The sequence below is a fragment of the Streptomyces sp. NPDC059224 genome (assembly GCF_042754285.1).
Taxonomy (GTDB): domain Bacteria; phylum Actinomycetota; class Actinomycetes; order Streptomycetales; family Streptomycetaceae; genus Streptomyces.
The window spans coordinates 169125-225332 of sequence record NZ_JBHZAN010000007.1; the positions used below are offsets into that span (position 1 = coordinate 169125).

General features: G+C 68.9%; 57 protein-coding genes and 3 pseudogenes (2 of these 60 running past the window's edge). 28 read left to right on the forward strand and 32 right to left on the reverse strand.

Annotated elements, in window-relative coordinates:
- The 3 genes from ACFXI4_RS09690 to ACFXI4_RS09700 form a co-directional block, all read left to right on the forward strand.
- Positions 1-346 carry the 3' portion of a Fur family transcriptional regulator gene (locus ACFXI4_RS09690; RefSeq protein ID WP_384989149.1) on the forward strand. Its footprint begins 92 nt before the window's first position, so only the last 346 of its 438 coding nucleotides appear in the window; its start codon lies off the left edge, out of view; it ends in the stop codon at positions 344-346.
- Positions 347-383: 37 nt separating this feature from the next.
- Positions 384-2576 (forward strand): catalase/peroxidase HPI, encoded by a 2193-nt coding sequence (gene katG / locus ACFXI4_RS09695; RefSeq protein WP_384989150.1) that lies wholly within the window; start codon positions 384-386, stop codon positions 2574-2576.
- A gap of 224 nt (positions 2577-2800) precedes the next feature.
- Positions 2801-4501 (forward strand): PHP domain-containing protein, encoded by a 1701-nt coding sequence (locus ACFXI4_RS09700; protein WP_384989151.1) that lies wholly within the window; start codon positions 2801-2803, stop codon positions 4499-4501.
- An 83-nt stretch (positions 4502-4584) separates the two neighbouring features.
- Here the strand turns inward: ACFXI4_RS09700 and ACFXI4_RS09705 are convergent, their stop codons facing one another.
- From ACFXI4_RS09705 to ACFXI4_RS09735, 7 genes are all read right to left on the reverse strand, one after another.
- On the reverse strand, positions 4585-4986 hold the full coding sequence (locus ACFXI4_RS09705; protein WP_030578395.1) for a hypothetical protein: 402 nt from the start codon (positions 4984-4986) through the stop codon (positions 4585-4587).
- A gap of 688 nt (positions 4987-5674) precedes the next feature.
- Positions 5675-6670: a ParA family protein gene (locus tag ACFXI4_RS09710; protein WP_030578392.1), complete on the reverse strand. Its 996-nt coding sequence runs from the start codon at positions 6668-6670 to the stop codon at positions 5675-5677.
- Positions 6671-8026: 1356 nt separating this feature from the next.
- Positions 8027-8341, reverse strand: a complete 315-nt coding sequence (locus ACFXI4_RS09715; protein ID WP_384989152.1) for a hypothetical protein — start codon at positions 8339-8341, stop codon at positions 8027-8029.
- Positions 8338-8868 (reverse strand): hypothetical protein, encoded by a 531-nt coding sequence (locus ACFXI4_RS09720; protein ID WP_384989153.1) that lies wholly within the window; start codon positions 8866-8868, stop codon positions 8338-8340. Before ACFXI4_RS09720 ends, ACFXI4_RS09715 begins: the two co-directional genes overlap by 4 nt.
- A gap of 71 nt (positions 8869-8939) precedes the next feature.
- Positions 8940-9392, reverse strand: coding sequence for a hypothetical protein (locus tag ACFXI4_RS09725; protein WP_384989154.1), 453 nt, complete (start codon positions 9390-9392; stop codon positions 8940-8942).
- Between the two features lie 78 nt (positions 9393-9470).
- Positions 9471-9731: a hypothetical protein gene (locus ACFXI4_RS09730; protein ID WP_384989155.1), complete on the reverse strand. Its 261-nt coding sequence runs from the start codon at positions 9729-9731 to the stop codon at positions 9471-9473.
- A gap of 68 nt (positions 9732-9799) precedes the next feature.
- Positions 9800-10297, reverse strand: coding sequence for a hypothetical protein (locus ACFXI4_RS09735; RefSeq protein ID WP_384989156.1), 498 nt, complete (start codon positions 10295-10297; stop codon positions 9800-9802).
- A gap of 357 nt (positions 10298-10654) precedes the next feature.
- Between ACFXI4_RS09735 and ACFXI4_RS09740 the strand changes: the two genes are divergently transcribed.
- Positions 10655-11266 carry a hypothetical protein gene (locus ACFXI4_RS09740; RefSeq protein WP_384989157.1) on the forward strand — a complete coding sequence of 204 codons (612 nt, stop codon included), beginning with the start codon at positions 10655-10657 and terminating at the stop codon, positions 11264-11266.
- A gap of 40 nt (positions 11267-11306) precedes the next feature.
- Here ACFXI4_RS09740 and ACFXI4_RS09745 read toward each other — a convergent pair whose 3' ends face one another.
- From ACFXI4_RS09745 to ACFXI4_RS09780, 8 genes and pseudogenes are all read right to left on the reverse strand, one after another.
- Entirely contained in the window at positions 11307-11894 is a 588-nt protein-coding gene (locus ACFXI4_RS09745) for a hypothetical protein (protein WP_384989158.1), read from the reverse strand.
- Positions 11895-11981: 87 nt separating this feature from the next.
- Entirely contained in the window at positions 11982-12407 is a 426-nt protein-coding gene (locus ACFXI4_RS09750; RefSeq protein ID WP_210977610.1) for a GFA family protein, read from the reverse strand.
- 254 nt (positions 12408-12661) lie between these two features.
- Positions 12662-12787: a hypothetical protein gene (locus ACFXI4_RS09755; RefSeq protein WP_384989159.1), complete on the reverse strand. Its 126-nt coding sequence runs from the start codon at positions 12785-12787 to the stop codon at positions 12662-12664.
- Positions 12788-13423: 636 nt separating this feature from the next.
- Positions 13424-14496: pseudogene (locus ACFXI4_RS09760) on the reverse strand (IS481 family transposase).
- A complete protein-coding gene (locus tag ACFXI4_RS09765; RefSeq protein WP_384989160.1) occupies positions 14497-15123 on the reverse strand; it encodes a hypothetical protein in 627 nt (208 codons plus the stop codon).
- A 111-nt stretch (positions 15124-15234) separates the two neighbouring features.
- Positions 15235-15483: a hypothetical protein gene (locus ACFXI4_RS09770; RefSeq protein ID WP_384989161.1), complete on the reverse strand. Its 249-nt coding sequence runs from the start codon at positions 15481-15483 to the stop codon at positions 15235-15237.
- A gap of 195 nt (positions 15484-15678) precedes the next feature.
- The gene (locus ACFXI4_RS09775; RefSeq protein WP_384989162.1) at positions 15679-16068 is read right to left on the reverse strand and encodes a DUF6354 family protein; all 390 of its coding nucleotides are present in this window, start codon (positions 16066-16068) and stop codon (positions 15679-15681) included.
- An 80-nt stretch (positions 16069-16148) separates the two neighbouring features.
- A complete protein-coding gene (locus ACFXI4_RS09780) occupies positions 16149-16781 on the reverse strand; it encodes a hypothetical protein (protein WP_384989163.1) in 633 nt (210 codons plus the stop codon).
- Between the two features lie 267 nt (positions 16782-17048).
- On the opposite strand from ACFXI4_RS09780, the gene tap reads away from it, so the two are divergent.
- The 6 genes and pseudogenes from tap to ACFXI4_RS09810 all read left to right on the forward strand — a co-directional run bounded on the left by tap (position 17049) and on the right by ACFXI4_RS09810 (position 25041).
- Positions 17049-19565, forward strand: a complete 2517-nt coding sequence (tap, locus tag ACFXI4_RS09785; RefSeq protein WP_384989164.1) for a telomere-associated protein Tap — start codon at positions 17049-17051, stop codon at positions 19563-19565.
- Between the two features lie 21 nt (positions 19566-19586).
- Positions 19587-20165 carry a telomere-protecting terminal protein Tpg gene (gene tpg / locus ACFXI4_RS09790; protein WP_210977607.1) on the forward strand — a complete coding sequence of 193 codons (579 nt, stop codon included), beginning with the start codon at positions 19587-19589 and terminating at the stop codon, positions 20163-20165.
- A gap of 37 nt (positions 20166-20202) precedes the next feature.
- Complete coding sequence (locus tag ACFXI4_RS09795; protein WP_384989165.1) at positions 20203-22620, forward strand: Helicase associated domain protein; 2418 nt, start codon at positions 20203-20205, stop codon at positions 22618-22620.
- A gap of 207 nt (positions 22621-22827) precedes the next feature.
- Positions 22828-22983 (forward strand): annotated as a pseudogene (locus ACFXI4_RS09800) (IS3 family transposase); the annotation flags it as partial.
- A gap of 310 nt (positions 22984-23293) precedes the next feature.
- Positions 23294-23794 (forward strand): MarR family winged helix-turn-helix transcriptional regulator, encoded by a 501-nt coding sequence (locus tag ACFXI4_RS09805; RefSeq protein ID WP_384989166.1) that lies wholly within the window; start codon positions 23294-23296, stop codon positions 23792-23794.
- Positions 23785-25041, forward strand: a complete 1257-nt coding sequence (locus tag ACFXI4_RS09810; protein WP_384989167.1) for an MFS transporter — start codon at positions 23785-23787, stop codon at positions 25039-25041. Before ACFXI4_RS09805 ends, ACFXI4_RS09810 begins: the two co-directional genes overlap by 10 nt.
- 341 nt (positions 25042-25382) lie before the next feature.
- Here ACFXI4_RS09810 and ACFXI4_RS09815 read toward each other — a convergent pair whose 3' ends face one another.
- Positions 25383-26459 carry a hypothetical protein gene (locus ACFXI4_RS09815; RefSeq protein ID WP_384989168.1) on the reverse strand — a complete coding sequence of 359 codons (1077 nt, stop codon included), beginning with the start codon at positions 26457-26459 and terminating at the stop codon, positions 25383-25385.
- Between the two features lie 149 nt (positions 26460-26608).
- On the opposite strand from ACFXI4_RS09815, the gene ACFXI4_RS09820 reads away from it, so the two are divergent.
- Complete coding sequence (locus ACFXI4_RS09820) at positions 26609-26887, forward strand: hypothetical protein (protein WP_384989169.1); 279 nt, start codon at positions 26609-26611, stop codon at positions 26885-26887.
- Here the strand turns inward: ACFXI4_RS09820 and ACFXI4_RS09825 are convergent.
- From ACFXI4_RS09825 to ACFXI4_RS09840, 4 genes and pseudogenes are all read right to left on the reverse strand, one after another.
- A complete protein-coding gene (locus tag ACFXI4_RS09825) occupies positions 26838-27725 on the reverse strand; it encodes an IS3 family transposase (RefSeq protein WP_384989170.1) in 888 nt (295 codons plus the stop codon). The two genes, ACFXI4_RS09820 and ACFXI4_RS09825, sit on opposite strands and share 50 nt — an antisense overlap.
- Positions 27722-28021, reverse strand: coding sequence for a transposase (locus ACFXI4_RS09830; protein ID WP_384989171.1), 300 nt, complete (start codon positions 28019-28021; stop codon positions 27722-27724). Before ACFXI4_RS09830 ends, ACFXI4_RS09825 begins: the two co-directional genes overlap by 4 nt.
- A gap of 368 nt (positions 28022-28389) precedes the next feature.
- A complete protein-coding gene (locus ACFXI4_RS09835; RefSeq protein WP_384989172.1) occupies positions 28390-28803 on the reverse strand; it encodes a hypothetical protein in 414 nt (137 codons plus the stop codon).
- Positions 28800-29441: pseudogene (locus tag ACFXI4_RS09840) on the reverse strand (integrase); the annotation flags it as partial. The gene ACFXI4_RS09835 and the pseudogene ACFXI4_RS09840, both read right to left, overlap by 4 nt.
- Before the next feature lie 43 nt (positions 29442-29484).
- Here ACFXI4_RS09840 and ACFXI4_RS09845 point away from each other — a divergent pair.
- Positions 29485-29691, forward strand: a complete 207-nt coding sequence (locus tag ACFXI4_RS09845) for a cold-shock protein (RefSeq protein ID WP_030578348.1) — start codon at positions 29485-29487, stop codon at positions 29689-29691.
- Between the two features lie 156 nt (positions 29692-29847).
- Here ACFXI4_RS09845 and ACFXI4_RS09850 read toward each other — a convergent pair whose 3' ends face one another.
- Positions 29848-30390, reverse strand: coding sequence for an SMI1/KNR4 family protein (locus ACFXI4_RS09850; RefSeq protein WP_384989173.1), 543 nt, complete (start codon positions 30388-30390; stop codon positions 29848-29850).
- A gap of 169 nt (positions 30391-30559) precedes the next feature.
- On the opposite strand from ACFXI4_RS09850, the gene ACFXI4_RS09855 reads away from it, so the two are divergent.
- Both ACFXI4_RS09855 and ACFXI4_RS09860 read left to right on the forward strand, forming a co-directional pair.
- Positions 30560-30997 (forward strand): hypothetical protein, encoded by a 438-nt coding sequence (locus ACFXI4_RS09855; RefSeq protein ID WP_384989174.1) that lies wholly within the window; start codon positions 30560-30562, stop codon positions 30995-30997.
- A 195-nt stretch (positions 30998-31192) separates the two neighbouring features.
- Complete coding sequence (locus tag ACFXI4_RS09860) at positions 31193-31747, forward strand: DUF6368 family protein (protein WP_362646540.1); 555 nt, start codon at positions 31193-31195, stop codon at positions 31745-31747.
- 24 nt (positions 31748-31771) lie between these two features.
- On the opposite strand, the gene ACFXI4_RS09865 is transcribed toward ACFXI4_RS09860, so the two are convergent.
- From ACFXI4_RS09865 to ACFXI4_RS09895, 7 genes are all read right to left on the reverse strand, one after another.
- Positions 31772-32890 (reverse strand): IS630 family transposase, encoded by a 1119-nt coding sequence (locus ACFXI4_RS09865; RefSeq protein WP_384989175.1) that lies wholly within the window; start codon positions 32888-32890, stop codon positions 31772-31774.
- A gap of 439 nt (positions 32891-33329) precedes the next feature.
- On the reverse strand, positions 33330-34412 hold the full coding sequence (locus ACFXI4_RS09870; RefSeq protein ID WP_384989176.1) for a protein kinase family protein: 1083 nt from the start codon (positions 34410-34412) through the stop codon (positions 33330-33332).
- Positions 34413-34517: 105 nt separating this feature from the next.
- The gene (locus ACFXI4_RS09875) at positions 34518-35039 is read right to left on the reverse strand and encodes an SMI1/KNR4 family protein (protein WP_384989177.1); all 522 of its coding nucleotides are present in this window, start codon (positions 35037-35039) and stop codon (positions 34518-34520) included.
- 345 nt (positions 35040-35384) lie between these two features.
- The gene (locus ACFXI4_RS09880; protein ID WP_384989178.1) at positions 35385-35909 is read right to left on the reverse strand and encodes an SMI1/KNR4 family protein; all 525 of its coding nucleotides are present in this window, start codon (positions 35907-35909) and stop codon (positions 35385-35387) included.
- On the reverse strand, positions 35887-36852 hold the full coding sequence (locus ACFXI4_RS09885) for a DNA/RNA non-specific endonuclease (RefSeq protein WP_384989179.1): 966 nt from the start codon (positions 36850-36852) through the stop codon (positions 35887-35889). The genes ACFXI4_RS09880 and ACFXI4_RS09885 overlap by 23 nt, the downstream gene beginning before the upstream one ends.
- A gap of 141 nt (positions 36853-36993) precedes the next feature.
- Positions 36994-37266 (reverse strand): LysR family transcriptional regulator, encoded by a 273-nt coding sequence (locus tag ACFXI4_RS09890; RefSeq protein WP_384989180.1) that lies wholly within the window; start codon positions 37264-37266, stop codon positions 36994-36996.
- 105 nt (positions 37267-37371) lie between these two features.
- On the reverse strand, positions 37372-38610 hold the full coding sequence (locus tag ACFXI4_RS09895) for a helix-turn-helix domain-containing protein (protein WP_384989181.1): 1239 nt from the start codon (positions 38608-38610) through the stop codon (positions 37372-37374).
- Between the two features lie 236 nt (positions 38611-38846).
- Between ACFXI4_RS09895 and ACFXI4_RS09900 the strand changes: the two genes are divergently transcribed.
- The 7 genes from ACFXI4_RS09900 (at position 38847) to ACFXI4_RS09930 (ending at position 44624) form a co-directional block, all read left to right on the forward strand.
- Positions 38847-38996, forward strand: a complete 150-nt coding sequence (locus ACFXI4_RS09900; protein ID WP_384989182.1) for a hypothetical protein — start codon at positions 38847-38849, stop codon at positions 38994-38996.
- Between the two features lie 91 nt (positions 38997-39087).
- The gene (locus ACFXI4_RS09905; RefSeq protein ID WP_384989183.1) at positions 39088-40341 is read left to right on the forward strand and encodes a TfuA-like protein; all 1254 of its coding nucleotides are present in this window, start codon (positions 39088-39090) and stop codon (positions 40339-40341) included.
- A complete protein-coding gene (locus tag ACFXI4_RS09910) occupies positions 40331-41479 on the forward strand; it encodes a YcaO-like family protein (protein WP_384989184.1) in 1149 nt (382 codons plus the stop codon). Before ACFXI4_RS09905 ends, ACFXI4_RS09910 begins: the two co-directional genes overlap by 11 nt.
- Positions 41476-42348 (forward strand): SAM-dependent methyltransferase, encoded by an 873-nt coding sequence (locus tag ACFXI4_RS09915; RefSeq protein WP_384989185.1) that lies wholly within the window; start codon positions 41476-41478, stop codon positions 42346-42348. Before ACFXI4_RS09910 ends, ACFXI4_RS09915 begins: the two co-directional genes overlap by 4 nt.
- The gene (locus ACFXI4_RS09920; RefSeq protein WP_384989186.1) at positions 42345-43355 is read left to right on the forward strand and encodes an NAD(P)H-dependent glycerol-3-phosphate dehydrogenase; all 1011 of its coding nucleotides are present in this window, start codon (positions 42345-42347) and stop codon (positions 43353-43355) included. Before ACFXI4_RS09915 ends, ACFXI4_RS09920 begins: the two co-directional genes overlap by 4 nt.
- 71 nt (positions 43356-43426) lie before the next feature.
- The gene (locus tag ACFXI4_RS09925) at positions 43427-43783 is read left to right on the forward strand and encodes a hypothetical protein (protein ID WP_384989187.1); all 357 of its coding nucleotides are present in this window, start codon (positions 43427-43429) and stop codon (positions 43781-43783) included.
- On the forward strand, positions 43770-44624 hold the full coding sequence (locus ACFXI4_RS09930; RefSeq protein WP_384989188.1) for a hypothetical protein: 855 nt from the start codon (positions 43770-43772) through the stop codon (positions 44622-44624). Before ACFXI4_RS09925 ends, ACFXI4_RS09930 begins: the two co-directional genes overlap by 14 nt.
- 716 nt (positions 44625-45340) lie before the next feature.
- Here the strand turns inward: ACFXI4_RS09930 and ACFXI4_RS09935 are convergent.
- Entirely contained in the window at positions 45341-45700 is a 360-nt protein-coding gene (locus ACFXI4_RS09935; protein WP_384989189.1) for a hypothetical protein, read from the reverse strand.
- Between the two features lie 41 nt (positions 45701-45741).
- Complete coding sequence (locus tag ACFXI4_RS09940) at positions 45742-46341, reverse strand: hypothetical protein (protein ID WP_384989190.1); 600 nt, start codon at positions 46339-46341, stop codon at positions 45742-45744.
- Positions 46342-46557: 216 nt separating this feature from the next.
- Between ACFXI4_RS09940 and ACFXI4_RS09945 the strand changes: the two genes are divergently transcribed.
- The 6 genes from ACFXI4_RS09945 to ACFXI4_RS09970 all read left to right on the forward strand — a co-directional run bounded on the left by ACFXI4_RS09945 (position 46558) and on the right by ACFXI4_RS09970 (position 52803).
- Positions 46558-48123, forward strand: coding sequence for a double-stranded RNA binding motif domain-containing protein (locus ACFXI4_RS09945; RefSeq protein ID WP_384989191.1), 1566 nt, complete (start codon positions 46558-46560; stop codon positions 48121-48123).
- Entirely contained in the window at positions 48095-48589 is a 495-nt protein-coding gene (locus tag ACFXI4_RS09950; RefSeq protein WP_384989192.1) for a hypothetical protein, read from the forward strand. Before ACFXI4_RS09945 ends, ACFXI4_RS09950 begins: the two co-directional genes overlap by 29 nt.
- A gap of 50 nt (positions 48590-48639) precedes the next feature.
- Entirely contained in the window at positions 48640-48942 is a 303-nt protein-coding gene (locus tag ACFXI4_RS09955) for a hypothetical protein (protein ID WP_384989193.1), read from the forward strand.
- A gap of 404 nt (positions 48943-49346) precedes the next feature.
- Positions 49347-50975 (forward strand): hypothetical protein, encoded by a 1629-nt coding sequence (locus tag ACFXI4_RS09960; protein WP_384989194.1) that lies wholly within the window; start codon positions 49347-49349, stop codon positions 50973-50975.
- 122 nt (positions 50976-51097) lie between these two features.
- Positions 51098-52063 carry a DNA-processing protein DprA gene (locus ACFXI4_RS09965; protein WP_384989195.1) on the forward strand — a complete coding sequence of 322 codons (966 nt, stop codon included), beginning with the start codon at positions 51098-51100 and terminating at the stop codon, positions 52061-52063.
- A gap of 41 nt (positions 52064-52104) precedes the next feature.
- On the forward strand, positions 52105-52803 hold the full coding sequence (locus tag ACFXI4_RS09970) for a ComF family protein (protein WP_384989196.1): 699 nt from the start codon (positions 52105-52107) through the stop codon (positions 52801-52803).
- Positions 52804-52880: 77 nt separating this feature from the next.
- Here ACFXI4_RS09970 and ACFXI4_RS09975 read toward each other — a convergent pair whose 3' ends face one another.
- Both ACFXI4_RS09975 and ACFXI4_RS09980 read right to left on the reverse strand, forming a co-directional pair.
- The gene (locus tag ACFXI4_RS09975) at positions 52881-53882 is read right to left on the reverse strand and encodes a hypothetical protein (RefSeq protein WP_384989197.1); all 1002 of its coding nucleotides are present in this window, start codon (positions 53880-53882) and stop codon (positions 52881-52883) included.
- Between the two features lie 405 nt (positions 53883-54287).
- Positions 54288-55796, reverse strand: a complete 1509-nt coding sequence (locus ACFXI4_RS09980) for a hypothetical protein (protein ID WP_384989198.1) — start codon at positions 55794-55796, stop codon at positions 54288-54290.
- 180 nt (positions 55797-55976) lie between these two features.
- Here ACFXI4_RS09980 and ACFXI4_RS09985 point away from each other — a divergent pair, with 180 nt between their 5' ends.
- On the forward strand, positions 55977-56208 hold the 5' end (the start) of the coding sequence (locus ACFXI4_RS09985) for an immunity 49 family protein (RefSeq protein WP_384989199.1). Its footprint extends 761 nt past the window's final position; 232 of the gene's 993 nt are visible here — the first part of the coding sequence; its start codon is at positions 55977-55979; the stop codon falls past the right edge of the window.

Here is a 56208-nt window from a genome sequence, read left to right on the forward strand (position 1 = left end):
CCGTGGTGGCGACCACCTCGACGTCGAAGGGGTCGCCTCGGGCGTCCGTGAGCGCGTAGGCCACATATCGCTTCAAGCCGTGTACGACGCGCTGCACGCGCTCACCACGGCCGGACTCATACGCCGTATCGAACCGGCCGGGAGTCCGGCCCGGTTCGAGGGACGCGTCGGCGACAACCACCACCACGTCCTGTGCCGGTCGTGCGGTGTCGTCGCCGACGTCGACTGCGCGGTCGGCGAAGCGCCGTGCCTGACCGCTTCGGACGACCACGGCTTCGCCATCGACGAGGCCGAGGTCATCTACTGGGGCCTGTGCCCCGCCTGCTCCACCGTCAGTAATTCCTGAGTACGCCGATCCGCCCCTTCCGGAAGGATTTCCCCCAATGTCCGAGACCCAGGAGAACGCCGCGGGCAAGTGCCCGGTCGCGCACGACCGCGCCCCCCACCCCACCCAGGGTGGCGGCAACCGCCAGTGGTGGCCCGAGGGGCTCAACCTGAAGATCCTTGCCAAGAACCCCGCCGTCGCGAACCCGCTCGACGAGGGTTTCGACTACGCCGCGGCGTTCCAGGGCCTTGATCTCGCCGCCGTGAAACGGGACATCGCGGAGGTGCTCACCACCTCGCAGGACTGGTGGCCGGCCGACTTCGGCAACTACGGCCCGCTGATGATCCGGATGGCCTGGCACAGCGCCGGCACCTACCGCATCTCCGACGGCCGCGGCGGCGCCGGCGCCGGCCAGCAGCGCTTCGCCCCGCTCAACAGCTGGCCGGACAACGGCAACCTGGACAAGGCCCGCCGACTGCTGTGGCCGGTCAAGAAGAAGTACGGCCAGGCCATCTCCTGGGCCGACCTGATGATCCTCACCGGCAACGTGGCCCTGGAGTCGATGGGCTTCGAGACCTTCGGCTTCGGCGGCGGCCGCGAGGACGTCTGGGAGCCGGAGGACGACGTCTACTGGGGTCCCGAGAAGGTCTGGCTGGACGACCAGCGCTACACCGGCGACCGTGACCTGGAGAGCCCGCTCGGCGCCGTCCAGATGGGCCTCATCTACGTCAACCCGGAGGGCCCCAACGGCAACCCGGACCCGATCGCCGCGGCCCGCGACATCCGTGAGACCTTCCGCCGCATGGCGATGAACGACGAGGAGACCGTCGCTCTCATCGCCGGTGGCCACACCTTCGGCAAGACCCACGGCGCCGGCCCCGCGGAGAACGTGGGCGCCGAGCCCGAGGGCGCGCCGATCGAACAGCAGGGCCTCGGCTGGAAGAGCACCTACGGCACCGGCAAGGGCGCGGACGCGATCACCAGCGGTCTGGAGGTCACCTGGACCACCAGGCCCACCCAGTGGAGCAACGACTTCTTCGACATCCTCTTCGGCTACGAGTGGGAGCTGAGCGAGTCCCCGGCCGGCGCCAAGCAGTGGGTGGCCAAGGACGCCGAGGCGATCATCCCCGACGCGCACGACGCGTCGAAGAAGAAGCTGCCCACGATGCTCACCACCGACCTGTCGCTGCGCTTCGACCCGATCTACGAGCCCATCTCCCGCCGGTTCCACGAGAACCCGCAGGAGTTCGCGGACGCCTTCGCCCGGGCCTGGTACAAGCTGACGCACCGTGACATGGGCCCGAAGTCGCTGTACCTCGGCCCGGAGGTCCCGGCGGAGACCCTGCTGTGGCAGGACCCGCTGCCGGCGGCCGAGGGCGAGGTCATCGACGCCGCCGACGTCACGGCCCTCAAGGCCAGGCTCCTCGAATCGGGCCTGACGGTCTCGCAGCTCGTCTCCACCGCCTGGGCGTCGGCCTCGACGTACCGCGGCAGCGACAAGCGCGGCGGTGCCAACGGCGCCCGGATCCGCCTGGAGCCGCAGCGCGGCTGGGAGGCCAACGACCCCGACGAGCTCGCCCAGGTGCTGCGCGTCCTGGAGGGTGTCCAGCAGGAGTTCAACTCCGGCGCCAAGAAGGTCTCCCTCGCCGACCTGATCGTCCTCGGCGGTGCCGCCGCCGTGGAGAAGGCAGCCAAGGACGCCGGCGTGGACATCGAGGTGCCCTTCACCGCCGGCCGGGTCGACGCGACCGACGAGCACACGGACGCCGAGTCCTTCGCGGCCCTGGAGCCGACGGCCGACGGGTTCCGCAACTACCTCGGCAAGGGCAACCGCCTGCCGGCCGAGTACCTGCTCCTGGACCGCGCCAACCTGCTCGGCCTCAGCGCCCCCGAACTGACCGTCCTGGTCGGTGGTCTGCGGGTGCTCGGCGCCAACACCGGCGGGTCCAAGCACGGTGTCCTCACCGAGACCCCGGGCGTGCTGACCAACGACTTCTTCGTCAACCTGCTGGACTACGGCACGGAGTGGAAGTCGACCTCCGCGGACCAGACCACGTTCGAGGGACGCGACCTGGCCACCGGCGCGGTCAAGTGGACCGGCACCCGCGCGGACCTGGTCTTCGGCTCCAACTCCGAGCTGCGCGCGGTCGCCGAGGTGTACGCGAGCGACGACGCCAAGGAGAAGTTCGTGAAGGACTTCGTCGCCGCCTGGGTGAAGGTCGCCGACGCGGACCGGTTCGACCTGATCTGATCCGGGCGACGCCCGGTGCCCGACGCCCGGGCCGGCCACACCGGCCGGCCCGGGCGTCCTCGCGTCCGCGCGCGCCGCTCTTGCGTGTCGACTCCCCACAGTCTGCTGCACATCAGCGGTTCCTTACCTCACCATGACCTCGCCTCCCGTTGTTCACGCGGCCTTCGCAGACTCTGCACGTCCTGGAGTCACCCCCCAGCCCGACGGCCCGCGGGAGTTCGCGCATGAGCCACAGCCACGGTCACGGTCATCATCACCACCATCACCACGACACGGACGCCGACGCCTCGTCGCTGCCGCCCGCCCTCGATCTGTCGGTCCCCGACGAGGAACTGACGCCCGGACAGCTCTCCCGCCGCTCGATGCTGCGCCGCACCGGTCTGCTGGGCGCGGGCCTCGCGGCCGGCAGCGTCCTCGCCGGCGAGGGTCAGGCGGCGGCCTCGGTCTCCTCCTCCCACTCCCACAGCGGCCGCTCCGGCGACTTCCTGTGGCTGGCGGGCGACCACCACATCCACACCCAGTACAGCTCGGACGCCAAGTACCGGGTCGCCGACCACGTCCGCCAGGCCAACGCGCACGGCCTGGACTGGATGGTCATCACCGACCACGGCAGCGAGCAGCACGCCAGGATCGGTGTCGAGAAGGTCAACCCGGACATCGTCGCGGCCCGTGACGAGGTCGACGACACGCTGGTCTTCCAGGGCCTGGAGTGGAACATCCCGGCCGCCGAGCACGGCACCGTCTTCGTCCACCCCGGCAAGAACGAGGTCGCCGTCCTCAAGGAGTTCGAGAACTCCTTCGACGGTTCGGTCAAGGGCGCCTCCGCCAACACCCCGGCCAACGAGGCGCTGGCCATCTCCGGCCTCAACTTCCTCGCCGAGCAGGTGCAGCGCCGCAAGGTCAAGGACGCCCTGTTCCTCGCCAACCACCCGGCGCGCAAGGGCATCGACTCCCCGCACGAGATCCGTGCCTGGCGCGACGCCCAGCCGACGATCGCCGTCGGCATGGAGGGCGCACCCGGCCACCAGGCGGGCGGCCTGCCCAAGCCGAACGGCCCCGGCTCCGCGCGCGGCATCTACGACAACAGCCCGAGCGCGGACTCCTTCGGCGGCTACCCGCTGGAGAGCTACCGCACCTGGGGCGGCTTCGACTGGATGACCGCCACCGTCGGCGGCCTGTGGGACAGCCTGCTCGCCGAGGGCAAGCCGTGGTGGATCACCGCCAACTCCGACTCCCACAACGTGTACGCGGACAGCTCGGTGCGCGGTCCGAACAGCGACTTCAACACCAACGGCCGGTACGACGACCCGGTCTACGGCGGCGCCATAAGCCTCACCGACACCGACTTCTGGCCCGGTCAGTACTCCCGCACCCACGTCGGTGCCGCCTCCTTCTCCTACAAGGCCGTCATGGACGGGATCCGCGCCGGCCGGGTCTGGGTGGACCACGGCGGCCTGATCAGCGGCCTGAACGCGCAGCTGCGTTCCGGCTCGCGCGCGGTGACCCTCGGCGGCGTGCTCCAGGTCCGCAGGGGCAGCCAGGTCGACCTGGTCATCGAGATCAGCCTCGCCAACGGCCCCAACTGGTCCCAGTTCGTGCCCTCCCTGGCCCGCGTCGACGTCATCCAGGGCGACGTCACCGGCAAGGTGAGCGACAGGGACACCTTCGCCGCGCCCGCCACCAAGGTCGTGAAGTCCTTCGAGGTCGACAAGGCCACCGGTGCGGTCAGGCTGACGTACTCCCTCGGCCGCCTCGACAAGCCGGTCTACGTCCGGCTGCGCGGCACCGACGGCAACCGCTCGGCGGTCGGCATCCACGGTGTCGCCGTGGACCCGGCGGGCCCGGCCATCGACGTCCTCGGCGACGCCGACCCGTGGAAGGACCTGTGGTTCTACTCCAACCCGATGTGGGTCCTGCCCGCATGACCTCCCCGCACCACGCCGTCGGGGGGCCCCCCCCCCGCCGGGGGGGGGCCCCCCCTCCGCGAATCCGAGGGGGTTCCTGTGCCCTACTTCCCGAGCGGCCCTTCTGCTTCGAGATCGCGGAGGAAGCTGTCAAGGGCCCCTGAGTAGACGTGAACGGCGATGCGCGCGTGCCCTGCTTCCCGGAGATCATTGGCTAGGGGCGCTGCGACGGCATAGACCTCAGGGCTGACCCGATGGCTGGCCTGCTTCCCCGTGCCCACGTCCGTCTCGCGAGAGAGGAGGAACTCCTCGGCGAGCGCCAACTGCTCCTCTATGGTCGTCGGCAGATACTGGCTCATTGCAGCGTCGACATACTGCGCAGCCGTCAGCGACTTACCGGAAGACGAACAGTCTTGCGCCACCCGTTTGCTTAGCTGTGTCACCAAGTCCGCCGCGAAGCGGAACGGATGCGTCTGCCAGGCGTCCCTACGGAGCTTGAGGTCCACCCTGCTGCTACGCCATGAGTTGAGCAGTGCCGTGTGTGCGGGCCCCACCTTGGAGCCCTGGCGGGTGGAGACAGAGCGCTTTCGCCGGGCCCCTGATGAAGGTGCTCCCCCCGCTCTTGGCTCAGCCTCAGTCGTCTCGGCTGCGGTCGCCTCCTCCCCCGGTACCTGCTGCTCGTCGTCATGAGCAACGAGGTGCTGGTCAGCGGCCTCCCCGTCGTCGGGTAGGTCTTGGTAGGCATGCGGGGTCGTTCCGTGCGTTGCTCCAGAGCTAGCAGCGTCTGGAGATGAAAGATCACCGAGATCCGGTCGTGCCGGTTCACTGGGTTGCACATCCGTGACGGAGACCGACAGAGGCGTGACGGAGCCGGGTTCCGCTCCCTCGCTCAACGCCTGGTCTTCGGCCCGCGTCTGTGTAGTGTCCGGCGCAACCGCCTCAGCCGCGCCCTGCCAGTCAGGGGGTGTGCTCGGGGCAGGCACGGCAATGGCGTCTTGTGAGGCCGAGGCCGGAACTTGGACAGTCTTAACTGGCTGAGCTCCGGCACCCTGACCCAGGACTGATCGGGCCGCCACGCTTGCCGCACCCGACAGGGCGGGATTGCTGAGCAAGTCTGGACGAGGCCTGAGACCCGCGACCTTCTTCGCCGTCCTCTTCTTGGGTTGCTTGCGCTCCGCTCCGGAGGGCTCTTCCTCAGGCATCGACGTTCTCCTCGACAAGGACCGGATCGGCGATGGTCCACTTCTGGCGCGGCAGTTGGATGCGGTCCAGGATCTCCTCCACGACGCCCGTGTACTGCTTGCCACACGAGTGATTCGGGAACCGCGTTACGGCGGGCCGGCCGTGGATGTAGGACTCCGAGATGCGGACGTCGCGTCGCACATCCGTAACGAACGGAAAGAGGCCCCGCCCTGGCTCAGCGTTGATGCCGTCACCAATCATCGCGTTCCGGATGTCCACGTCTTGAGCCGTCCACGCAGACTCGGGGTTGGAGCGATTGAGTAGAGCGCCGAGAAGCTGTGGCTCGCAGACTCCCTGGGTGTTCGTTGCGATCGCTTGCGTGGCTGCGCTCAGAACCAGGGCACCCTTGATGGACTGGTACTCCGGGATGCAGACGGTTACCACGAAGTCAGCGGCCGCCAGCGCCACTGCGTTGAGGTGGGATACGGCTGGCGGTGTGTCGATGAGGACGAAGTGGAAGCCCCGTGCCTCCTGGAGCAAGAGGTGCCGAAGGGTGACGATCTCCTTGTAGGGCTTCGTCACGAAGGCGTTCTGCGCCGCTGACATGGATGCCTCTTCCGAGGCAAGGACGCAGAGCTGACCGTGACCTTCGAAGTCCCCCAGTACCTCGTCGGTGCGGTCGAACATCGCCTGCTTGAGATGCGGACGCGGGAACTTCTGGAGAGCCATCTGCAGGATATAGCCGAGAGACCGCTGGAGCTCCGCTTCGTTCGCAGCCTCATCTTCATGACCGCCGAGCGTGATGCCGAGCGCGGTTCCAGCTTGCGCCTGGGGCTCAAGATCAACAATAAGGACGTTGTAGCCGGCCATGGAGAGGCGTGCGCCCAAGTTCACGGTGGTGGTGGTCTTGCCCACGCCGCCCTTCTGAGTGGCGATGGCAAGCACCACCGGCGCCGGGAGCGATGCCTCGTCGGCGACGTCGATGTCGCTCGGAAGGGCTGTGGTCATCGCGAGGGCCTCCGGAGTTGGGAGAGAGGGTGGCTGCGGGAAACGGCGAGGTGACTGTCGCGTCGTGTCACGCGCTTGAGGTGTATCTGAGTGGCAGTACTTGTCATTTGCTGCATCACGAGTGCGCTCTGCTGGTTATTACGGGCATTGGGGGCGTGCTTCGTGCACTGGATGTCTGCAGTCCGTGTCACGACGCGACACGGGCGACCATAACAGGAAGATGCGACGAGTGTTGGTGTTGTGGCGTAGCGCGGGGCGTGTCGCGAGTCTTGCGGTGCGCCGAGTCCACGCCAGTACCAAGGCCGCGGAGCTTGAGGGGCTGCCGCCAGGGCAGGGGGGTGTGCAGGCGGCGACAAGAAGCCATGCATCTAGATAGCGCGAAGGGACGTGGTGCGCGTACAGGCAGAGTGGCGGGGTCAGACGTGCCAAGGTGCGGAACGTCTGAGCAGGATGCGTTCGCAGCATGGAGCGTCCGGAGCGACGCACAGGCGGCGGCGTCGTCGCAGGTGCGCGGGGTGATAGTGGGCATCTGCCGGTGTAGATGCAGTGTGTGTCGATAGAAGTGCGTGTGAGGTGGAGAGACGACCGACCTGGCTCCATCGATCGAAACCTACAGAGGTACGAACATCCCTACAGAGATACCTACAGAGATCCCTACGTACCTACAGGCATGCCTACAAGCATGCCTACGGAGGTGAGTGAATTAGCTCAGCCCTAGCAGTCAGTGTGCGAACTATGGAGGCGCAATGAGCATGTGTCGACCATAGATGGCGAGTGTGAAGTGTAGGAGCAGTATCAACATATGTGTTGGTAGGGGCAAGCAAATGGCCAGTGGTAAGTGCGCAGGATGGGTTGCAAGTCCATTCCGACTGGAACGAATTGTTAACTAAATCAGAGCCGAGGCGAGTGCGCACCCTTTTGATACATCAATGACTAGGTGCAGTGTCGGCGTACCAGTATCGTGGAGTCCAAAGGGACCTGATGTGGCAACTCCGTCTCAAACAAGCTGCTTGAGACAATTCCCGACGACCAACCGTCTCTGGTCGATGTCAAAAGCCCGTCGTAATGAGGCTATTCGAGGCCACTGCTTGTGGACATCCCAATGGAGAATTCAAGGAGGTGGAGAGCCCGAGGAGGCAGTGGCCGTGTGGCGCGCGCAGTGGACACCGGGGGGAGCCACACGGCAGCAACACTACGTCTGGCGGCGACCGGGCTCTGGCCGGTGGCAGTAGGGCCCCTAAACGTCTACAGCCAGAACACCTCGGCGCGCTGAACGGCTCCGCCGCACACGGCGGGCCCAGGTGCCTACACGGCCCGAGTGGGCTTGGTGAGGTGGGACAGACGGACAACCTCTGGTCAGCCGAAGCGGTCGCCGGGGGCTGGATCGCCGGGGGCCTGGCCCGCACTCGATGATGCTGTAGTGAAGCGCAGCCAGAGCCGACCGTCGCCGGTGCGGATGTCCAGGGTGTCGGGGCTGGTGCTTTGGACGTGGCCGGCGGGCCGGGGGCGCAGGACCCTGCGCGCGGCCAGGAGGACGTCCAGGCCGGGGAGTTCCCGGTGGCTGGGGTCGGTGGGCTGTGTCCAGCCGTTGTCGGTGCGGATGTGGACGGTGTAGTTAGCGTCGGGATCGATCAGCTGGCGGGCGGTGGCGTAGGCGTGGTCAGGGATCACGTCGCAGCTCCGTCGGCCGAGGGGCGGGGGTGCTCGTGCTCGCCGCCGTTGTTCACCTCGACGAGCAGCAGACTGGGCCCTTCGCTCTGGTCCTCGATGTGGACGTAGGGGACGTCGGTGGCGGGGCCCCAATGGGCTCGACGGCGGATGAGGACGCTAACGCCGTGGACCTGGATCTCGTAGACGTCGCTGGGGGTGTTGTCGTCGGGAGAGGCGTCGACCACGGTGATCGACGCGTCGCGGATGCGGTGGAGTTCGGGGTCGGCCATGGAGGTTCCGGAGGTTGTCGGCGCGGAGTTGGGGGAGTAGGTGGCGGGGTCGAGTGCGACGAGAGCCTCGGCGATGGCCGAGGCCAGGTGGGAAGGGACGAGGCTGGAGTTCTGCAGCAGAGCGAGCTTGTCGTGCGGGCTATCGGCGTGGTCGATCGCGTCGAGTTGCTCCAGGTCTTCGGTGTCGTCGCACGCCCACTGCTGGGCTTCGGCGAGGAGGGCTTCGAAGAGGGGGCCGGCTGCGTCGGTGGGGTTCATGAGGGGCCTTGGGTCGGGGTGCCGTGCCCTGCGGGGCCCGGCACCGGAGGAGGGCGGCGTGTGGGGTCGTGTCAGGGCTTGGCGGGGAGGAAGTGGACGAGGCGGAGGGGGGTTTGCGGCCCGCGCTCGTTGAAGGCGTCGACGCAGTCGGAACAGGTCGCCATGCGGGGATCGGCCGCGATGGGCTGGTGGGACTCGGCGCCGCACAGGGGCCAGCCCTTGCTCGTAGGAGCCAGCGGGGAGGTGAGGGGGCCCGGCTTCCAGGCGGTGGGGTCGGTCGTGGCCGCGATGCACGCCTCCGTGGTGGGGACGGGCGGGGCGTTGCGGACGGCTTCGGCGAGCTGGAGGAGGAGGCCGAGCACCTTGTCGCGGTTGCCGTAGAGGGCGATGCCGTCGCTGCTGTCGTAGACGGCGGCGACGATCTCGCCGGGCTCGACGAGTGCGTCGTCGGAGCTGAAGCCGGGGTAGAGCAGGACCGGTGTGGCGTTGGCGGAGACCCACTCGAATTCGGTGTTGCCGAGCATGGGAGAGCCCTTCGGGTAGGGGGGCGGGACACGGGCGAGCGGGCGGCGGCGCGTGGCCGGGCGCAGCTGTGGGCGAGGTCAGGGGGTGACCGGCTCGACATGCTCGACCGTGTCGTCGAGCCAGGCGTCGTCGTCGCGGGCGAACTCCTCGTACGCGCGCTGCACGGCGTGGCGGTGGGTGTCGACGGGGAACGTGCACGCCCAGTTCGCGCCGTTGGCGAACGCGGGCCAGGTCAGGGCGTCGACGGCGGCCTGGTCCTCGTCGTCGACCTGGTGGGACGCCGTGATGCGGAGGGTGGCGTTGTCCGTGGACCAGCGGCCGATCAGCAGAGTGGACATGGCGTGGCTCGCCTTCGTGGCTGGCCGGGGCCCGGCGGTGGCTCACCGGGCCCCGGGGACGGTGAGGTTCAGGAGGCCAGGACGACGCGGATGTGTTCGCCGTAGCCCGGCTCCGACCACCTGGTGAGGGAGTCGAGGGCGGCGGCGATGTCCGCGAAGCGGTCCCGGTCACGGAACCCGCCGGTGACCTCTTCGGTCCTGCCGCCGTACATCTCGGTGACCTCGGCGCCGCGCCAGCCGGGTCCGCCCCAGTAGTCGAAGACCACGGCGTCGGGCATCGGGGCGTCGGGGCTGTAGTGCTGGAGCAGCGCGCGGCGCAGCGCGGCCCACCGGCGCTCGGTGTACATGCACGGGTGGAGGTCGCCGACCGGCTTGCCCTTGCTGCCCCATCCGCAGCCCTCGCAATAGCGCCGCCCCCGGTAGTTGTAGGCGGGGCAGGCCGGGTTGCCGCAGCGCCACAGGTAGCCGGCCTGGCGGGCGAGTTCGTGGATGCGCTGGGTCTCGGGCTCGTCGGCATGGGCGAGGAGACGGGCTATGACGGATCGGACCGCTTCGGCTTCGGACATGGGAGATCTCCGTAAGGGGGCATGGGGGAGCGGCAGTGCGGCTCCGGGAGGGGGGTGGGGTGGAGAGGAACGTCACCCTCAACACGAATAACACTACACACTGAAACACGAATACACAACAGTTCGGGGTGGTGTGGGCCCACGCAGCCCAACCCTTCAGCAGCGCCACGGGGCCAACGCGCTGCCGTAGGCGGGACCCAACGGCGCGGAGTCCGAGTAAAAGCGCACGGACACACTGACCTTCATCTCGTGCACGCAGGCCCTCCAGGAGCGCCGGCGCCGCCAACACGCCAGCCATCGGCTCAGCCTCAGCCATTCCGGAGAACGCGGTCCCCCTCCTGGGCCACCATCAGAGGCATGCGTGAAGAGGACTTCCAGGAAGAGCAGTACTTCGGCGTCGACTTCATTCACCTCACTGACGCGCCCTTGTGGGAGGGAGAGGCCCTGCCCAAGTCGCGCAGGACCAAGAACTTCAAGAATCGGCATCTGCTTCCCGGGGCCAGGGTGCGACTGCTCGACTACTTCGACACGGGGCGTACGCCCCCCAAGGAGATCTGCGCCGCCGTACGGCACAGGGCGTGGGAGGACCTGCAAGAAACAGGAGGGCCGCTCGATGCCGTCGGCGACCGGCTCTACGTCCTGGAGTTCCGGTCCATGATCGAGAAGCTGTCCTACATCAAGGTTGGCAGGGCGGAGAACACGCCTGCCAACACCCGCGAGGTCGTGGATCGCATCTCACGCCATGAAAGCGATGCGCAGGTGACACAGGCGCTCCTGTTCCAGGCGTGGATCTCGCGCCCGTGCGCCACGGCTGAGGGATGGGAGACAGGCGTCAAGGATCATCTGACGGCCGTGACGGAGATCCTGAGAATCGGCGTGGCGGTCAAGAAGGAGTACTTCCGAGGCATCAGCCACTTCGACGCCGTGCGGGTTGCGAAGATGCACCAGGAGGACGTTGATCTGGCCTAACGCAGAGGAGCGCGGGATCCGGCGAGCGTGTCGGTGATGGTCAAGAGAGACGGACGATGCCGATGTGCACGGTCCGGCCGCACGGGAGGCTGCCCCGCCCATCCAGACCGCTGTCGGTGCGCCATGTCCGGACCTGCTCCAGCCCTGCGCCGGCGGCAGCGGCGACACTCTCCACGTCGTCACTGCCTGCGGCTGTCGCCAGCAGCCGGACCGTGAAGACCTGGCCGTCGTCGTCCACCCACAACTGGGCCCCCGACAGCAGCTCTTGGTCCAGTGCGGCCGTCCACGGGGCCAGCGTCCGCAGCAGGGCAGCCGCCGCCGACGTCGACGTTGATCGGAGTCTGGGCGCGGTCCCGCGCGCCGGCGTGTCCACGGCGGCGACCAGGACCACGTCGTCTTCCAGGTCCGCCGTGATCACACCGTCGTCACGGTCGACCGCCCGGCCGGCCACCTCGCCGCCCGTCGCCGCTGACAGGCGCGCCATACTCACCGAGGCGGCCGGCCCGCTCGCGCACACCTCCGCCTGCACGTCCCGGTCGCTCATGCACAGCCGGACCGGCTCCAACGGGCCACAGCTATCCAGCAGGCGGGCAACCGCTTCCACGCAGCGGGCCAGGGAGAGTGACATGGCCGCCATTCTCGCCCCAGCGAGGTCGAGGCGTTGGGTTGTCCGGCCAACGGGCCGGCTTGAACCCGGGCAGCCGCTGGTCGGCGGTCAGCTGCCCGCGGCGGCCGTCGGCCGGGTGTCGGTGACCGGCCTGAGCCACGACACCGCGTCGTGGGCGTAGCTCTGGAACGCCGGGACGAGGTCCGAGGAGTCGTCCAGGGCGCTGAAGTTGAACGCGATGCTCGTGGCACCGTCGTCCAGGGCGCACAACTGGCTCCCGCAGTCGGGGCAGCGACCGCGCCGAGTCTCGTGCGGGTACGTGTAGAACCAGACCGGCTCCCGGCCGATCCACACCAGACCCGCCAGAGGGAAACAGACCCACGACATCACCGGCCCGCCGCTCAGCTTCTGGCAATGCCGGCAACTGCACAGGTGGGGCGCGTCAGGAGCATCGGGCACCTCGAAGCGGACGGCCCCGCACAGGCAGCCGCCGCAGCGTAGGGCGGACGACGAAGAAGAGTCGGTGGTGGTCACGGCTTACTCCCAGGATCGAAGACCCGCAGCACGAACGCTTGTGCTGCTCACATGCACCTCTACCGATCGGGCAGCAGTTCGGTTGCTGTCTTGCGAGCCGATTCACCAAGACGTGTGTCTTCGGCTCAAGTACGCCACGGGAAAGGCATCGTGGGGCTGCTCCAGCCCTCGGGGAACGGCTCGTCGTACCACGCGCCAGTGCCGGGCCGCCGGCGGCCGGAGGCCACGGCACCGCACGGCGAGGGGGCAAAGGCCTACGCGGCGCTGCCGGTGGGGGCCGGCCCGGAGACGTGCCAGTCCCACAGCTGGCGGGCGCTGTCCAGGCTGGGGCACCAGGTGACCTTGCGTCCGTCGCGGCAGATCTCGCCTGCACCCGGCACACCACCCTGAACTGCCCGGCGCGGGCGGACACGGCGGCCTGCACGATCCGGCCCACGTGTGCACCGTGGACCACATCCACGCGGATGGCCGCAGCGAGTTGTTCCGCCGTGACCACCTCCAGCCGGTCGACCGAGTCCAGCGCCAGGCAGACACCGCCATCAGACAGCGTGTATGACTTCACCGCCACCCACTGCCCGAGCCGGACCACGGTGGCTCGCTCCTGCTCGGGGTAGCGCTGCATCACCAGGTCGCCGCGCCGGATGTGAGGGGCATCCGCCAGACGCTGGAGCGCGCCCACCGCGACCTTCGCGCTGACGCGGTCCTCGAGCCGCGCCGACTCCGCGATCCAGACACCCGGACCTGGCCCGGGCTTCATCAGCTCCCACTCGCCCGGCCGGCCCTCCACTCCCACGATGTCACCGGCGCTGAACACCTCGCCCCCCGGAGGAGCGTCAAGGGCCCAGAGCCCGGACTGAGCAGACGGCACCACTTCCCAGCTTCCTTCCTGCAGTTCAGGCGGGCGGCTACGCGAAGTCGCGAGCCGTCGGCCCGGGCGCCCCTCTGGGGGAGGCCGGGCCGCAACGGGCAAGCGGGCTTCGCGGGGGCCGGTTAGCTGTGGTGTCTCGGGACGTTGGTTACACGAAGTCTTCGAACGTGAGCTGTTGCGGGATGTCCGCGAGTGGTTCGGGCAGTTGGTCGAAGACGAGGCGGTAGTCGCTTCCTGCGGTCCGGCTGATCGGTGGTCGGCCGCCGAGCGCCGCGTGCGGACGCTCGTGGTTGTAGTAGTTCACGAACTCGGCGAGGGCCGCGCACCGTTCACGCTCCGACGTGTAGGCGCGGACATAGGCCCACTCGCGGGAGAGCGTCCCGTTGTACCTCTCCACCTTCCCGTTCGTGCGCGGCGTGTACGGCCTGGTCCGCTTGTGCTTCGTACCGGTCGCGGCAAGCGCGTCGGCCCAGGTCGTAGACCGGTAGCACGCGCCATTGTCGGTGAGGCAGCGGCGGATCGGTGTGATGCCGTGGGCGGCGAAGAAGGCAACGGCACGGCGCCAGAAGGCGACAGCGGTGGCGGCCTTCTCGTCGTCCAGGGCCTCGGTGTAGGCGAGCCTGGAGTGGTCGTCGAGCGCCGAATGCAGGTACGTGTATCCGACCTTGCCGGTGCCGGGACCGGTGCGTTTGGAGGCGCGGGGCCGCGTCGGTGCCGACGCCGTGCATCCGCCATCCCCCGCCCCTCGGGGATGCGTCCCAGCTTCTTGATGTCGACGTGGACCAGGTCTCCGGGCTTGTCGTGCTCGTATCGGATGACCTCGCGCAGGGCCTCGCCGGTTGGGGGATCAAGGTCACGCAGCCGGTTCAGTCCGCGGCGGACCAGGATGCGGTGGACCGTGGCCGGCGCGAGCGTGACGCCGTGCAGCCGCTGTAGGTCCGTGGCGAGCCGGGCGGGGCCATGCTTGGTCTGCCGCCGCAGCGCCTCCACCAGGTCGGCGATGTCCTCGGCGGTGCAGGCCGGGCTGGTGGCGGGGCGGGAGGAGTGGTCGAGGAGGCCGTCCTCGCCGTGCGCTTGCCACCGGGCGTACCACTTGGCCAGGCAGCGGCGGGAGATTCCGGCTTCCGCCGCGACGTGCGCGATCGGACGTCCTCCGTCTACGCGCTCGCACAATCGGCGCCGCCCTTCGGGCGTCAGCGGCGCGTTGCGATGTCCGGCCACTCAGAGGCCAGTTATCCGGGCGGCTTCCTCTCCGGTGAGGTGCTGGCGGACGGTGACATGGTGGGCCAGGGCGAGGACTTGGTCCCATACCAAGTCGAGGGCCTCATCGGTGCGGTCCATGACCCAGGCGTAGTCACCCCAGTCGTCATGGTCGCCGTTGAAGGTCAGCTCTCGGTTGTGACCGCTGCGGTAGACCTCGCCGATTTGGCTGCGGTCCCGCCAGGCGAGGCGCTCTGCCACCCATGCGCGTTCTGATGACCAGCGGCCGGTCTCCCGCATCCATCGGACCTCCGCACGCTCGCCAGCAGCGCAGGTGACCGCCCAGTCCAACCATGGGCCCGAGGCTGCCAGGTAGTTCACGTGCGCCCGGCCGCCGTAGCTATGGTCTCCCGGCTCATGCAGGACGATCTCGCCGATCTGATAGCCCGCGGCCATGTACACGACGGCGTGCGCGGATTCGTGCACGGCGGTGTTCGTCGTCTGCTCTTCCGGCGTGTATGCCGCGACGGCGTTTGTGCTCTCCCAGTCATACGACGGTGGCGGTGTTCGGGTGTAGCGCACCCATGGGGCCCACTCGGCGTGATCGAGAGCAGCAATGGCATCGGAATTGGTAAACCAGCGAGACACGGAACTCCCCCTCGTGAGCGTGCTCCCAACATGGCTGACGTTCGGCCGCACTACCGTCCAGCGCTGGACGCTGCGCGTGTGGTCCGGGTCACGGCAGCGTCGGGCGGCTCGTCAGAAGTAGGCAACGGAGTTCCGCGATCGGTGCGGCGTAGCAGTGGGCTTGCCCACCCTGGCGTCTCCGCGCAGCAGCTCCCCCTGGAGGGCGTACCGGTCGCCGTACTTCGAGATACCGGTGATCGTGGCAACCGCGAGCACCATGCCCTCGGTGCTGACGATCTGCACCTCGTCCTGAGCCAGAGCCCGGTCAGCGTTGAACTTCCAGACGCCCCGCCCGGCCTCCCAGGCTTCGTCCTCCGTCATCCCCGGACGCCACCCGATCGTCGACCGCTCCAGGCTGTCGTCCGGGTCTGCAGCCCTCTCGGGCCCAAGCTGGATCTGAAGCACGCCCCACCTCCTGAACTTCCTAACTTGTTATGAAGTTAGAGGGGCACATTCAAACTTGTCAACAAGTTGGGAAGTTCAGGTATGTGGAACCAACCTCACGAGACGGCACAGTTAGCCCTGGGTCTTCACCGTCTCGGCGGCGAGCTCCTTGTGCACGCGCAGTGCCGCGGTCGCGTACTCCACGGGCGACGGGTTGGCACCCTGCACGTCCGTCATCGCCGCCAGGAAGCGTGCGTAGAGGGCCTGGTCGGCGTCGTCGACGACGTCCTCGATCAGCTTGAACGCGCTCGTCGCGAAGCGCCGGAGGGCCAGCGGGCGCGCCTTGCGGCCGGCCGTGCCCTGCTTGTCGCGCTCGACCACGCACTCGGCGTGGGTGTCCGTCAGGGAGAGCACGCGCAGCATCCGCTCGCGGTCGACCATGTCGGGGGCCATGTCCTGCCACAGCTGCCCGACCCGGACGGGGCCGATGGCGGAAGTGACAGGGGAGGGGCTGGTGTTCATGGGAACTCCTCAACGGGGGTGAAGGGTTGGTGCCGGGCGGCGGGCGCGCGCCGGGGCGAGTGTGGGAACGGGGGCCTCAGTCAGGCCGTGGTGCCGGGGGCGGGAGCCTTGAGGATGCGGAGGTTCTCCGCCTGGATCTCGGCGCAGAACCGGCAGATGAGCACCCACAGCGGCATGGACAGCCCGTCGAGCTGGTCATGGAGCAGCCGGGCGGCTTCGTGCATGCCGTGCTGCGCGCGGACCACGTCCATCGAGTCCAGGCCGCGCGCTCTCCGCTCAAGGGACCGGCCGGCGCTGAGCAGGAGGTCGTGGGCCTCGCGGCTGACCGTCTCCAGCCGCAGCGGATGCGCTGGGGTGAGCCGGGACGGCGGCGGCGGGGCGGGGTCGAACGCGGTCGGGCGGGCCGCGCTGTACCGCGTCGCCCACAGCTCGACCATGTAGACCGCGGCGGCCTGCCAGGCCGCTTCGTCGTGCTCGCCGGTGCGCTCCTGGAACGTCGCGATCGCCCGGTCAAGGAGGACCTCGGCGCGCTCCAGCGCCGTGACGTGGCCGAGGCGGAAGTCCTCCAGGGCCTTGGCGGCCTCGATCACGTGGACCTGGGCCGCGGGGGCGTGATCGGTGAGACCGCGGCGCATCAGGATGTCGCCGGCTTCCACGACGATCCGGGACCCCGGCGCGGCGGGCTCCCCTGGTTCGGGAGACAAGTAGGGCATGACTGTCGTACTCCTCGGGTGTCATGTCGGACGCGGGAGGAAGGTCCCGGCGAGCCAGGAGACCGGCAAGTTCCGGCGCGTGCCGCCTCGTTGCGGACGTGGCCGCCATCGCTGGGCGGCCCTGGCCAACGGTCAGTGACAATACAGCTTGAAATCTAATCAAGCAACAACCATAATACATACTGGAACATCAACAGAGCGCTTGCACCCCTCGGGGCGGGTGCGTTAGATTCGCGTTAGATTTGAACTCTGAGGGTGGAGGTGGAGATGGGGGGCAGCGACCCGGTATCGGGTGTACTCGACCGGATCTCATTCGACGGCCCGGTGCCGCCACTGCCGGACCCGGCGGAACGGGTCAGGCTCCGCGAGGCGTTCGGCTGGACCGTGACGCAGATGGGCCAGGCCAACGACGTCCGCCGCGAGACGGTGTGGACCTGGGAGTCGGACCCGCCGCGCACACCGCGCGGCGAGAAGGGGCAGCGGTACGCCAGGATCCTCGCGCACTTCGCCGCCGAGCTCGCCCGCGCCGGTGCGGGAGGTGGCTCCGCCACCTTGGAATCCGAGCCCGAAGGCGAGCCCGAGTCGGCGCCAGATGCGCTCGCCGCGGAGGCGACTCCTCTCGAGTTCGATTTCGACATCGAGGACCCTCCCGAGCTCGCGTGGCCGGACACCGTGCCTGCCCCGGCCCTCGCGGAGACGGCGGTGCCCGAGTTCGACGCGCCCGGTTCCTGGATCGACCTGCCCGAGGGGGTCACCCGGCTGTGCGTCCGCTGCGGGCACACGACGTCCAGCGTCGTAGACGGCCAGCCCCGCCACGTGTACCTCCAGGCCATGGCCGCCATGGGCATGCCCCGCTGCGGCACCCGGCCCACCACTCAGGCCGAGCCCGTCTCCGCCCCGCGTACCGAGACGACGGCGCCCACGCCCGCCGTGGCCACCCCCGCCCCCGCCCCCGCCGCACCGGCGGTCGCCGCCCCGGCACCGGCGCTCCCGGCTGCCGCTGCACCCGCCGCCCGTCCGCCGGCCGCGCCGCGCCGCCCGGCCACCGCCCCGGCCTCCCGCCGTACGAACCGCACGGCGAAGAAGCCGGCCGCGAAGCCGGTGCCGCCGGAGTACGCCGACGGCCCACTGGCCGTCCTCGACATCACCGACGGCGCCCTGACCGCGCACCTCGCCGACGGCCGCACCGTTCCGTGCCCGGCCAAGACCCTCCAGGCCCTGGCCGCCTGGGCACTGGACAAGCGGAAGATCCGCCTGGGCGCGGCCAAGGTCCACGACAACGGCTTCGACCAGGACCCGCTGATTATCCTCACCGAGGGCGCCGTCGCCCACTTCGGCCTGCCCACCAACCTCGCGGACCAGGAAGACCTCCGCCTGCCGGCCGACCACAAGGCCCTCAAGAGCCTCACCAAGGCCGGATGGGAACTCACCAAGGCGGGCTTCGGGCCCTGGCCGCGGATCTTCAAGCGCCTCGACGGCAAGCGCCACTGCATCCAGCTCTTCCTCACCCCCTGGGGCGCCCTGGAGAACCGCGTCTGGGGCCAGGCCGGCGAGCTGCCCGCGGGCGACCTCGCCACGATGCTCGGCACCTACGCCCGCCTGGTCATCACCCCCCGCGGCACCGTCGCCGTCACCGGCGAGGAACTCATGACCTCGCTGCGCCCGCCCACCAAGGCCGAGTGGAGCCAGGACGAGGGCAAGTACGTCTCGGCGAAGGTGCCCCACACCCTCCACACCCTCGTCGACCCCGCCCCGTGCGAGGCCCCCGACGAGCACCCCGTCGTCGCCGCCGACTACCCGGAGGAAGGCTCCCGGCCCGCCAGCGAGGCCCTCGACGAGGAGGCGTGCATCTGGGTCCGCCCCGCCGACCTGATCACCGACGCCGAGCGGGCGTGCACCCACGTCGCTGCCCTGGACGTGCAGGTCGCCTTCCTCGCGGCCTGCCGCCGGCTGCACGTCGGCACCGGCCCCGCCATCCACTACCCCCGCAACCCCGACTTCGACCCCGATCTGCCCGGCTCCTGGTACCTCGACCTCTCCCACGTCGAGACCGACCCGCGCCTGCCCAGCCCCTTCACCTCCAGCGGCGAACGCCCTGACGGTCCCGGCTGGTACGCCACCCCCACCGTCGCCTACGCCGTCGAACTCGGCGCCGACGTCCGCCCGATGGAGGCATGGGTCCGCGAGACCCACAGCCCCTACCTCCAGCCCTGGTACGACACGCTGCGGGACGCCTACCTGACCGTGATGGCCGACCTCGGCGTCACCCAGGACCTCGACGACGAAGCCTTCCCCGCGGCCATGGCCGTCTACAAGGACGGCGACCCGCTGCTGGTGACCCTGGCGAACGCGATCAAGGCCACTGCCAAGTCGGGCATCGGCAAGCTGCGCCAGCGCCCGAACATGGGCGTCGACCACGTCTTCGGCGACCCGTGGCCGGCACTGAAGCGCCTGACGTGGCGGCCCGACATCCGTGCCATGATCCTGTCGAAGGCGCGGACCAACATGCACCGCAAGATGCACAACCTCGCCACCACGGCGAGCCGTTACCCCCTCGCGGTCAACAACGACTGCGTCGTCTACGCCATCGACGGCCTGTCGCCGCTGCCCCTCCTCCTCGGCTCCGACGGCGAGCCGATCCGCGGCGGGTTCCGCCTCGGTGTCAACCCCGGCTCCGTCAAGCACCAGGGCTCCCAGACCATCGGCTGGGCGCTGGACCTGCTCGCTGACGGAGTGAACATCGCCAACGAGATCAAGGACGCCTCGCTCGTCCGCGTGGCCTGAGACCAAGGAAGCTGACTGACCGTGGGACTGATCGAAGACCGCCTGGACGAGGCCGCCGAGACCGCCTACTCCCAGCCGATCCCCAAGACCCTCGGCGCCCGGATCCGTTTCCTGCTCAAACAGGAGAAGGGCGTCAGCCGTGCTGAGGCCGCCCGCGCGGTCGCTGAGAAGATCGGCAAGTCCCAGCGCACCGTGGAGCGCTACCGCGACGACAAGATCAAGTCCACGAAGCCCGAGACCGCCGCCCTCGTCGAAGCCGAGGTCAAGAAGCTCTGGCAGCCGATCGTGAAGGCGAAGAAGCTCCAGGCCGCCATCACCACCGGCGGCATCAAGGTCGACGTACGTGCCAAGTTCGGGTTCACGTCCCCCAAGGGCACTACCAACGACCCCCGCTACCGCCGCCTCACCCGCCGCCTGGACGCCACGACGGCCGCCGCCCTCTTCGAAGCCAAGACGGCCGGCGCCTCCGAGGAAGACCTCGCCCAGATCGTCGCCGACGGACTGCGCGACGACTACTTCACCGACGGCGGCACCCGTGCGACCTCCCTCCAGCAGGTCGAGCTGACCGGCATCGACCACATTCGCTTCAGCATTACTTGACCGCCGACCGCCCCCGGCTGAGAGGACCGGCCACCGCGTGACCGCGACCATCACCGCCCCGCCGCCCCGGATCAGGCTGCGCCCGCACCAGTCCAAGGCCGTCCACGCCGCGCACACCGCGCTGCGCCACACCGCCCGGACCTCCGTCGTGATGGCCTGCGGTACCGGCAAGACGTACGTTGCCGCGCGCACCGCCGCCCGAGTCGCCCCCCAGGGCACCCGGCTGGTGCTGCTGCCCACCCTGGAACTCCTCGCCCAGACCATCGACGACTGGCGCACCGCCGGCATGAGCGGCCCGGTCTTGGCCCTGTGCTCCAAGCGCCCCAACACGGCGGGCGAGCCGGTCGCGTTCACCACCGACCCGGCCGCCCTGGCCGCCACCGTCCGTCAGAACCCCGGCCTGACGGTGTTCGCCACCTACCACTCCCTGCACCGCGTCCAAGACGCCCACCACCGCTTCGCCCTCCCCACCTGGTCGCTGATCGCCATCGACGAAGCGCACCGCACCAGCGGTGACCTGGGAAAACGCTGGGCTGCCGTCCACGACGACGAGCTGATCCCCGCACACAAGCGGCTCTACCTCACCGCCACCCCGAGGATCTGGTCGGCCGGCGAGCCCGATGACGACGAGGACGACTCGCTCGTCGCATCCATGGACAACCCCGACCTGTACGGCGACACCTGCTTCCGCCTCCCGCTGGCCGAGGCCATCGACATAGACCTCCTGGCCGACTACCGCGTCGTCGTCATGGAAGTCCACGAGGCGACCATCCGCACCCGGCTCGGCATCTCCGACAAGGCCACCGAAGCCGAACTGCGCCAGGCCGCGCTCCAGATCGCCGTCCTGCGAGCCATGGCAGAGCTCGACCTGCGCCGCGTCGTCTCCTTCCACCACCGCGTCGCCGACGCCCACGCCTTCGCCGACACCCTCCCCGAGACCGCCGCCCTCCTCCACGCACTCGACGAGACCGGAACCAGCTGCCCCGACCCGGGCGAACTGTGGGCGGCCGGCCTCGACGGCACCATGGACCCCGCCTACCGCCGCGAGCTCCTCGACCACTTCGACGGCCGCACCGGCGAGTTCCTCGAGCCGGCCCACCGCACCGTGATCGCGAACGCCCGCCTTCTCGGCGAGGGCGTCAACATCCCCAGCATCGACACCGTCGTCTTCGCCGACCCCAAAGAGTCGATCGTCGACACGGTCCAGGCCGTCGGCCGGGCGCTGCGCCAAAAGCCCGGCCAGGGCAAGAAGGCCACCCTCATCGTCCCCGTCTACGTCGCCCCCGGCGAAGACGCCGACGACCTCATGGGCTCCAACCTGTACCGGCCGCTCTGGCGGGTCCTCCAGGCCCTGCGTGCACACGACGACCGCATCGCCGACCGTCTCGCCGTCCCCCAGCAGCCCGCCCACCCGGTCCCGGAAGACGACGAGGACGAGGAGTCCGGCGTGCCCGTGGACGTCGTTTTCGACCGGCCCTTCCCCGCCGACACCATCGCCCAGGCGTTCCGGCTGCGCGTCCTCCACCCCCGCGAAGCGTCCTTCCGCCGCGGCCTGGAAGCCGCCACCGCCTACCAGCAGACCCACGGGCACCTCGACGTCCCCCGGCTCTACGACGACGAGCACGGCTTTGCCCTGGGCCGCTGGATCAACCGGGCCCGAAAGGCCTACGCGGCCGGCACCCTCAAGCCCGCCCAGATCAAGGCCCTCGAACACCTCGGCATCATCTGGAACCTCCAGACCCAGGCCGCCGAACGCGGACTCCTCCACGCCCGCAACTGGGCCGCCCGCCACGGCCATCTCGCCGCCCCCACCGGCGAGATGGCTGGCGACTTCGCCCTCGGCCGCTGGCTCACCAACCGCCGGGCCGCCGCCCGCACCCGCGCGGACAACGGACTCGAACCCGACCCCACCGACACCGCGCTCACCGAGATCGACCCGTACTGGAACCCCGCCTGGTCGATCACCTGGCAGCGCCTCTACTACACCGCCCGCACCTACGCCGACGCGAGCATCACCCTCGACGACCTGCCCGCCGACTTCATCACCGACGACGATGAGCCCCTCGGCGAATGGGTCCGCGCCCAGAGCACCGACTACAGCGACCTTCACCCCGACCAGCTCCGGCTCGTGCGCGAACTGGGTATCACCCTGATCGAACCCGCCGAAGACGAACCGCCCCAGCCCACCGGCCGCGCCGCCCGCCAGCAGCGGCAGCTCGACCACGGCCTGGCGGCCGTCGCCGCCTTCCGCGCCAGTGAAGGCCACGTCCACATCCGCCAGCGCGACACCGTCACCGTCGACGGCGAGGAGTTCAAGGTCGGCCAGTGGCTCAAGAACCTCCGCAAACGCTGGGACACCCTGCCCCCCGAGCATCTGCAAGCCGTCACCGAGGCCGGGCTGACCCCCCACCCACCACAGCCGTCGACCGAGGACACCGCTTCAGCCGGCACCTGACACGGGCGGGCCGGGGGAGGCTTGCTCACCGATCTCCGGCTGGGTGCCCGTGTCCAATCCGGCCGACGGCCGGTTGTCGGCAGTGACGCGCTCGCGTGCTCCTCGCCGACAGACCGGAAGGCCACTGATGACCGACCAGCACCCCGGTACCGGCGACGGCGTACGTACCGCGCCGCGCACCTGGTAGCGGCCTTCACCCACCTCGGAGCCGAGGTGGAGGCCGACGCGCTCGCCACCGCCGAGTACGTCGACTGGTACAACCACCGACGACTCCACGGTGAAATAGGCCACGTCCCACCCGTCGAATATGAGAACAACCACTACCTCACAACCACGAAACCCCAGGTCACAACCAACAACTGAGGTCTCTACCGAACCCGGAACGGTTCACAGAGGACCTTGCGCACCAGCTCGATGAGCCGGGAACGATAGTTGGAACCAGTTCCGGACATCTCGGACTTGTGGCGACTTCCTAGGCATCAACCCTGCCGGAGGCCAGTTCACGGCCACGAACACGCTCCCGCAGTGCCTCAAGAACGGCCAGGGCGCCCCCGAGGCCGTCGCACTCACAACCTCGCCCACCTCGCCGCATAGGCCCTCGACTGATCGTTACCCCCGGTGCTGACGCAATAAAAGCAACAGCACTTATATAAGCACTGTTACGATGCGGTGCATGGGTGACAACCACGCAATCGACCCGACGCAGCAGAGCCTCTGGCGGCCCGTGCGCCTGCTCCAGGCGTCCATGGACGCCGACATTGCCCAGGTCTACTCCGAGCAGCAGATCGACGGGCTCAAGCCCAGTTTCGTCATGGAACTGCTCCGGCTCCACGCCTGCGGACCCATGACCATCGCGGAACTGGCCGAGTCGGTTCAGCGCACGCATTCGGCGCTCAGCCAGAAAGTCGCCGCGATGCGCACGGCCGGCTGGGTCCAGACTGTCGTGGGCGACGACGCGCGCACCAAGAAGGTGACACTCACCGACAAAGCCCGCCGCATCGTGGATCGCCTGGCGGCGGAATGGCGGGCCACCGAGGCTGCCGTCGCTGACCTGGAGACGGAGATTCCCTACCCGCTCTCCCAGGTCGTCGCCGATATCGAGCAGGCTCTGGAGCGCAGGAGCTTCCACGACCGGATCGCCGAGAAGCTGGCTGAGGATCCCGCATGGGGCTGAAGCGCACGCTGATCGACGTGACTCCGTTACGGTCATCGCCACCGTTCCGGCGGTTGTGGATCGGCCAGACCCTGTCCGGTTTCGGCGGCCAGATGACACTCGTCGCCGTCATGTTCCAGGTCTGGCAGATGACGAAGAGCACCACGTGGACCGGCGCCGTCGGGCTGGCCCAGGCAATTCCCCTCGTCGCGCTCGGACTGTTCGCCGGCTCGCTCGTCGACCGGGTGGACCGCCGGAAGTTCTACCTGCTCACGACCAGCGGACAGGCCGCGTGTTCGCTCCTCCTCGCACTCCAGAGCTTCCTCGGACACGTTCCTGCCGCCGGCGTGCTGGGGCTGGTCGCACTCCAGTCCTGCTTCGGCGCAGGCAGCGGCCCCGCCTCGCGCACCTTCATTCCGCACCTCCTGCCCAAGCACCAACTGGCCGCGGGCCTGGCGCTGAGACGAATTGCCTTCCAGGGCGCCATGCTCCTCGGTCCCGCATTGAGCGGACTGATCGTGGGCGGGCTGGGAGTCGGCGCCTGCTACCTGATCGACGCCCTGACCTTCATCGCCGCGCTCTACGGCGCGTTCGGCTTGCCACAGATGGATCCCGGGGACGAGCCCGCACTGCCCGGCATGCGCGGAGTACTGGACGGTCTGGCCTTCCTGGCCCGCACCCCCGTCATCCGCGGGGCCCTGCTCACAGACCTGGCCACCACCGTGCTGTCCATGCCCATCAGCATGTTCCCCCTGATCAACGCCGAACGATTCGGCGACAACCCCCGCACCCTCGGACTGTTCCTCACAGCCATCGCCGTCGGCGGCGTCGCCGCCTCGCTCTTCTCCGGAACCTTCACACGGTTCCCCCGCCCCGGCCTGGCCATGCTCGGCGGATCCGCCACCTGGGGCGCAGCGTTAACACTGTTCGGCTTCTCAACCAACCCATGGGCCGGTTTGACCTTCCTCGTCATAGCCGGCGCCGCCGACACCGTCTCCGTCGTCTCCCGGAGCACCGTCGTCCAGATACACACCCCGCACGAACTACTCGGCCGCGTCAGCGCTGCCGAACAGATCGTCGGGCAAGCGGGACCCGACATCGGCAACATGCGCGGCGGCCTCGTCGCAGACGCCACCTCGGGAGCAGCAGCCCTCGTCAGCGGCGGCCTGCTATGCCTCGGCGCCGTCGTTGTGGTGGGCGCCACCACGGCAGACCTGCGCAGCTCCTCCGCACCGCCCCATCCACACACAGCCGCAGCCAGCCCATGAGCTCTGCTCCGAGGCGCGCAGTCGCTGGTTCCAACCCTCGTGACCAGGTTCCAACTAACGTGTCACGGCTCATCAATCGACCACCAAATCCAGGCCCAGTGACAGGTGTCTCGCCCAAGTGACAACTATCTCGCCCAGTCACAGAGCGACCCGCTGCGGCACCGGGGCGCAGCGTTGTCAGACCCCGCTGACAGGATGACGGCAGAAGAGTCGTGTCCGCCCAGCGGGCGCGGCACCCCGAGCAACATGGAGCACCGCCCATGAACCGCAGTGTTCCCTGTCAAGTCAATGTGTTCAGCTCCGTAGAGGTTGCCCAGAGATCGTCGATGCTCTCCGAAGAGTCACCTTGGTCTTGGGGGACGCCGCCACCAGAGTGGCTCGATCACAGCTCGCAGCTTCGTGGCATCTGCGTAGCGATGCCTTTCCTTCAAGCAGCTGATTACGTTCAGTAGCTCGTTCTTGTCGTGGGAAAGACTGATGAGATAGAGCAGCACGTCGGCGTCATCCCGCATCTTTGCCGCTCTGAGGCCGATGAGGAACAGCGAGACTTCTCGCGCCGAGCGCCCGCGAAGGCCAGCGGAAAGAATCTCCCCGATGAACGGGGATCCCCCGTTGGTGTGAATCGTCTTGATCAGGTTCACAACGTTGAGGATGGGGCGATGCCGGACACCGAGGTGGATCAAACCCACCGCCCCGTCGGCATGATGATGTTCGGCTTCCGTCACCAAAGCCGCCATGCGGGCGATGGAGTGGTCCTCAAGGGCGAGACGGATGAGCTGCCCGCCGATGTCGAGACCTCCGGCCTCGCTCATCGTGAGGACGTCATGCGCGGAGCGTCCCGCAGCCGCTCTAAGCAGTCGACCTAGTTCCTCCGTCCGGCCAGCAGCTTGGAGCACGTTGGCCATGGCCGTGGCATCTTTCGGCGGAAGCTCTTTGCCAGCGGTCTCAGGTCCAACCGTCCGCAACACGTGCTCGACCCATGCCGTCTCCGAGGGCTCTGCAGACGCGGTGACCGGAGGTGCGGTGCCGTCCGTATGCCCCTCACGTGCCGCCAGGATGTCGCGGGCCACCATGCCGCGGTAGTCGTGACTTCGTGGATCGGCGAGGGCTCGATCCATCGCGACACATTCGCTCCGCCATGCGCCCTCATCGCAGAACTCGCGCGGGAGCGGGTTCCCTGCAGCAGTTGCGTAGTCGCGGAATGCCACGACTAGCGCCAGGACATGTTCGACCTTCGGTGCGCTCCTTCCGTGCAGCTTGTCGTCGATGGTGGTTCTGGGCATCGCCCAGCGCGGCCCTTGCTGTTTGGTAAGACGCACCAGCTGGTCGAGCGATGGCTTGCCAGCGAGTCTTCTCAGTTCGAGTAGTGCCGATGCCACGACCTGGACCGGCACCTTCGGAGCATCTGCCGTTCGCATGCGGTGTTCCTTGCGCTGGCTGCAACCTCTGGTGGATCAAGCCTAGGAGTGTTCGGGTTCATCCGGAATGCTCGCCGAACGGCCGTCCGGACCCAAACCCTGAAGGCGACCACCCGCTGTTGGGGTGACCGACCCCGAGAGGACCGGCCGTGACCCGCACCCTGCTCCCCTTCGCCGCCGCTGGTGGGCTCGCCACTAGCGCGGTGGTGTCTCACAGCACTGTTGCCCTGACTCTGGCCGTGTGCGTCGTCGGCGGCGTCGTCGTGCTCGGCGGCGTCCTCCTGCTGCTCATGGCGGTGACCTCCGTCTGGTCCAGCAAGCCAGAGCGCCGCAAGAACGCGTTCATGAAGTTTCCCCGTGATCTCGGACACGCGATGGCTACGCCGCGAGAGCGTGTTGATGCCGCTGCCGGGTCTCGGCCGGGGTGAGGTAGCCGAAGATCTTGTGCTTGCGCAGGCGGCGGCGGTTGTAGAAGGTCTCGATGAAGGTGAAGACCTCGGCGCGGGCGGTCGCCCGGTCGGGCCAGGTCCGGGTGCCGATCTCCTCCTTGAGTAGGGCCCAGAAGCTCTCCGCGGCGGCATTGTCGAAACATGATCCAGTCCGCCCACAGCTCTGCCGGAGTCCCAACTGGTCTACTCGATCACGGAATTGGGATGAGGTGTACTCGCTGCCGCGATCGCTGTGGATCACACAGCCCGGCTCCAGGTTCCCCCGGCCATGGGCCATGTCCAGGGCGTCGACGACGAGTTCGGCACGGTGGTGATCGGCCATGGCATAGCCGACGACCTCGCGGGTGGCCAGGTCCAGCCAGCAGGCGAGGTAGAGCCAGCCCTCGGCGGTGGGCAGGTAGGTGATGTCGCCAACCAGCCTGATCCCGGGACGCTCGGCGTGGAAGTCCCGGCCGATCAGGTCCGGGGCCGGCTTCGCCTTCGCATCCGGCCGGGTCAGCGAGCGGCGCTTACGCCGTGTGACGCCGCGGATGTCGTGCTCGCGCATCACGCGGGCTATGCGCTTGCGGTTCACCCGCCGCCCGAGGCGGCGCAGCTCCGCGTGGATGCGCGGGACACCGTAGGTACGGCGGGAGGCGAGGTGCAGCACGGTGATCTCGTGCACGAGCGCATTGTCGGCGGCCTGCCGGGCGCGGCGGGCCGCCTCGCCCTCACACCACGCGTAGTACGAAGAGCGGGCGACCTTCAGCACCCGGCACAGCAGAACGACCGGGTAGTGCGCCTTCTCCGCGTGGATCAGCCGGTACAACGCACTCACCGGTCGTTCTCCTTCACGAAGAAGGCGGTCGCTTTTTTCAGGATCTCGATCGTCTGCTGCTGTTCACGGTTCTCCTTGCGCAGCCGCCGCAGTTCCTCGCGCTCGGCGCTGGTCAGCTCGCCGCTCTGGCCCTCGCCCCGGTCGGCCTTGGCCTTGCGGTACCAGCCGCGCAGGGACTCCGAGCTGATGCCGAGTTCCCGGGCCACCGCGGTGACCGTCTTGCCCGAGGAGTCGACGAGCGCGATCGCGTCCCGCTTGAACTCCTCGGTGTACCGCTTCGTGTACTTGCTTCCCACCTGGTGCTACTTCCTCTGGAACCTCAAGATCCCAGTCTCCAGGTGTCCACGATCAAGGGGAAGCTTCATTCAAGGTTTTCGACCGAGTCCTGTCGTTCGCCCACAAGGTTATCCGTCCCAAGGGGCGCCGCCGTCCTCGACCGGTATCCCGGCCCGTCAGGCGAACCAGGCGCCGCCAAAGGGCCGGCCCCGACGATCAGTAACGCGGCGGATGTGGATCAAGGCGCCCGAGCCCCGGCAATCGCCGGGGCTCGGGCGTGCATGTCGGTCACGGGCGGCTGGGTGCGAGTGGTGTAGCCGGTGATCACCAAGGGGCGTGGGTGAAGGTGCCGCTCCTCGAGCTCGGCAGGATCCGCTTTGTGCCGATCTCAGCTGGTGCTGGGAGGGCGGAACGGGATGACATTGGCTAGGGATGGGGCGAGGGCCGTTGGCGCGTCGTGGCCTTGGGCGAGCACGGCGCTGGCGAGGGTGAGGTTGGTGACGAGCTGGCGGAGCTCCGCGAGCTCGGCCTCCTTGTTGGCGAGAGTCTTCTTCAGCTTGGCGACGGTCTCCCGTAGCCGTCGTTCGGGCTCGGGGACCTGCTGTGTTTCCTTGCGGACGCGTTCATAGAACTCGTTCTTCAGATCTGAGTGCCTCTTCTGCAAGGCCATGCGGTGGACGCCGGCCTCGGCGGCGAGTGCGACGATGGTGAGGCTCCCGTTGGAGACCGTGGGTTGTCCGTTCAGGAGCCGGTTCATGGCCTCGCGGATTCGGGTGCGTTCGTCCTGATGCGGCTGGTTCACGTGAGAGCCTCGGCGGAACGGGCGGTGGCGATGTGGGTGTCGGCGATGGCGCGGAGCTTGCTGGCGTTTCGCCGCAGTCGTCTGCCGAGCGGGCCGGGTACGAATGCCGCGAGGTATTCGATCTCGTCGGCCCGTTCCCGCAACTGTTGGGCGTGAGAGTCGGTGCGGACCGCGTTGCCGCAACCGGACTGGCAGGCGTACTGCCTTGGGGCTGTTGCTCCCGGCTCGGGGTCGCAGAGCGCGTTGTCGTGCTTGAACGCGCAGATCAGGAACGCGTCCGGGTTGTCATAGAGCACGACGCCGTCCCTGGCCAGGAAGTCCGCGGCCTTCTTGGCGAACGTTCGGGGGCCGATGCGGCCCTCGAAGCGTGGGGTCGTGGCGGCGGCGGTCAGTGCCCTGCTGGCTGCGGGGCCCGAGATCTTCTCTCCGGCGGCGACGCGGTCGCGCAGCTTGGCCGCTGTGTCTGCCGCCGCCAGGGCCGTTTCGACGTCGAGGACGCCATGGATGCCGTGGCGGCTTCGCGAGGCGTATCCGCTTGAGGTGCGGGCGTCCAGGAGGGTGCGCATGTGCCCGTATTGGATGGCCAGTGCGATCAGCCCTCCAGGTCAGCGTGCGACGTGCCAGGCCAGGGTCCGTCTGAGACCGACCGGGAAGCACCCGGCGATTTCGAAGGACAGACGCATGGCCAGCGGCACCGTGAAGTGGTTCAACGCCGAGAAGGGCTTCGGCTTCATCCAGCAAGACGGCGGTGGACCGGACGTCTTCGCGCACTACTCCAACATCTCCGGCAACGGTTTCCGCGAGCTCCTCGAAGGCGAGCAGGTCACCTTCGACGTGACCCAGGGCCAGAAGGGCCCCCAGGCCGAGAACATCGTCCGCCGCGGCTGATGTAGGTTCGGCCGCTTCGTTAGCAGGAGGTCCTGCTGAGACTGCGGATTCCGCGTGGTGGCTCTGTCCATGAGAACGGACAGCAGATGTTCACCACTTCGGGAGGCGCCAAGGATTCGAACAGTCCGCAGCCTACGACTGTGCAGGACGGAGCGATCAGTCCCACCAGTCGTCGCCGGTGTGCCAACGCCGCACCCACTCATCGAAGCCCCATGCCTGGTCGCCGGGCGCCGGGGTGGCGCCGACGTCGGCGACCATCCACACCTCGCCGCGGCGGGGGCCGGCGGTCAGCAGAAGCCAGAACGACTGCCCGTCCTCGGACCCGAGAACAATGGACCCCTTGTTGAACACGGTGCCGATCCGCGGGTCCTCGGGGCCAACACTGTCATCGTCCTCCCAGCCCCAAGCCGCTTCCAGAGGGAACGGTTCCCCTGGCTGCCGCGGGCCGAGGTCGGGCCACGTGTCGGGCAGCCAGCCGAGCGGCTGAAGACCGCCATCGCCAGCGGGTCCCAGGCTCGACCCGTTGCTGACCTCGGCGATGAAGGTCCTGTACGGCTCAGGCAGGACCACCCCGCTCTCCCGCTCCCACTCGGCGACGGCTTCATGCCCGAGCGGCGGCTCGCGCCATTCCGGCGGGAACACGGAACGCAGGAAGTCGAGAGTGGCTTCGTCGGGACGCTGATCACGTGTGTCTGTCACGGCAGCATGCTGGCAGAAGGGGCTGACAGCCCAACGCGGCCGCCTCACCCTGGAGCTGCGCCGCCCCAAGCCATGAACATCGAACAGAGCCGGAGACAGGTGCCTCCCGAAGTGGTGAACATCTGCTGTCCGTTCTCATGGACAGAGCCAGTTCTTCGACCCCGAGGTGATGGGGTCGCTGCCCGACGTGTGGGTGCCCAACGCCTCGGAGAGGGACTGGCAGGCGGTTCTCGACCTCGTGGTGGAGCGGGGCTGGGCGTTTCAGTACCGCGAGGGCTCGACAGCGCTGCCGCTGCCTCCGGCAAGGACCGTGCTGTCGCGCCCGGCCGACGCCGAGCAGCCTCATCTGGAGGTTCGGCCGGTGCAAGACATGTTGGCGATCTTTCGGTTCTATGCAGCAGAGGAGATCGACTTCGACGTCGACCTGCGGGAGATTCAGGGGCAGGAGCCACTTGATGCCCTGTGCGGATTCCTCGCCGCGATCGGTCGCCGGTTGGGTAAGCCGGTGCTGATGGATGCCGAGGGCGGTGATGGGAGCCGTCCGGTCCTCGGGTTCGACGTCGAGGCGGACCGCGTCGTGATGCTGGTCGAGCCGCCGGTCAGGTGACGGAGGCCGGATGACCGAGAAGTTCCCGGGACTGACCACCACCACCAACCACCAGCGTTGCTAACGCGACCCGGAAGATTGCTAGTGCTGTGACCGGGAAGGTTCGCCGGGGGGCGGTTCGATGCCCTGGCCTGCTGGTTCCCAGTGACGAGAATTTGAGCGGTGTCGGACCGGCCAGGGGGCTAGGCTCCCGGCATGGCTGGTCCGACCCTGGTGATCGAGTTTGCGGAGCCTGTCTCCTCGGCGGCGCTGAGTGAGTTCAGTGCGTTGATGCGAGGGCTCTCCACTCACTTCGAGCAGCGACGCGACGGGTACTTCGACGTCAACGTGCCTGTAGAGCGCTTGGGCGTTGAAGCGGCCGGGCTGGATGCGCATGAGGCCGACGGCCGTCGGCCCTTTCTGGTCTACCTGATGGGACCCGGCGTCGGCGACGAGAGCATCTTCGAGGCCGAACACGCAGACGAGCCCGCGGTGGAAGCAGTCCTCGGCTTCAAGCCGACCCACGCCGTGAACGTCAGCGCAGGCTGCAATCGCGGAATCGACCACGTCGCCACTGCCCTGCTCACCGCAGCAGTCCTCGACGTCCTCGGAGGTGTCGTCAAGGCCGAACTGTCCGAAGGACAGGACGCGGTGGTCGCCGGGCTTCCAGGGGTGCTGGGCTTCACCGACGAGGAGTACCCGATGGTGCTCGGAACTGCGGAATTCCTGCGGGCCTGGGTAGCCCAGCCTGGCTTCCGGCTGGTCAAGTAGCCCAGCGACAGGCATGCGCCCCTGTCACGAGGCAACAGCGGGTCTGCCGCCCCAGCGGAGGCTCTTCTCACTGCGGATACGAGCGCGTTCCTTCCGCTGCGCGGCCAGGACGTCGGGGTGTCGTGCGTTCTTGTTGCGCCAGCGCAGGTAGGAGTGCAGGGCCCGGGTTTGGACGGTGTGGTTGCGGTGGTTGGAGTTGGCGACGGTGAACTGCCGAAGCGGCCCGAAGTGCGCCTCGATCGGATTGGCCCAGGACGCGTAGGTCGGGGTGAAGCAGAGCTCAACGCGATTCTTCCTGACCCAGCGCCGGATCGTCTCGCCTTTGTGGGCGGACAGGTTGTCCAGGATCACGTAGATCGGGGCGCCGTCCGGGCGGGCCGCGCGGATCGACCTGAGGCCAGCCAGCGTGTTGTCGGCCCCCTTCTTGCGGCGGTTGACACCCCATAGGGTGTCGTCGCCGACCGAATAGCAGCCGTGGAAATAGCGGACGCCGTGGGTGCGGTGATAGGTCGCGGGATGCCGCTCGGGGCGGCCGGCCAGGGCCCAGCCTGAGCCCATCGTGGGCCGGATCCCGAGGGGACCGAACTCGTCGAACGCGAACACCCTGTCCGGGAACCGCTCCAGGACCTGCTCGATCCGGTCGAGCTTGGCGTCCCGCTCGGGGTCGGGCGACTCCTTCCACGTCTTGGTGCGTTGGAAGGTGACACCGCGACGGGCGAGCAGGCACCGTAACGCCTCGCGGCCGATCCGGATCACACGTCCGTGAACTTTCCGCAGGTAGGCGGCGAGCTTGCGGATGGACCAGCGGGTGAAGGGCTGGCCGAGCTTGGTCGGGCGGGTGGTGGCCGTCTGAATGACGAAGTCCTCGTCGTCAGGACTGAGAAGGCGGGGACGGCCTCCCGCCCACCGAGGGTCCAGAGCGGCCAGGCCGATCTCGTTGAACCGATGAATCACGTCGCGGACGGTGTCCTCGTCGGCCTGCACCAACTGCGCGATCACCGGGACCCGGTTCCCGCCGGCCGAAGCCAGCAGCATCATCGCGCGCCGGTAGCGCACCGAACTGGTGCTGCCGCGGCGCACGATCTGCTGCAGCTTCTGCCCCTCCTGGTCGGTCAACCTGCGCACACGAACAGGCTCAGCCACCACACCCCCAACGATCGGACGGATGTCACCGCACATCCAACCGTCACGACCGCCGGCCCGGCGAACCTTCCCGGTCAGAGCACTAGCCGACTGCTAGAGATCGACCGACACTGCTAACGCGGACCCGGAACCTACAGCTGATGTAGGTTGAGCCGCTCCGTTAGCAGTGAGTCCTGCTGAAACTCCGGATTCCATGTTGCGTTAGCAGTGGGGCGATCGGCTGATCTTTAGCAATCGTGCCGCTCGCCGGGAGGGGACCGTTGGACTGAGGCCCGGTTTCGAACGCCCGACAGTGGTCTCAGTTGGCGGTCTCGCTCTGCGTAGTCCGCAGAGCGGTCAAGTTGGCCCGAGCTACTGCCGATGGGCGTAGAACCCGGGAAGGTGCACCGAGAGGTCCGTCGGTGGACAGCGACCGTGGCGACCGAGGCGAGGGCTTGGATCAGCTCGGGGTTGTGGCGCCAGCGCCCAACTGCCGTTCGATCTCTGTGGCCGGGAACGGTGTCTGCTTGCTCTCGGTAAACAGGCGGCGGAAGAAGGAGTCCACGACGACGGTAGGGCGTGCGTGCTGGTCGATGATGGCCGTGATCTCGGGCGGGATGCCGCCAGGTCGCCGGCCCGCGATCCAGTCGTGCAGGAAGACTTCGCGTTCCGTGTCACCGCGCACGCCGTCGAGCAAGTGGTATTGGAGCAGGTGGCTCGCGGTGTAGCAGCGGTCGTAGGAGAGGTGGTCCGCGAGAAAGTCGGACTCGTCCGCCGTAAGGTCGAAGCGGGAGCTCAGGGCAAGTCCGAAGTCGGCGAAGTAGAGCTGGCGGCCGTCGGTCAGGATGTTGGCGAAGTGAGCATCGAAGTGGACAAGTCCGCGAGAACTCATGAAGTCAGCTCCGTCCATCAGAGCTTCCTCCACCCAGGGGAAGGGCAGGCCGTCCCTGCCTTCCGGCATGGCGGTTTTGCGGTGGTCGGCCAGCCATCCGGCGAGTGTGTGCGGCACGTGCTCCAGGAAGACCACCAGGCTGCACGAGGACTGGCCGATGGCCTCCAGCCGGTCACGAACGGCGGGTGATCCCTCCCAGTGGGCAACGGCTCCCTCCAGGCCCCCGAACGCGTCGGTGAATCCTTCGGGAGGGGAGTCAGGCAGAACCCGCCAGTGATACATCAAGGGGAATCCCGCATGCTCGTCGCCGAGAACCCAGTTCGTGGTCATGGTGTGCACGGCGAGCTCCCGCCAGGCGCCGAACCCGGCCGAGCCCACCCCGTACTGGTAGAACATCGGCAGGTTGAAGACGTTCGCTGTCGATCGCACGTTCTCCGGGCGCAATTCGGTGTCCGTCAAAGGGATCCGCTTGACGAAGACGCGGGTTCCGTTGACGTCCAGCTCTGCCGACCTGCCGCCGATGCCTGACCCGAGCGGGGTAGCGGCTGCCACGGCCTCCCCGAGCCGGTGGTCGCTCAGCAAGGAGAGCTGAGTGCTCACGGTCTCGTAACCAGCCAGGCGCGCGGCGCGTTGCAAACCCTGGTCCAGCATCGACGGCTCCTCGGTGCCCGAACCAGGGCTTCGGCAATCCCACGTCGCCACCGACCTTACGTTGAAAGGTCAGCCACTCTCATAAACGACCAGCGTCACCACGGTTCAGCTCAGCGGTTCGAAGAACGGGCGACCGGGCGCGAAGTTGCGAGAACAAACCGTCACGTCCTCACCCCTGAGGTAAGCCACCAGCCATTCGCCGAACGTCATCTCGTGCAGAGTCCAGGCCGGACTGTCGAGCTCCGCCACCACGACGCGCCAGGGTGACGAGGAGCCGTCCGGGACGCGGAGGAAAACCCATTCCCCCGTCTTGGCCAACGCGATCGGCATCAACTCACCGGGGTTCGCCCCTGCCGGACTGGGCAAGTACTCCACCATGTCTTCCTCGCGCCAGAGCTCGAGATCCCCCCTGATGGATTCTCCTAGGTTGTGCAGAAGATGGCCGGCGGGGTGTTTCAGATACAGTTGATTGTTGATCTGGACCGACCCGTAGGCATCCACGATCTCGCGGAAGTCCGCCGGGAATTCGATTCCGAACTCTCGCTCCACTTCAATCCATGGCGCCGGATCCGTCCAGTTGAATCTGGGTTCGCCCAGCAAGGCTCGGACCTCTGCGAATGTTGCCACCACTAGACCTCCTTAGCATTTCGAGCCGATGCCTGTCTTGGAGTTGATCGCAGTGCAGGAATAACTGTCCACGATCCCTCCCCCAGGTCCATACACGGTCATTCCCACTTGGATAGTCGTAGGAACGGCCGGGTGATTGTCTCCGTAAAGGGGAACGACCGATCGGACATCCTGGCCGGTATCCTTACCCTAATAACCCATTAGGTGACCGGCCTCCGGCCTTCCACCTCCTGCCCTGACCTCCTCCATTCCGTTCGGCTGAACGGACGGATCGCATTCGAGGCACTTCGGCAGACCACCCGCTCCGCTGCGCGACCTGCTTGGTGAGGAATGCGATGGCGCCGGTCAGGGCTCCAGCGCTCCCATGGGCTCAAACGATGCCTCGCCCCGGACGAGTGGGATCTCCAGGCCGCCCCGGAGTGCCGCCCAAAGGAAATCCGTGAAAGGCAGGGGCAATTCGACCCATGCACCCATATCGATAACAACGGACCATCCGTTGCCTTCCCCATTCGATGGCGAGAGGAAGATGTGGTTTCCGGACGACGAGCGGGCGATCGGCAAGCATCCGTCCGCAGCCGGATAGACGGCATATGGATACATATCCGGAGCGTTACGCGATAGTTCCGCATATGCGTATCCTGCCTGTTCCCAGAGAGATTCGAGACGCAATCCGTCGTCCCCCGCTACCCCCCTCGGATGGAACAGGTAGAACTGATCGTTCAGGCAGCCGGAGCCATAAGCAGAAACAAATGCTTTGTAGTCGTCAGGAAGTTCGATCCCAGCCCGACCCTCAAGCGCCCACCAGTCACGTTCAACGTCACCATTCACCGAGGGCTCGCCTAGGAGCTCACGGAACCGAGAGAGTTCCACCAGAAGACCTTTCGGTGCAGGAGTAGCCGCCGGTCGCCCGATTATGGACCGTGCAGTTCATGTGATAGCCACCGTCTCCGACAGCATACATCTTGATCTCCGATGGAATCGCGGGATCGGTACCGTTGTAGACAGGAAGAACACCGAACGCGACGCGCTGGCCTGACTTCACTGTGCTGGTTATTTCATCTTCCAGCGAGCGCATGTGGGGGGAATTCGCGGGGGTCTGGTAGCCGGCTACGAAGTTCCGCAGGGTGTCATCAGCACCGCCCATCTGGTTACCGATTAGGTGCAGGGCCGCCCGGTTGCCGACCGGCAGCCTCTCATACCCGGCAGGTTTCCATTTCGGATCGAGGCGCCAGGCCCGCAGGTCGTAGGAGTCGAGGTACGCAACCGCTCCCGTAGCCCGGCAGTCATCAGGGCCGGCGCCGAATCGGGTCATGGGGGCGTAATAGAAGGACGGGTCGGTGGAAGGAAAGTCCCGCGAGCATCGGTCCCTAGTCCGCCGGGCATTGGGGTCAGCACCAGACCTGCCGAAGCCGAGGTCCGGGTCTATGTCCTGGTCCGGGAAAAGGCTCTGCAGCATGTCGAGGCTTGCGAGGTCCGCAGGCGTGTACTCACTATTGTCCAGGAGACCGAGCATGACCTGCTGCGTGATCGTCCCGTCCACGCCTTGACCGACGTTCCAACCCGCCTTCTTAAATTCCGCTTTGGGCTTCGCTCGGGTGGGTGCGGGGGTGGCGTGGGGGCCGTTGTTGGGGTTCTGGTCGATGGGCGGCTTGGGGGGTGTGACGATGGAGCAGCCGTATTGGCAGTTCCCCGAGCCGGACCCTGCACCGGTACCCGCACTAGGGCCGGGGCCGTGACTGTATCCGTATCCGGTGTCGACAAGCGCGGAGTATCCCGCTGCCTGCGAGACGTTGTTTGCCTGCTTACGCAGCAAGTCCGCGAGACTTTGGTAACCGCCGGCCGAGCCCTCCGACAGGAAACTGGTGCCACGGCCGACCGGACAGTGACCGAAGTTGGGTCCGGGGCGCGTTCGCCGTCGAGGCGGACCGCATCGTGATGCGGGTCGAGCCGCCGGTCAGGCGACGGAGGATTGCGCTGCGTCCAGGAGGCTGAGCAGGTGCTCTGCTTCGTGGATGAGAGCGGTCCCCTCGGGAGTGGCTGCGAGGGGGTTGGTCCGTTCGATCAGCTGAACGCCGGCGGCCTTTTCCAGGGCATGGAGTTGATGCGTGAGCGTCGCCGGTAGCGTTCCGAGGCTCCTGGCGGCCGCGCAGAGGTTTCGTTGGCCGGGCAGTCGGACCAGGCGTCTGAGGCGTTCGACGCAGTTGCGGACGTTGCTGATGGCCGCCATCGACTCGGACAGGGCCGATCTCCGGGCTCATGCGGCCGCCGTTCGGTCACGAAACCCTTGATCGCGTCCAACTGCGTGTGCTGAACGGCCGTGGACGCACGCGAGTCAGGGTTGGTTGCTGGCGCGTGCTTGTGCAGCCAGGGCGGTGCGGAGGTTTCTGGCGGAGCCGGTGCGGGTCGCGACGGCGACGGCTTGGTCGGCGAGGTGTATGGCGGTGTCGGCGTCGCCGGTGGCGTGGTATATGCGGGCGCTTGATGTAAGTACTTCAGCGGAGCCGCGGATGCTCGTGGTGGGCCATGCGGCGCGGGCGGCGTCGAGGGCGGTCTTGCCGGTGGAGGCGAGGTTGGGCTTCCTGGTGATCAGGCGGACGAGGGCGTGGCCGGTCCACTTGTTGAGTTCGGCGGCGTCGAGGTAGCCGATGTACGGGGGTTTCTCGCCGTCGTCTGCCTTGCTGCAGAGGGTCCAGGCGGTACGCAGGTCGGTGTCGGTGGCGTGGTGGTTTCCGAGGCAGGCGTGGTGGTGGGCGCGTACGGCGTGGAGCCAGGAGCGTACGGCGGGGTGAGCGTGGGTGCCGGCCATGGAGAGGGCGCGGTCGGTGAGCGCGAGGGCGTGGGGGTACTGGCCGATGTCCGTGAGGATGCGGCTCATCTGGCCTAGGAGGTAGGTGCAGGCGGAGATGTCGCCGGCGTCGCGGGCGTGGAGGGCTGCGTCGCGGTAGTGGGCGGCGGCGAGTTCGGGTTGTCCGATGTCGTAGGTGAGGAAGGCGACGAACCCTCCGGTGTCGGAGGCGAGGGCTGCGACGCGCTGGCGGTCGGCGCCGGTGGCGGTGGCCAGCCAGGCGGTGATCTGGTGGTGATGGTCGACGGCCTGGCGGTGGATGGTGCCGGCGCCCTGGAGGTTGTCGAGGCGTCCGTGGGCTGCGCGTAGGTCTTGGTGGGCCTGGAGGAGATCGTGGCTGTCGGCGTCGAGTCGTGGTGTGGTGGGGAGCCCGGCAGCGAGTAAGGCCGCGGTGCTGGTGGTCTTGAGGAAGTCCCTGCGTAGCACGTCGTCCCAATCCCGCAGGAGGCCCAGGAGTCCGTCCACGGCGATGTCCGGCGCCGTGCGGCCTGCCCGATCGCTCGCGCGCTGTCGTTCTGCCTCGGCTAACGCCACCAGTGTGCCGCCGGCGGTGAGTGCTTTGTCCAGGGCGGCCGCTATCCACGGTGTGGGCGGACGTCGTTGATGTTCTAGGTCGCTGATGATGCTCTTGCCGCAGTTGGCCCGTTGGGCGAGGACGCGGAGGGACGTTTGTCCGCGGAGGCGGCGCAGTTCGGCGGCGAATGTGCCTGGGGTGGCTTGTGGCATCGGGTCCTCCACGTCGCTGTGGGGTGGCGGGTGTCCGCAGAGAGTTGCGGACACCCGTGCATGGCGGTGACCAGCACACACCGCCATACCGGGGGTGCGGGGGCGTGGGAGGGATTTGCGGACAACTGCGGACAGCTGCCTCCTGCCGGATCGTGGTGGTCGCGGGCAAGACTGGTGGACGTCGACGGGCTGTGTCTATCTGACCGGTCCCTGAACTCCCTTGTACTGGAGGAAACATGCTGTCGAAGAGTGCTGCCGTCGCGGTGGCCGCGGTGACCGCTGTCGGTACGGCGCCGGTGGACGAGGCCGCGGTGACGTCCCTGCCCCCGGTCGTCCTGGCCGAGGACGTCGAGAACGACGACCCGTTCGAGCCCGGCACCTGCTGATCTGGGGCTGTGCCCTTGGGGTGTTCCTTCCCGTGTCCACTGGGGCAGGGGAGGGACGCCCCCTATGGCTTGACCGTCTGGAGGAGGAGTTGTGCACCACGTCTTTGTGGGGCCGACGTTGTCGCGGTCCGAGCCGGTGCTGTCGGCGCCGGGGGTGCTGGTCTGGCCGCCGGCCCAGCACGGCGACCTGTTCAACCCCGCCATCCGGGAGGGCGACACCGTCGTCGTCATCGACGGGGTGTATCACCAGGCGCCGGCGTTGCGGCACAAGGAGATCCTGGCGGCGATGGGCCGGGGAGTGCGGGTGATCGGCGCGGCCAGTATCGGAGCCCTGCGGGCGGCCGAGTTGGACAGCTTCGGCATGGTCGGAGTCGGCGACGTCTACGAGGCGTACGCGCGCGGTGAGATCACCGGCGATGACGAGGTGGCGGTGGGGCAGGCCCCGGACGGAGACCGGCAGGCGCTGACCTGGCCTGTGGTGAGCCTTCGGCGCGTCGTGCGCCTGGCCCAGGCAGGCGGGGTACTGGACGAGGTGCGCGGTGACCGGCTGGTGGGTGCGCTGCGCGGCGTCTACTACCCGCAGCGCACCACCGCGGCGGTACGGGCCGTCTGCCTGCAGCACGGGGAGCAGGGGTTCGTCCGGTGGCTGGCCGATCATCGCGCGCGGGACCCGTACTTCGGAGACGTCAAGCGTGCCGACGCCCTGGCCGCCGTACGGGCGGCCCGTGAGGGGACGGTCCCGGCTGGACCGCGCCCGGCCTTGGTCACGTGGGAGTCGGCGTACTTCCGGGGCTGGTCCAACCACTTCGCGAGGACCGTCGTGGACGGGGCCACGCTGCGAACCTGGGACCGGGTGCTCTACCAGCAAGTGTTCGACCGTGAATTCTCCAAGCGGTGGACCGGCCTGCTCGACCGTCGCTCCCGGCATCCGGTCGCCGGTGAGGGCCTGCCCCTTGCCGAGCGGCTGCACCTGGCCGCGGGCGGCACGGACGTGCTGGAGGCGCATCAGGTGTTCCAGCCGGCGCTCGATCTCCGTGACGAGGCGACGCTTGTCCTGCTGCTCGCCGGGGAGACCGCCGTCGACCGGGAGGCGGTGGCCCGCTACGCCGATGCGCTCGCCGTGTACCGGCAGACGACCTCCGGCGCGGTGACAGATGACATCGCCCGTCGGGTCCTGATGCAGGTGTGGGGTTGTGGCCCGACGGGGCTAGGCCCGGAGGCGTCCGTGCGCGGGTTGTTCGGTGAGGCGTACGCGGTGGCCGCGGTGAAGCGGCTGGTGCCTGGGTTCCTCGATGAAGCCCGCCAAGCGACCGGCACGAAGACGGAGGTGACCAGTGGGTGTTGACGAGCTGGTGGAGCTCCCGGGGACGGTCCGCGCCCGGGCGCCCGAGGCGGCATGGGACCTGGTGGCGGGCCGGCTGGGTGAGTACGGAATCACCCGGGTCGCTGATCTGACGGGGCTCGACTGCATCGGGCTGCCGGTGTGGACGGCGATCCGGCCCGCCTCCCGCACGCTGAGCACGTCGCAGGGCAAGGGCGCCACCCCGCTGCTCGCGCGGCTGTCCGCGGTCATGGAGGCGGTCGAGCTCTGGCACGTCGAGCAGCCGCTGCCGGTCGCCGCGCGCGGTGCCGGCCGCAACGTCGGGCCGCACTGCCCGCTGGACGCGCTGCCGCTGGCCGTCCCGTATCCGGCGAGCGCGCTGGAACAGGTCGTATGGGAGTGGACCACCGGCCGCGGTCTCGTGGGCGGGAGCGAGGTGCTGGTGCCGGTCGACGTGGTGCGGCGCCGGGTACAGCGGCCGGAGTGGACCCCGGACCTGCTACGCGTGACCAGCACCGGCCTGGCCTGCGGGACCAGCCGGGACGAGGCGCTGGTCCACGCGCTGTGCGAGGTCGTCGAGCGGGACGTCCTGTACCGGGACGGCGTGGCCGCCGACCGGCACCGGAGCGTGATCGACCCGGACAGCCTGGACGATCCGCACGCCCAGGACGTCCTCGGCCGTCTGGCGGCCGCGCAGATGGCGTTCGAGATGGCGCTGGTGGACGGCCCGTACGGGCTGCCGGTCGCGCTGGCGTATCTGTGGTCGGAGGACCTGCCGACGGTGTTCGCCGGCGGCGGCTGCCACCCGGTCCCCGCGATCGCACTCACCCGGGCTTTGACCGAGGCCGCCCAGTCGCGGCTGACCGTGATCGCCGGAACGCGCGACGACCTGCCCTGCGAGCCAGGCTCCGCCGACCACATTGCACGCTTCCAGCCCACCCGGCGCACCGGCCTGGCCGACTGGGCACGAGCATCGGCCGGCTTCACCCCGGCCGGGGGCGGCTTCGCCAACCAGGTCACCGAGGTGGCCCGCCGCATCCAGGACGTCACCGGACACGAACCGCTCGCCCTGGACCTGTCCACGCCGGGGAGCCCGGTCTTTTGCGTGCAGGTCGTCGCTCCCGGTACCCGCTCACGGATCTCGAGGACGATGCCCCGATGACCCTCCCTCCCCTCCCCACACCCAGCCCAGCGGCGGCCGGACCGCACGCTGTGGCGGACGCCTTCGACCGCTGGCATCTCGCCCGGGCCGGTGCGCCGATGATCGCCCGCCTGTACGCGGAGGCGATGGGCGAGCGCTACCCGGACGAGGTCGCCGCGAACAGCTCCTGCGACTGGCCCCTCCTCGGCCTGCTCGTCGCCCGCCTGCAGTTGGCCCCCGGTCAGGTCCTTGTCGACGTCGGCTGCGGCACCGGCGGGGTCGGCCTGTGGCTGGCCCGCGCCCTGTCCGCCCGCCTCGTCGGCATCGACCTATCGGCGGCCGCCATCGAGCACGCCAGCGCCCGGGCACCGGAGTTCGTGCCCGCCGACCGGGCCACCTTCCATGTCGCCGGGATGGAGGCCAGCGGGCTGCCCCACGGCTACGCCCAGGGCGTGGTGTGCGTGGACGCCCTCAGCTTCGCCGCCGACCGTACGGAGGCTCTGCGGGGGCTCGCCCGAGTCCTGGCACCCGGCGGCCGCCTGCTGCTGACCCGGGCAGTACGGCACGACACCGCCGCCCGCCTGAATGAGCTCGCGGAGTCGGCGGAGCTCGTCCTGGAACACGTCGACGAGCGACCGGACGAACCGGACACGTGGGAGCGGGTGTTCCGGCTGTGGATCCGCCACGAGGACGCCCTGGCGCGCGAGGTCGGCGAGAGCGAGGCGCGGAACATGGTGGCCTCCGCGCGCCGCAGGCTTCCGGCGCTGGAGGGACGACGCGCGGTCCTGCTGACTCTGCGCCGTCCGGCCGAGGCTGCGTCGGCCAGTAGCATGACCGGGCCCGGCCGCGGCGACGGCGGCCGTGGACCGGATGAGAGGAACCACACGTGAGCCAGCACCAGTCCGCCCGCGCGGCAGTGTTCTCGGCCGGTTCCTGGGGCACCGCCGCCGCGAAGATCCTCGCGGACGCCGGCACCAGCGTGATCCTCCACGCCCGGCGCCACGAGATCGCCGACGCTATCAACGCCACGCATCGCAACCCGGGGTACTTCCCGGACGTCGAGCTGCCGGCGTCGCTGACGGCCACGACCGATCCGGCCGCCGCGCTGGTCGGCGCCGACTACCTCGTGCTGTCGGTGCCCGCGCAGTCCCTGCGCGAGTGCCTGGCCGCGTGGGCTCCGTACATCGAGCCGCAGACGGTGCTCGTGTCGCTGATGAAGGGCATCGAGCGCGGCACCGGACTCCGGGCCAGCAGCATCATCGAGGAGGTGACCGGCGTTCCCCTCGACCGGATCGCCGTGCTGTCGGGTCCGAACCTGGCCCGGGAGATCATGGAGGAGCAGCCCGCGGCCGCCACCGTCGCCTGCGTCGACGAGACGGTCGCCGCGCGCTTCCAGGACGCCTGCCACACCCCGTACTTCCGGCCCTACACCAGCACCGACCTGCTCGGCTGCGAGATGGGCGGTGCGCTGAAGAATGTCATCGCCCTCGCCGTCGGCATCGCCGTGGGTATGGGTTTCGGTGACAACGCGACGGCGACGCTCATCACCCGCGGCCTGGCTGAGAGCAGCCGCCTGGCCGTCGCTATGGGCGCCGACCCGGCCACCCTCGCCGGCCTGTCCGGGATGGGCGACCTGGTCGCCACCTGCACCTCACCGCTCTCCCGCAACCGCACCTTCGGCACGCACCTGGGCCGCGGGCTCACCGTCGACGAGGCGGCTGCCGAAACGCGGCAGACCACCGAGGGTGTCAAGAGCACCGAGGCAGTCCTCGCCCTGTCCCGCGCGTACGGGGTCAAGATGCCGCTCGCGACCGTAGTCGACGCCGTCCTCCACGGCAGCGTCTCCCTGCACGCTGCAGCCGCCGAGCTCATGCAGCGCCCCCCGAAGCCCGAATAGGGCGCCCGTCCGCGCATCGCCGACGCCGCGGACCCCTCGTTTCCTCCCTCTCTGCGCGGAGGCGTTCCGTCATGCCCGACGCCGTCCTGCCCGCTGCCCAGCTCACCGTGACCGCCTCCCTGGTCGCGTGGATGGTCATCGGGTTCACCCGCAAGTCCGGCCGCGGCTGGATGAGTTACCCCCTCTTCAGCCGCGCCACCTTCGTGATCATCGACCTCACCGGCACGAAAGACGGCCGGACCGAGCCCGTCAATCCGTACGCGTTCCTGTCACCGGGGACGTTCCTTCTGCCCCCGCCCCAGCTGCAGGCCGTGGTCACGCACCTGGTCAGCAGCGGCCGGTACGACCGGATCGACGGACACGGCCGGTGCCTGTCGGTCCGCGGCGAGCAGCCGATCGAGGTGAGGGACAGCCGTGTGGTTCTATGACGCCCTCGCGACCGGCTTCCGCACACCGACCGACCCAGGCCGGCTGCAGCTGTTCCGGATCCTGTACGGCAGCATCCTCGGCATCCGGTTCGCGCTGTCCTTCGGGCAGGGCGGCTGGCGGCGGTTCGCGCCCGGGTCGCTCAGCCTGCGCCTCGCACAGCAGCGGTTCGGCGCCCGGCTCGGCCGGCTCCTCGCCAGCGTCTACCGGCCGGTCCTGGTCGTCCGCACGGCCGCCGCCGCGGCGTTGGCCACGGGCCTCGTGCCGCCGGTGGCGCTCGTGCTGGTGGTAGCCGGGATCGCGATGGAGCTGCTGTACCTCAAGAGCCCCAGCGCCGTCCGCTACTCCGTTCTCACCGGCATGTGCCTGCTGGCCGCCGGTGACCTCGGCCACGGCCTCCACATCGACCACCACCCCAGCCCGGCCAACACGTGGGCGCAGCTGCTCCTGGTCCTCGTCACCACCGACCTCTACTGGAACTCCGCCTACCAGAAGTACCGCTCGACGCAGTTCCGCACCGGGCTATTCCTGGCCCAGTGGATGCACTCACACGCCCAGCTCAAGGACCGGTTGCCGTACCGGCGCGAACACGCGATCCCCGGCTTCATGGTCCGCCTCACCGGCGGCCTCACTCCCCGGGACATCGGGCTGTGGCGCTTGGTCGCCGTCACCGTGATCGCCGCCGAGGTCGCCCTGCCCGTCGCGCTGCTGATTCCGCAGAGCACGCCGTACGCGATCGCAGCCGGCATCGGGATGCATGCGGCGTTCACGTCCCTGAAACCACGGCAGCTCATCACGTTCTCCGGCCTAAGCACGGCGGCCTACGCCGCCTTCCTCACATGACCCAGTGAGCATCGTGCGGAAGGCGAGGATGCGGCCGAGACGGGGCACGCCCTCCCGATGATCGCCGGCAGAGCCCATACGGACGCGGTCGTACCGACCACGGCTGTCTCATCGAAGCAGCCTCCTGAGCCTCGCAGCCTGCGACGCCCCGACCGCACCCCTGAGGCAACCTGTGCGAGGCCAACGAGGCCGAGAGACATGTACACAACCCAGCGGGCGGCCCACTGGTGCGCGAGCACAACCTCTCGCATCCGGTCCTCGCTAACCGCTTCTGCGGTGAACCCGCTCGACCATTCGGGGGACGCTCGCAGAGGAGCGGGCGCCTGCGGACGTTTGTTGCCGGTACACCCGCTGGTGTGATCAAGAACGTGCTGCGCGCCCTGCCTGCGCTCGCCCTGACCGTCCTACCTCCGGCCGCGCCCGCTGCGCCGGCTGGAGCCCTGCCGGCCGTACCGCTCCCGATAAACGTGATGTCCGCCGCGGCTGCCCGGGTCGCCCCGCCGTCCGCAGAAGGGGTGCGGGAGGCGGGTTAGCAAGGCGCCAGGCCCGGAGTCGGGTGTCCGAGGTGGGTATCGGGGTCCTCGAAGTTGAAGGGCGTTCTTGGGCGAGTTCTGGCCTGCCGCTGCTCGCCGGTCCGGTGCCGTCACGGACTACTACGACGGCACCGGACCGAGCGGAGCGGGTTTGGGGGGCACAGGCCGGGGCGGCGAGGGGGGCTACTCGCCCCGGGTGCTCCATCCGAAGAAGCACCAGGTCGGTTCGTCTCCCGGTGCGCGCAGCAGCAGTGCGGCGGCACCGGATCGAACGATCGGGTCGTAGTCCTCGATCAGGCGGTCGGCGAGCCAGTCGGCGTCGTCCTCGCACAGCGGGCCGCCGTCTTGGCCGTCGAAGCAGCCGTCGGCGCGCAGCCGGTCTCGGCCGTCGGCGACCTTCACCTCGGTCACCTTCGACAGGTCCGCGCGGGGCCGGAACGGATCGTGCGGCTGTTCGCGGTCCTTGGCGGCGAACGCGGTGAAGGCCGCTTCGGGCGTGGGCCCGCTCGCCGTGAAGCGGAACAGCATGGGGTCCGTGATCATGTCGGTCCTCACATCTGGGCGCGGGGCGCCGGGTGTTCGGTCTACTGGCCGGGGCCGCTGTTGAGGGCGTGCACGAATCGGCCCAGGGCGACGGGGATGGTTCCCTCCAGCTCCGGTGCCCCCTCTCGTCCGGCGACCGACAGGCGGGGCTGCCCGCCGCGAGGCCGCACGATGTGGACGGCGCGCTGGTTGAGGTCGACGGCGTGGACGATCCGGACTTCCTGGCGGTCGGGCAGGAGATGGTTCACCCGTTCACCGCTGTCCCGCAGCATGCGCAGTTCCGGCGGGAGTTGGACGTTCTTCGGCTTGTTCCACCCCTCGAACATGAACCCAACAGCGAAGACGGAGTCCTCATGCACCTCGCCGGGGACCAGGAAGGACGGTACGGGCGGCAGCGCCTCTGCGTGGTGCCGCAAGGCGTCGGCGGGGTTGATCCCCACCGGGTTCCAGACGACCTCCGGGATGAACTCCACCTCCACGCGCGGGGGCCGCAGACGGAGCATGAACAGGCGGGGAGGAAGGTCCCAGCCCTGTTGTTCACCGAGCCGGTACTCGATGTCGGCCAGGGCGGAGGCGACCATGTCGGAGGCCAGGTCGTGCGACGGGGGCGCAGCGGAGAGGAGATGGAGGTCTCGGGGCATGGAGGAGCCACCTTTCGTCTCGGCCGCGCAAGAAGGCGGCCGCAGCGAATGCGATCAAGGGAGTGGAAGAGGGCCGGTCCGACCCGGCGACATGAGCAATCTACATGCTGAAAAGCGAATACGCAACAACTCTGTCTGTGTGTACGGCGCCGTCCTGACGCGCACGCAGGTCACAATGAGTGGTCTCGACGGCGTCCGGCTACTGGGGGAGTGTCTTTGTCCATCGACCGCCTGCAGCCCATCAGTCCCGCAGCGCTGGCCGCCCGTACATCCCGAGTCCAGATCCCGCCCTCCCGCGCCGACGCCTCGGTCGACAGCACGCCCTTGGCCCTGATGGACGCGGACGCCTTCCGCAGCACGCTTCAACGCGTCGTCGCCCAAGGCACATCCGCTGCCGCGGTCGCGTCCGAAGCCATCCGTCGCATCGCCCGGGGCCACCTCGACGTCGCCGCCCTGCGGACCGTGCTGTTCGAGACGGCCGGAACAGACGTCTGGCCGCCCGTACAGCAAGCCGCCATCACCGCCGTCGCCGCCAGCCCGGCCCTGGCGCCGAGCATCATCTCCATGCACGCCCAACTGCTGCGCATCCCCTCCGCGACCGTCCGGGAGGGACAGGGGGATGACGGCCAGCCGTTCTTCGTCGCACAGGCCACCTTCGCCCCGGCCGGCCGCGACATCACCGGCAGCGTCCAGCGGGCCCGCACCCGCAAGGCGGCGCGGCAGCAGGCCATGACCACCCTCATCGCCGCGCTCGCCGACCTGCCGGACCCCCTCGCCGATCGCGCGGTACCCGACTGGACCTGGGACACGCCCGCCACCCAGCCCCAGGCGCCCGCTCCATCAGGGGAAGCCAACCCCGTGTCGGCCTTGAACGAGTTCCACCAGGCCGGCCACATCACCCGGCCCGACTACCGGCCCCCCGCACCGACGCCCACCGGCTTCACGGCCACAGTCACCGCCGTCCACCGCGGCCAGCAGCTCACCGGCGAAGGAACCGGCCCCACCAAACGGCAGGCCCGGGCCGAAGCAGCCGACCGTCTCCTCAAGGCCCTCCAGACCGCCCTCGGCACCGACGCCGAGCCCCCGGCCGCGACCGAACCGGCGGCGGCGTCCGCCCAACCCGCGCCCCCCATGCCGCCCGCTCCGACCGAGAACCAGGAGCCGCCGCGCGCCCTCCCCGCCGGACCGGCCGACCTGTTCACCGCCCACTGCCTTCTCGAGCAGGCCCTCGCCGACGGCGCCGCCCTGACCCTGCTGCCCTCACGCCACCCCGGCCGGACCGCATGGATGCTGTTCCAGCCCGACGGCACACCCCTGCTCGCCCCCGGCCACCTGCCGCCGCTGCAGCCGGTCACCCGCGACCTCGTCCTCGCGGGCGCCGGCGGCATCATGCCTCGCCGCGCCACCGTCACCGGCCTCGCCGTCCCCGTCGGCCTCGCCCTGCCCGCACTGCCACAGTGCAGCCCTCGGCCACGCCGTCGCCGAACGCCTCGCCGCTACCCCCTCCCTGCTGCTCGGCGCCCGCGGCATGACCGCCCGGGCCCTCGCTGCCCACGTACGCGACCTCGTCGACGGCGCCGACCCCGGCCCCCTCCCTGCAGACACCAACGGCACCGTGCGCGCCACCCAGCTCTACGCACTGGCCGCCCACCGCCCCCCACAGCCCCCGCCGGACCTCGACCTCGATGCCGTCAGCACTCTCACCTGGAGCGACGCACCCCTCCCCGGGCCCCGAGCCCAGGACCTGATGTGGATGACCACCGATGCCGCCGCCCGCGCTAGGACCCTCCTGGCCGGCACCGCCGCTGCGCCCCACGACGAGCTGGCCGACATCATGCGGATCCTCGCCAGCCCCGACGGCGCGGATCACCTGGAGGCCGCCCAGCACACCACCGGCATCCCCGAAGCCACCCTGCGGGCGATGATGATCGGCTACCGCCACGGCGGCCCGGCCGGCGCCCACGCCACCCTCGCCGCCACCCCGGCAGCCACGGACGTCCTCGAACGGGCACGAGAGGCCGTCCATGCCTCCCGCGCTGTCGGCCTCGGGACCATCACCATCGACGGCAGTACGCTCACCGACGCGACCGCCGGAGTCCAGATCCGCCCCGGCCCCGACGGCCGCTGGTACCCCTTCACCCTCTGGCGCGCCAACGAGTGGCGCCCGGCACCCGGAGCCTGCGACGATCCCGCCGACGCCTTCCGCGCCGCACGACGCGCCCGCGCCGCACGACCACTCAGGCGATAGCCCCACCGGCGACCTGACAAGAACGTCACCGAGCCCGAAAGACCCACCGCATGCCCTTGGATCCGCAGACCGGCGTACGCGTCTACCAGTTCATCCTCGACCGGCTCGACGACCGGCGCCGCGAGCAGTACCCCGCCGGCCGCGAGGACTACAAGGCCGACTGGAGCGCCGCCCACGATCTGGAGAAAGACTTCGCCGAGGCTGTACATGCCGATGACCTCGCCACAGCTGAGCAGCTCCTCGAGGAGCTCACCGACATGGCGGCTCCGTGGTGCGACCACCCTCACCACCCGGCCAATCAGGCCCGTGATGGGCACCAGGCCGACCCGACGATCCCGGGTACCCGATCGTGAGGCGGCAGTTTGTCCTTCCAGGCGGCGTGGTCGCCTTGATGGTGGCGCTCACGCCGACCGTGATCAGCACCCGCAGTACGCGATGGGCCGTGGGATGGGCCGCCATCCTTCTCGGAGCCGTCCTCCTGCTGATGCTGCTCGCCCTGGTAGAGCTCCTCACTTCACCAGACCGACCCGAGCCCCACGACGCCCCAGAATCCTGACCCCTCTGACCCGTCGTCATCGTCCTGGGCGCAAGCGGCTATCAGCCCTCCGACGGAGACGCACGACCATGGGCGTTGTGCCAGCCGGCTGCCGCCGGATCCGAAGCCGGGGAATCCGGAATCTGCAGATGCGCCGTCAGAACGGCTGAGATCATGGCAAGAGGGTCAGTTCATGATCAGGGCACAGCAGTGGGGGCGGCGATGGACGAGAAGAAGACGGTGCGCGCGGTCGCGATCGACTACAAGGCAGTCCTGCACGGGCCCGGGCGCGCGCACGAGGGGATCGCTGAACTGCTGCGGTGGCTCGATCAACGCGATGTGGCGTGGGTGCTGCTGACCAACGACCCGATGGACGCCAAGTCGGCCCTTGCTGCGGCCGGCCTTCCCGAACCGGCCCTGCATCTGTGCCGCGACGACATCCCGGACAAGGCGAAGCGCGGAAACAAGGCCTGGCTGGAGGCGGTCGCGGACAGACTCGGCCTCCGCATGAACCAGCTCATCCTCATCGGGACCTCGCAGTTCGACTGGTACACAGGCATCCACGCCGGCGTCGTCCACATCCACGCCCGCTGGGCCAGCCGCCTGGGAGCGAAGATCACCTCGCTGATGTCGGACGAGCCCGCCGACGTCATCGAGCTCTTGGAGTACTTCCTGCTGCACGAGCCGCGCTGGGCGTTCCGTCTCGATGACGAGGACCGCGCCTTCGCGATTCGCTCGATGCTGCCCTTCAACGCGCGGTTCCCCCGCGGCGGCGGCCGGACCTTCACGATCAAGGACATCTTCACCTACGAGAACACCGTCAAGGTCGGGGACGAGGACGCGCGCGATGTCCTGATGCTGCACCTTCTGTGTGCGGCCTACCTCGACGGTGCGCTGCCTGGTCAGAGCTTCTTCTGCGTGTACCCCAGCAGCACACCGGCCAAGGGCAACCCGCAGCTCGCCGGTTTCCTGCAGCGCGCCAAGGTCATGACCGGCTCCTCCTACAAGGAGGACCTTCTCGAACGCGTCGTTCAGGCCCCGGATACCAGCCTGGAGCGGTACAGGAGGAGCGTCGGCCAGTCGACGGGACGGGACATCTCCATCGCCGCCCAAGCCCGCACCGTACGAGTCAACCCGACCTACAAGAAGAAGATCGCCGGCAAGACGGTGATCGTCTTCGACGACTTCACCACCGAGGGCAAGTCCCTGGAGTGGGCCCGCACCCTCCTCAGCGACGCCGGAGCAGCACGGGTCATCGCACTGACCATCGGAAAGTACCCCTCGCGCCACACCGTCTACCAGCTGCGCCCCGGCGTCACGATCGATCCCTTCACCACCAACGACATCCCCCTGACGCACTTCCAGACGACGACGGGCCCTGGAGGAGCGGAGGAAGGGCCGTCGGTGGTCCTGACGACGGCTATGGAGCACTTCGCCGCCGCTGCGGAGGGTGCCGTCGAACCCCAGGCCGCCCCTGAGGCGGCCCCTGCCCGGATGGCTCATCCGGCACCCCGCCCGGTTCCTGCCGGTACCCGCTCTCCCATGACCGCCTACAAGATCGCCCGGCAGCGGCACCTCGCCGACATGCTCACCCACCTCCAGCAGCATGCGTACCCCCTCGTCTGGCGCGGCGAGTACCTCGTGCCGACCGGGGAGACGACGACCACCGCCTTGTGGTGGATCGCCCTGCCGGGGCAGGTCGAGCAGTGGTACGACACCAGCGAGGCGGAGCGCCTGGTCAGCGGCATCTGTCTGGCGGTAGGGATCATCTGGGAACCGGTCGCGGCGCCCGGCGGGGCCACCCAGCTCGCCGAAGCCCTCGCCCGTATGGAACAGCGGCGACAGGCCTGAGGAACCGGCTCGACGGCCCCCTTCCTGTCCGTCCGGGGGCTCCGTACGCCATGATGGAAGTGGCCCGAGTACCTCGCTTCATCCTTCGAACATCCCGGGGCCACGAGTAGAAGGACACCCTGATGGACCTCGATATCACCGCTGACCAGCACGATCTGCTGACCCTGTGCGCGCTGCGTGCCGGCGATGCCACCCTCGACTGGAGCCTGATCGCCCGCGGCGCCCAGAGCCCCGAGGGCCTGGCCGCGCTCATGGACGGACAGCTGCAGGAGGACTCGCGTGCCGCGACCAAGAACCGCCCCCTGCTGCAGCAGGCCCTGACCGCCGGCCTGGACGCCGCCCGTGCCCGCGTCGACGACGAGCTCGCCGCCGCCGACAAGGCTGGCGCGCGCCTGGTCACCGTCCTGGACAAGGACTATCCGGCGAACCTGAGGCTGATCGGTAACCTGCCGCCGTTCCTCTTCTACCGCGGCGAGCTCGATCAGCGCGACGCCCGCTCCATCGCCGTCGTCGGCACCCGCCAGGCATCCGAGGACGGGTTGCGCCGGGCGACCCGGATGGCCCGCGAGCTCGTCGAGCACGACGTCGTGATCGCCAGCGGTCTTGCCAAGGGCATCGACGCTGCCGCCCATCAGGCAACGCTCACCGCGGGCGGCCGGACGTTCGCCGTCATGGGTACCGGCATTGCCGCCTCGATCTACCCGGCCGAGAACCGTCCGCTCGCGAAGGCGATCCTCAGCGCTGGGGGATCGCTGCTGAGCCAGTTCTGGCCCACGAGCCCGCCGGCGAAGTACACCTTCCCGCGCCGCAACGTCGTCACGTCCGGCACCACGTTGGGCAGCGTCGTCATCGAGGCCTCGAGCACGTCGGGCGCGAAGATGCAGGCCCGCCTGGCCTCCGAGCACGGCAAGCTCGTCTTCCTGATCCGTTCCCTCGCCGACACACAGCCCTGGGCCAAGAAGATGCTGGACGAGGGCCGGGCGATCCTGGTCACCGCCTCCAGCGACATCACCGACCGCCTCGGCCAGGCAGCGGACATCCAGGCCGCCGGCCAGCAGCGCCAGCAGCTCGCCCTGGCCGGCCTGTGACGGCAGGTCTCCCTAATCCGGCAGGCTTTCCCAACTGCCCGGTGTGCGCGTACCGCATCACCGGCACCGCCCGCCTGTGCTCCGACTGCGCCGGCCGCACCCTCCAGCCGGTCGCCGAACCCCACTGCCCGGTCTGCTCCCAGGCCGTCGCGCCCGGCAGGCAGTGCAGTAATCGGGTGTGTGCGCTGCCGGAAGCCGAGCGGGGGTTCTCGCGTGTCGACGCGGTGGCCATGTACTCCGGAGCCCTGCGCGACAAGATCCACAAGCTGAAGTACGAGGGGAGGGCCGGCTGGGCGATGATCTTCGGTCGGCTCCTCGTCGGTTGGATGGAGAGCCACCCCGAGGCGATGCACGGCGTCGACTACGTCGTCGGCAACCCGTCCCACGTCGGCCGCCAGCCCATCCAGCACATCGAGGCGATCATGGACGCCGCCTACACAGAGGACGTGAACCGGGCCTTCCCGCTCAGCCCGCCGGGCGCGCACCGGCTGGTGAAGCACGCTGAGACGGCCCGGTCCGCGAACCGCACCCTGGAGGAGAAGCGCGCGGCCGCGACCGCGCATGCCGCCGCCCTGACCTGGACCGGGGACATCAGCGACATCAAATCGGCCACCATCCTGCTCGTCGACGACGTGTTCACCAGCGGATCGCAGCTCCAGCACGTCGCGCTCCGGCTCCGGGCGACCGGAGCCGCCGACGTCCGGGGGCTCGTTCTCGCCCGGGTCCCCTGGAGCGGATGACACCGCCCGGGACACCGGGACGGGGCCTGTCGGCTGGCCCCGGCCGGTCGGTCAGTGCCGGACGCTTCGCGTCGAACTCACGCGGCGTGCCCAGGACGGTGGTCATGTGGAGGCTGAGGCGCCTCAAGGAAATCCGCGGGGAGCAGCCCGGCGCCACCGTCACCAGCCCGGGCCGGTGACGCCGTGGTCGGGGCGTCCGCGTCGGGGATCACGACGATCCCGCCGACGTGGTCTGTGACCCATGTTGGAGGAGTCCGGCCTGCCAGGACGTCGCGTACGTAGTCGGGGACCTCCGCCCGCAGCCCGCGGAGCATGTGCGCGAGGTACGGCACGGAGAAATGCCCGTAGTCGTTGGGGACGTTCTCGAAAAGGGCGCCGGTGACCGTGGCGGCGCGTTCCATGACCGCCGCGCCGGCGAACTGGCCGTGCCTGATCCGCTGGACAGGCCGGAGAAGTTCCTTTGCCACCCTGCGAGATCCTCGCTGCGGTTGCCGCAGGAAGCGCTCGAGGTCCTGGTCCAGCCCGCGCCCGAGGGGCACGATCGGCGCGTCCAGGCCGTCGGGGCTGGCGATGTCTTCGACGGGAACGGCGTCGTGGAAGGCGCTCACGCCCGCGTTCTTGGCGTCCAGGCCGACCGCGTTCTCCGCCACCAGAGCGGAGACAGTGGCCACACCGACCCGGTCGCGCTCCTTGCACGGAACGTCGTCATGAGTGCGGTCGCAGGCCAGAGTCGATCGGTACTGGGCGTCCCCGCAGTACAAGACGTACGCGGCGGGGACATGGAAGCGGTTCGCCGCCTTGATCAGCTTCGAGAGCTGCGTCCGGTCGTCGCCGCGCGTCTTGTAGCTGAAGTCGATGCTCCAGCGCTTGCCGTGCAACTTCAAGATCTTCGCCTGGACCAGGAGCCCGTAGCAGGTACCGTCCCGGTCCACCCACCACCACAGCCAGTCGGCTCCGTTCTCCTTCTCCTCGTCGGCTGCGAACTCGACGAACCGGATACGCGGGGAAGCGGTGGACAGGAGCACCTGGGTCGCCGTCACCTCACGGAACATCCCGCCGGCGTCCAGCATCCCCGCCATCAGACGATCCACTGCCGTCCGGCCCTGCCGGAGCGCCTCATGAGGGCTGGTCTCATGCCCGGAGAAGTGACTCAACGCGGCTGCCCTTCTGCGACATGGCCATGGCTTCCTCATCATCCCCCGGCACCAGGTCCGTCGTGGCCGATCCGGCGTCCTCGTGACCGCCTCCCGGGCCAGACTGCGTTCGATCCGCGCCGGCCCCCGCCACGCGATCGGCTTCCCCGATATATGCGATAAGAGACTGGATGGCGCGGTACGTTGGCAAGCAGTCCTCCTGGGCGTCGCGTCCCCCCGTGCGCGGCGTCCGGGGGCATACCCGCGGGATCCTGCCTGATAATCGGCCGCCGCCTGTCTGATTGCGGCAAGCCGCCCGCCACGCGTTCACCGCCACTTGGGCGTAGCGCGCTACTTGCTCTTCGGCAGCAGCGCACGCAGGCGTGGGTAGCGGGCGAGCAGCCGGGCCAGGTGGGTGCTGAGGCGGCCCGGCTTGAGGGCGGAAGTGATGCTGGCATGCCAGAAGTCCTCCACGGTGCGCCTGGCGTGCGTCAGGGCGTCCTGGGACGGCGTGGTCTCGTCGTGGTCGGGGAGGTGCCGGCCGTAGACGGGAATCACCTCGATGCCGGCGGCACGCAGTGCGCACAGGCGGTGCTGGCCGTTGGTCAGGTTCTGCTGTCCGGTGTCCCACCAGATGTGGCCCCCTCCGATGAGGGAGCGAAACCAGGCGCGGTCGCGCTCGCTCAAGTGCGTGGCGCGGTAGAGGCGGTCTTGTTCGTCGCTGTCGGGTTCGGCGCGGGCGAAGGCGAGCACGGCCGCGGTGATCGCCTCCCAGTCGTCGGCCTGGTGGTAGGGGCAGGCGGCGAAGTCCTGATCGCCGAGCCGGGTGAACAGCTCGGCGTGGGCGGTTTTGCTGTGCCCCTTGGGGTAGCTGGTGGCCAGGGCCTTCGCCCGCTCACCGTAGGGACACTTGAACAGGCCATGCGGCCAGGGAAGCTGGGAGGCGGCGACGGGGCGTATGCCGGTGACGCCGTCCAGGTGCAGAGCCCGCTGGGCCGGGCTGCTGAACCTGCTGGGATACAGAGCGGCCTCCGAACCAGGCGGCTCCGGCCGTAGACGGGCATCGGCGTGGCGCTGCTCCGTGAGGTCGGGTTCGGTGACACCGGCCAGTTCGTAGAAAGGACCCTCGTGCCAGGCTTCGTCCTCGTCGGAGCGGCGACGCTCCGGGTTGGGCTGGATCAGGACGGTCACCGGAACCTCGGGCAGTACGAGGATGCCGGACAGGCCGTGGACCGAGGCGAGGGTAAGCCAGCCGCGCGCCCAGGCAGGATCGTTCAGCACTGCGTCGAGGGCGTCACCGGCGAGGTGGCCGATCCATTCGACACGGTGGAATCCTTCGTCGATGCGCATGTCCCACTGCGGGTGCCGCAGGGCATGGATCTGCAGGTAGTCACCAACCATGACCATGTGGGCCGCCTTGTCGAACACGGCTGCCCGCTGCCGCGGCGGCTGCGGCTCGGTCGCGGCGGCCGGCGCCACGAGATCGGGGCCGTGGATGGTGTTGCGAAAGGGGTGCGGTCCGGCGGCCAAGTGGCTTCCGGTGAACAGGGGTTCTTGGGTCTCTGGCCACCAGGGATGGGCGGAATCCCAGCGGGCCCTGCCGCTGTCGACCTCGCCGAGGGTCCACTGATCACCCTCGCGCAACATGACCGGGCCCGGCATGCCGTGACAGAACACGACCGCGATCTGTTGGGCTGCCCGGGTACGCACCTGGGTGGAGTCCGGAGCCAGGAATCCGGTGTCGGTGATGATCTCCACCCGCTCGATCCGGGCGAACCCTTCGCCGTCCGGCACGCCGTCGACGGCCATCCGTTCCGAGGCGATCTGGAGGTAGTCCCCCGGGCGAAGCGCGGTACTCACGTGCGGAACGGTCATCCCCTACCCCCGGTGCGGCGCCTCACAGTGCGGCGGTCTGTGATCTCCTCGTGTATACCGCACCGAACCCACAACTCCTGCCCGGCCTCGCGAGAGGACGATGCTGTCAGTGCCCGTTGATAGCGTGCTTCGTCCAGTCGCGGAGTTCATGAAGGGACGCAGTACGTGCGAAATGTGACGTGCCATCAGGTCGGTGCGCAGAGGTTGGCCCAGGCGCTCGACGACATCGACGGGCGGGCCTACAAGCGGTGGCACTCACTGCGGTACGGCAGCATCTCGCCGGCCCTGATACGGGCGATGGCGGACGAGCTTCTCGACCATGTCGCCGCGCAAACGGTGACGGAGCCGGAGCTCGACGCCGCGGCCGGCACGGTCGCCGTCACCGCCGCGGAGTGTG

Coding starts and splice junctions, on each gene's coding strand:
- ACFXI4_RS09960 (WP_384989194.1), top strand. CDS start 49,347: ATGGACGAGAAGAAGACGGTGCGCGCGGTCGCGATCGACTACAAGGCA.
- ACFXI4_RS09745 (WP_384989158.1), bottom strand. CDS start 11,894: ATGTCACTCTCCCTGGCCCGCTGCGTGGAAGCGGTTGCCCGCCTGCTG.
- ACFXI4_RS09770 (WP_384989161.1), bottom strand. CDS start 15,483: ATGACGGAGGACGAAGCCTGGGAGGCCGGGCGGGGCGTCTGGAAGTTC.
- ACFXI4_RS09890 (WP_384989180.1), bottom strand. CDS start 37,266: ATGGCGGCCATCAGCAACGTCCGCAACTGCGTCGAACGCCTCAGACGC.
- ACFXI4_RS09940 (WP_384989190.1), bottom strand. CDS start 46,341: ATGCCCCGAGACCTCCATCTCCTCTCCGCTGCGCCCCCGTCGCACGAC.
- ACFXI4_RS09925 (WP_384989187.1), top strand. CDS start 43,427: ATGCCCGACGCCGTCCTGCCCGCTGCCCAGCTCACCGTGACCGCCTCC.
- ACFXI4_RS09860 (WP_362646540.1), top strand. CDS start 31,193: ATGGCTGGTCCGACCCTGGTGATCGAGTTTGCGGAGCCTGTCTCCTCG.
- ACFXI4_RS09740 (WP_384989157.1), top strand. CDS start 10,655: ATGCGTGAAGAGGACTTCCAGGAAGAGCAGTACTTCGGCGTCGACTTC.
- ACFXI4_RS09735 (WP_384989156.1), bottom strand. CDS start 10,297: ATGTCCGAAGCCGAAGCGGTCCGATCCGTCATAGCCCGTCTCCTCGCC.
- ACFXI4_RS09700 (WP_384989151.1), top strand. CDS start 2,801: ATGAGCCACAGCCACGGTCACGGTCATCATCACCACCATCACCACGAC.
- ACFXI4_RS09775 (WP_384989162.1), bottom strand. CDS start 16,068: ATGAACACCAGCCCCTCCCCTGTCACTTCCGCCATCGGCCCCGTCCGG.
- ACFXI4_RS09975 (WP_384989197.1), bottom strand. CDS start 53,882: ATGGCGGGGATGCTGGACGCCGGCGGGATGTTCCGTGAGGTGACGGCG.
- ACFXI4_RS09900 (WP_384989182.1), top strand. CDS start 38,847: ATGCTGTCGAAGAGTGCTGCCGTCGCGGTGGCCGCGGTGACCGCTGTC.
- ACFXI4_RS09730 (WP_384989155.1), bottom strand. CDS start 9,731: ATGTCCACTCTGCTGATCGGCCGCTGGTCCACGGACAACGCCACCCTC.
- ACFXI4_RS09965 (WP_384989195.1), top strand. CDS start 51,098: ATGGACCTCGATATCACCGCTGACCAGCACGATCTGCTGACCCTGTGC.
- ACFXI4_RS09935 (WP_384989189.1), bottom strand. CDS start 45,700: ATGATCACGGACCCCATGCTGTTCCGCTTCACGGCGAGCGGGCCCACG.
- ACFXI4_RS09710 (WP_030578392.1), bottom strand. CDS start 6,670: ATGACCACAGCCCTTCCGAGCGACATCGACGTCGCCGACGAGGCATCG.
- ACFXI4_RS09845 (WP_030578348.1), top strand. CDS start 29,485: ATGGCCAGCGGCACCGTGAAGTGGTTCAACGCCGAGAAGGGCTTCGGC.
- ACFXI4_RS09870 (WP_384989176.1), bottom strand. CDS start 34,412: ATGCTGGACCAGGGTTTGCAACGCGCCGCGCGCCTGGCTGGTTACGAG.
- ACFXI4_RS09725 (WP_384989154.1), bottom strand. CDS start 9,392: ATGCTCGGCAACACCGAATTCGAGTGGGTCTCCGCCAACGCCACACCG.
- ACFXI4_RS09855 (WP_384989174.1), top strand. CDS start 30,560: ATGGGGTCGCTGCCCGACGTGTGGGTGCCCAACGCCTCGGAGAGGGAC.
- ACFXI4_RS09955 (WP_384989193.1), top strand. CDS start 48,640: ATGCCCTTGGATCCGCAGACCGGCGTACGCGTCTACCAGTTCATCCTC.
- ACFXI4_RS09895 (WP_384989181.1), bottom strand. CDS start 38,610: ATGCCACAAGCCACCCCAGGCACATTCGCCGCCGAACTGCGCCGCCTC.
- ACFXI4_RS09720 (WP_384989153.1), bottom strand. CDS start 8,868: ATGAACCCCACCGACGCAGCCGGCCCCCTCTTCGAAGCCCTCCTCGCC.
- katG (WP_384989150.1), top strand. CDS start 384: ATGTCCGAGACCCAGGAGAACGCCGCGGGCAAGTGCCCGGTCGCGCAC.
- ACFXI4_RS09950 (WP_384989192.1), top strand. CDS start 48,095: ATGACCACCGATGCCGCCGCCCGCGCTAGGACCCTCCTGGCCGGCACC.
- ACFXI4_RS09810 (WP_384989167.1), top strand. CDS start 23,785: ATGGGGCTGAAGCGCACGCTGATCGACGTGACTCCGTTACGGTCATCG.
- tap (WP_384989164.1), top strand. CDS start 17,049: ATGGGGGGCAGCGACCCGGTATCGGGTGTACTCGACCGGATCTCATTC.
- ACFXI4_RS09780 (WP_384989163.1), bottom strand. CDS start 16,781: ATGCCCTACTTGTCTCCCGAACCAGGGGAGCCCGCCGCGCCGGGGTCC.
- ACFXI4_RS09805 (WP_384989166.1), top strand. CDS start 23,294: ATGGGTGACAACCACGCAATCGACCCGACGCAGCAGAGCCTCTGGCGG.
- ACFXI4_RS09915 (WP_384989185.1), top strand. CDS start 41,476: ATGACCCTCCCTCCCCTCCCCACACCCAGCCCAGCGGCGGCCGGACCG.
- ACFXI4_RS09815 (WP_384989168.1), bottom strand. CDS start 26,459: ATGCGAACGGCAGATGCTCCGAAGGTGCCGGTCCAGGTCGTGGCATCG.